We start from the raw sequence: 56857 nt of genomic DNA, 5'->3' as shown, positions 1-56857 counted from the left end.
CAGATGTGGGACGTGATCCGCGACCTGCTGCGCGGCGGGACCACCATCCTGCTCACCACGCAGTACCTCGAGGAGGCGGACCAGCTCGCCGATCGCGTGGCGGTCATCGACGACGGCCGGATCATCGCCGACGGCACGGCGGCGGAGTTGAAGGAGCGGGTCGGCACGGAACGTGTCGAGCTGACCTTCGCCAGCGCCGACGACGCCCGTGCGGCGCTGCACGTCGTCGACCGGACCGACACCGCGCACCTGCACGACGACGCGACGCGCCTCAGCCTGCCGGTGGACGCCCCGGACGACGTCCGCCACGTCCTGAACGCCCTGGCCGCAGCGTCGGTCCCGGTCAACGGGATCGGGTTGTCCAAACCGAGCCTGGACGACGTGTTCTTCACCCTGACCGGCACGCACGCGCCACATCCACCGACGCCCGCGGAGGACGGCACCCCGACCGGCGCCCGCCCCGGCACCGACACCCACCCGCAGACCCTCTCGAACTCTGGAGCACAGGCACGATGACCACCACGACATACGCAGAACCCACCCGTCGGCACCAGCGGCACCCGGCGCCCCGGCCCAGCCTGGCGTGGAACATCGCCGACGCCTGGGTGCTGATCGGCCGGAGCCTGCGGCACACCGTGCGCAACGGGGACGCCCTCTTCATGGGTGTGTTCCTGCCGATGATGTTGCTGCTGCTCTTCGTCTACGTCTTCGGCGGTGCGCTCGAGGCGGGCATCGCCCAGTCGGACTATGTCGACTACGTCGTCCCCGGCGTCATCCTGCTCACCGCCGGGTTCAGCGCCGCGACCACCGCCGTCAGCGTCACCACGGACATGACCACCGGCGTGATGGACCGGTTCCGTTCGCTGCCCATCACGAACTGGATCGTCGTTCTCGGACACGTGGTCGCCAGCCTGGCCCGCAACCTGTTCTCCACGGCGCTGGTGGTCGGCGTGGCGCTGCTGATCGGGTTCCGGCCCAGCGCCTCGTTCCTGGACTGGGTCGCCGCCGTCGGGGTGATCTCCCTGTTCATCCTGATGATGACCTGGGTATCGGTGATGTTCGGCCTGATCGCGAAGAGCGCGGATGCCGCAAGCGGTTTCACCTTCTTCATTCTCTTCCTGCCCTATATGAGCAGCGCGTTCGTCCCGGTCGAGACGATGCCCGCCGCCTTGCGCGGCTTCAGCGAGCACCAGCCGATCACCCCGATCATCGAGACGGTCCGGGGCCTGCTCATGGGCACGCCGATCGGCGACAGCGCGTGGCAAGCGGTTGTCTGGACCGTCGGCATCCTCGTCATCGTCATCCCCGTGTCCGCGCGGCTGTTCCGTCGCCGGACCACGAGCTGACCGGCGAACGGACACGTGGCAGGATCGACGATTGTGACCTCTGATGACGTCGTCGGACCGCTCACCGGCAATGGCGCTGTCGGCGGCCCGGCGGTGCTGGAGGCGAAGCTGGTCGATGCGTTGGCCTGCCCGGTGTGCCGTGCCCGGCTGACCGTCGTGCGCGCAAGCCCGGGCGGTGGCGCGCCGGAGGCGGAGGCGACGGTACGGACGGCCGGGTCGGCGCTGCGGTGCGCGTCCGGGCATTCCTTCGACGTCGCCCGGCAGGGTTATGTCAACCTACGCTCCGGCCGCAAACCCCGGGGCACGGCGGACACCGCGGACATGGTCGCCGCCCGCACCGAGTTCCTGGACGCAGGGCACTACGCGCCGATCGCCGACGCCGTCGCGCGCGCCGTGGGGAACACCGTGCGGGACGATGCCGCCGGTGCCGATCCTGCGCCGCCCCTGGTGGTCGACATAGGCGCGGGGACCGGCTACTACCTCCGGCGAACGCTGGACGTGCTCGAGCGTGGGCTGGATGCCCGGCCCGCGGCCGGTGGGCGCGCCCCATGGGGTGTGGCCATCGACGTCTCGACGTACGCGCTGCGCCGTGCGGCCAAGGCGCATCCGCGCATCGCCGCCGTGGGCGCGGACGCCTGGGACGTGCTGCCGGTCGCGGACGGCGCGGCGACAGCGATCCTGGACGTGTTCGCGCCCCGCAACGCCGCCGAGTTCCACCGCGTCCTGAGTCCGGACGGCGTGCTCGTCGTGGTGACGCCGACGTCAGCGCACCTGGCCGAGCTGGTCGGCAGGTTCGGGGCGTCCGGCATGCTCTCCGTGGACGAGCGCAAGGACGAGCGTGTCGAGCAGGCGCTGGGAGAGAGGTTCGCCCCGGTGTCGCGCGACGAACTGACCTTCTCCCTCGAGCTTGATCCCGACAACGTCGCGCGCCTGATCCGGATGGGACCGAGCGCGCATCACGTGGACGACGCGACGCTGCGGGAGACGCTGGTAGCCGACGCCGCGGCCGGCGGGGCGCGGACGAACGTCACCGCGTCCGTGTCCGTCGCGACCTTCCGTGCCCGGCGGTGACGTGAACCTCGTGGGCTCACGTCACGCTTGGCGCATCCCCAGCCCGTCCACACGTGACGTGAGCCCACGACGTGACGGTCCCCGCCGTTACTTCTCCAGATAGGCGAGGACGGCCAGGACGCGACGGTTGTCGTCCTCGGATGCCGGCAGGCCCAGCTTGAGAAAGATGTTGCCGACGTGCTTGTCGACCGCCTTGAGGGTGACCGACAGCCGGGCCGCGATCGCCGCGTTCGTCCGGCCTTCGGCCATCAACGTCAGCACCTCGTGCTCCCTGGCGGTCAGCCGGCTGAGCGGCTCGTCGTGCGCGCGCTTGGACAGCAGTTGGTGAACCACCTCGGGGTCCATGGCGGTGCCGCCGTCGGCGACCCGGCGCACCGCATCGACGAACTGGGCGACGTCGGAGACACGTTCCTTCAGCAGGTAGCCGACGCCGCCCTCCTGGGCCGCGAGCAGCTCCCGCGCGTACAGCTGCTCGACGTACTGGGAGAGGATCAGCACCGGAAGGCCAGGCACCTGGCGACGAGCCTCGATCGCCGTGCGCAGACCCTCGTCGGTGTGGTCGGGCGGCAGCCGTACGTCGACGACCGCCACATCCGGCCGGTGGGTGAGCAGCGCCCGCAGCAGTGACGGTCCGTTGTCCACCGCCTCGACCACCTGCATGCCGTGCGCCTCGAGCAGCCGGATCAATCCGTCGCGGAGAAGGGCGAGGTCTTCGGCGATGACAACGCGCACGGCAGCTCCATGGTGATGACGGTCGGCCCGCCCGGCGGACTGGTGACCGAGAGTGTCCCATCGAATGCTGCCAGACGACGCTCCAGTCCGTGCAGCCCGCCACCCGGCTGGACCCGGGCACCACCGCGGCCGTCGTCGCCGACGGCGAGCTTGAGCAGGCCGCCGTCGTACCAGATCTGCACCCACGCCCGGTTCGCGTGCGCGTGTTTGGCGACATTGGTCAGCGCCTCCGCGACGGCGAAATACGCGGCCGACTCCACCGGCGCGTCCGGACGTCCGGGCAGCTCCACCGTGACGTCCACCTCGCCCGGGTGCGCGAGCGCGACGGCCTGCACCGCACCGGCCAGGCCACGATCGGCCAGCACCGGCGGATGGATCCCGCGCACCAGATCCCGTAGCTCGGCGAGCGCCTGACCGGTCGACTCGCGTGCCTCGGCCAACAGCTCACGCGCCGCCTCCGGGTTGTTGGCGAGAATCTCCTCGGCCAGCCCCAGACTCATGCCGAGCGAGACCAGCCGCGCCTGTGCGCCGTCGTGCAGGTCGCGTTCGATCCGCCGCAGCTCAGCCGCCTGGGTGTCGACGGTCTCGGCCCGCGACTCGGCGAGCTGCTCCACGCGTGCGGTGAGCATGGCCGCGTCCGTGGGCGCCAGCAGCGCCCGCGTCATCCGGGCATGCACGCGCATCAGGTGCGGCGTCGCCCACCACCAGAGCGCGGCCATCGGGATCGCCTGGACCGACGCGAGCAGCGCGGACGGCCAGTCGCTCACCACCACCAGGCCCCAGTCACCGGTGAGTGAGCGCAGCTCTTGGCCGTCTGGAGGCGCCGTGAACTCCACAGGCAGGATCGGCCAGGTGAGGGGCAGCCCGGCGAAGCCCAGCGTCGACAGCGCGAGGGAGAACGCGACGCCGGTCAACAGCAAGCCGGCCGTCGCGTTGACGAACAGCCAGGCGAGATCCCGCCAGGTGGCGGGGTCGCCGGCCAGGACGCGCAGCCGCGGAAACAGCCGACCGTCCGGAAGCGGCCGGTACGGCGCCGGGATCGGCGTGCCCAGCAGCTCTGCGGCCCAGCGGCGATGCGCGTCGGCGAATCTGCGCACCGTCGCCACCAGGATCGGCAACACCGGGAGGAGCACCACGAACCATGCCATGCCGATGGCGGTGATGAGCACCGAACCGAGCAGCAGACCCGCACAGGAGGCGAACATCAGCCCGGCCGCCCGCACGGTCAGCCGGAGCCGCTGCCGCGCAGCCGCCCGAGTCACGCCCGTGAGAGCTTGCACGGTCTCATCCTGCCGGACCCCGCCCGGGTGCGCACTGGAGGTATCCCCACCACTGGATCAGGGTGATCCCTGGGGTTCCCCTGAACTCCCCGGATTAGGGGTTGAGCAGCGGCGGTCCGGCTCAGCAGGCTGATCTCGACGATGATCCCGACGAGACGATCCCGACGACGACAACGCGACGACAGCGTCGATCGACTGGCACAGGCGAGGGCCGGAGACAACCATGGCTTTGTGGGGCACGATAGCTCTGGCAGCCTTACGCAGAGGCGCCGGAGAGGAACGGTCTGGCATGACGGCCGGATATTACGACGCCGTCGTGGTCGGCGGCGGCCACAACGGGCTGACCGCGGCCGCCTACCTGGCGAGGGCAGGCCGGAGCGTGCTGGTGCTGGAACGGCTGGACCGCGTCGGCGGCGCGGCGGTGTCGGCGGCGGTCTTCCCGGGTGCCGACGCGCGGCTGTCCCGCTACTCATACCTGGTCTCGTTGCTGCCGCGGCAGATCATCTCCGAGCTCCGGCTGCCGGTCGAGCTGCGTCGTCGGCAGATCTCGTCGTACACACCGGTCGGCGACGCTGGTCTGCTGGTGGACGGTGCCGACGACGGCCGCACCGGCACCTCGTTCGCCAAGATCACTGGCGACGAGCGCGAGTATGCGGCCTGGCGGGAGTTCTACGGCCGGCTCGGCCGCGCCGCGACGCGCCTGTTCCCGACCATGGTCGAGCCGCTGATGTCGCGCTCGCAGCTGCGCGCCGTCGTCGATGACGACGACACGTGGCGGATGCTGTTCGAGGAGCCGCTCGCGGCCTCGGTGAGCCGTCGCTTCGCGCACGACGCGGTGCGTGGCACCGTGTTGACCGATGCTCTGATCGGCACCTTCGCCGACCTCGACGACGACCCGGAGCTCCTGGGGAACCGCTGCTTTCTCTACCACGTGATCGGCAACGGCACCGGAAGCTGGGACGTGCCCGTGGGCGGTATGGGAGCGGTCACGGAGGGGTTGCACGAGGCGGCGTTGAGCGCGGGGGCGGACATCCGCGTCCGCGCCGAGGTGACGGCGGTGGATCCGGAGGGCGAGGTGGTCTTCACCGACGCGGACGGCAACCAGCGACGGGTCGGCGCCGGTCATGTCCTGTTCGGATGCGCCCCGGCGACGATGCGCCGGCTGCTGGGCGAGCAGGCGGACAGCACCGAACCGGATGACGGCTCTGACCTGGACGGCAGCCCTGAGCCGGGGGACAGTCCCGAACCGGATCGGCGGGAACCGGAAGGATCCCAACTGAAGGTCAACATGCTGCTGCGGCGGCTGCCGCGGCTACGCAGCGACGTCGACCCGGCCAGCGCGTTCGCCGGGACGCTTCACGTCAACGAGCGGATGACACAGCTGCGTGCCGCGTACGCGCAGGCGGAGGCGGGCTGGGTCCCCGACCTCGCGCCCTGCGAGGTGTACTGCCACTCGCTCACCGACGCGTCCGTGCTCGGTCCGGGGCTGCGCGCCGAGGGTGTGCACACGCTGACGTTGTTCGCCCTGCACATGCCGGCCCGCCTGTTCCGCGGACGGAACGAGCGCGCCCGTGACGTCGCGCTGCGCTCGGTGTTCCGTTCGCTCGACGACGTGCTGGCCGAGCCGATCGAGGACTGCCTGTACACGGATTCCGACGGGCGGCCATGCGTGGAGGCCCGGACCCCGCTGGACCTGGAGGACGAGATCGGCCTGCCCGGCGGGCACATCTTCCACCGGAACCTGTCCTGGCCGCACGCGGAGGAGACCGGCGTGCCCGGCGACGGTCCTGGCCGCTGGGGGGTGGAGACGGCACACCCCCGCGTGCTGATCTGTGGCGCGGGCGCGCGCCGCGGCGGCGGCGTCAGCGGGATACCCGGGCGTGCCGCGGCGATGGCCGTCCTGGGCCGCTAGCCGGGCACTCGTCGCTGATCGGTCAGTTCGCGGCGTCGCCGGGGGGAGCACCGAGGTACTCGGCCGAGAGCGACCGCGGGTGGGCAAGCAGGTCTGCCGGTGTGCCGGCGGCGACGACCCGGCCACCGTCGTGTCCCGCGCCCGGCCCTAGCTCGATCACCCAGTCGGCACCGGCGACGACGTCCGGATCGTGCTCGATGACCACCACGGTCGCACCCTGATCCACCAGGCCGTCGAGGATCTCCATCAGCCGGATGGTGTCCGCGCGGTGCAGTCCCGTCGTCGGCTCGTCGAAGACGTATACCTGACCGGTGACGTCGAGTTCGCGGGCGAGCTTGATCCGCTGCCGCTCGCCGCCGGAGAGGGTGCTCACGGGCTGGTCGAGGGTGAGGTAGCCGAGTCCGACGTCCACCAGGCGGCGCAGCGGTTCGACGATCGCTCCGTCGTCGCCCGCCGCGTCGAAGAACCCGGCCGCGTCGGCCGCGGTCGAGCCCAGCACGTCGACGATGGTCCGGCCGTGCACGGTGTGCGCCAGCGCGGCCGGCGCGTAGCGGGATCCGCCGCACTCGTCGCAGACGGTGCTGACGGACTCCAGGAACGCCAGGTCGGTCTCGATCACGCCGAGGCCGCGACACCGCGGGCACCCGCCCTCGGAGTTGGCGCTGAACAACGCGGGGCGTACGCCGTTGACGCGGGCGAACAACCGGCGGATCGGGTCGAGCACCCCGGTGAAACTGGCCGGGGTGGAACGCCGCGAGCCGTGCACGGCCGATTGGTCGACGATGACCACGTCTGGGCACACGCGCGGCAATACCCCGGTGACCAGGCTGCTCTTACCGGAGCCGGCCACCCCGGTCACCACCGTCAGAACGCCGCGCGGGATGCTGACGGTGACGTCGGCGAGGTTGTGCCGCCGTGCATGGGTGATCTCGATCCCACCGGTGGCGGTTCTCGGCCGCGGCTTGATGACCGGTCGCTGTCGCAGCGCCGCGCCGGTGGGGGTGTTCGACGCTCGAGCACCGTCGAGGTCCCCGTTGTAGAGGATCTCGCCGCCTGCGGTGCCGGCCCCCGGGCCGAGCTCGATCAGGTGGTCGGCGACGCGGATGACCTCGGGATCGTGCTCGACCAGCAGGACCGTGTTGCCTTTGTCGCGCAGCCGGCGGATCAGCCGGTTCAGCCGCCCGATGTCGTGCGGGTGCAGCCCGATGCTCGGCTCGTCCAGCACGTAGAGCAGGCCGCTGAGGCTGGAGCCGAGGTGCCGGACGAGTTTCACCCGCTGCGCCTCGCCGCCGGAGAGACTGGGCGTCTCCCGGTTCAGGGTCAGGTATCCGAGCCCGACGTCGACCAACGCCTCGAGCCGGTCCACCAGGGCGGCGACGACCGTCTTCACCGGTGGGATGTCGACACGGCGCAACGCGGCGGCCAGATCGCGCACCTCCATCGTCACGCACTCGGCGATGGTGCGACCCTCGACCGTCGCGGTCAGGGCGGCCTGCGTCAGCCTGGCCCCGCCGCAGCCGGGGCAGACCCGGCGGGTGACGACGTCGTCGATCGCGTCCACGACGTGGGCGGGCAGCTTGTCCTGATTAACCGCGAGGTACATGCGCCGGAACCGGGGCAGCACTCCCTCGTAGTGGGAGCTCGGCGGCCAGCCGGGGGAGGGATCCGGCGGTTTGAACCCCTCACCGTGCAGCAGCGTGTGCCACTCGTCGTCGGTGTAATCGCGCAGCGGCTTGTGGTTGTCGAACAGCCCGCAGTCGATGTAGCGCTTCCAGCGCACCGTGCCGGGCAGGAACGTCGGGAACCGGATGGCGCCGTCGATGAGCGAACGGTCACGGTCGATGAGACGGTCGATGTCGATGTCGTCGACGGCACCGAGGCCCTGGCAACGCGGGCACATGCCGCTGGGATCGTTGAACGAGAACGCGGGGGAGTAGCCGACGAACGGTGTGCTCGCCCGCGAGTAGAGCAGTCGCAGCAGGGTGTACGCCTCGGTGGCGGTGCCTACGGTGGACCGGGCGTTGCGGCCGAGAGGACGCTGGTCGACGACGATCGCGGGCGGCAGGTTGTGCATCGTGTCCACGTCGGGCTGGCGGTGGTGCGGCAACCGGTTGCGTACGAACGCCGGGAAGGTCTCGTTCAGCTGGCGCTGCGACTCGGCGGCGATCGTGTCGAATACCAGTGACGATTTTCCGGATCCGGACACGCCGGTGACAACCGTGACGGCGTCCTTCGGGATCTCGACGGTGAGGTTCTTCAGGTTGTTCTCGCGGGCGCCGACGACAGTGATGCGGTCGCGCGTAGCACCGAGCGGCGGGTCCGGCTGGCGGCGCGGTCCCGGGTTTCGTGTTGTTGCCATACCTCGAGGCTAGGTAGTGTTGTGGCCAGATTCTGTCCACAACTAGCGAGGAAAGGGCCCCGGGGACGTTCATCGAGCCGGGGAGTTCGCCCTCGGAGTTCGAACGGCGATGCATCCATGAGCGATCCGAGCCGGCGCATGCTCGCGCTGCTATCGGTGCTGCAGAACGGCCAAGAATTCAGCGGCGCGGAACTCGCGCGCAGGCTGGAGACCAGCCCGCGCACCTTGCGTCGCGACGTCGAGCGGCTGCGTGAGCTGGGGTACCCGGTACAGACGCAGGCTGGGCCGGGCGGCTACTACCGTCTGGTGGCGGGCTCGGCCATGCCGCCGCTGTTGCTCAACGACGACGAGGCGGTGGCGGTCGGCCTCGGTCTCCGGCTCGCCGCACAGGTGTCGCTGGGGGAGTCCGCCGACGACGCGGCGAGCGGCGCGTTGCGCAAGCTCGAGCAGGTGCTGCCGGCACGGCTGCGACGCACGATGGCCGCCGTGCTCGAGGCCACCGAGACCGGCGCCGGCCGAGCGCCGGCCGAGGTGCGGATCGAGGTGCTCAGCGCCGTGGGCCGGGCGATCCAGCGACGTGAACGGATCCGGTTCGTCTACACCGATCGCGAGGGTGCCGCCAGCCGTCGCGATGTCGAGCCGTACCGGCAGGTGCTCTCCCGACAGCGCTGGTACCTGCTGGCGTGGGACCTCGAACGGCACGGCTGGCGCACCTTCCGGCTGGACCGGATCAGCGACGTCGAGGCGACCGGCCGGAACTTCGCGCCGCGGCGGCTGCCCGCGGACACGGCTGCTGAGTACGTCGAGGCATCCTTCCGCGAGCCCAGGATTCGCGCGGTCATCACCTTCCACGCACCGATCGATCAGGTTGGCAACCGGTTCTTCCCCCGCGACGGCGTGCTGGAGTCGATCGACGACGCTCGGTGCCGGTACACGGCGTGGGTGGACTCCCTCGAGTGGCTGGCCGTCATCGTGGCGATCCGCGGCATCGACTTCACCGTCGAGCAGCCGCCGGAGTTCACCGAGTACTGCCGCGAGCTGAGCGGCCTGCTCGCACGCGCCGCCACGTCATAGCCGGAGCGGGAGGTCGCAACGACGGCGTCTTCGGCGACCCGCCCCGCACGCGTCACTCGTCCCGCACGCGTCACCCGGCGCGCATCCGGCCGGGGAGGCCAGGTCATCCGGGTCGATAGCGGGCCTTGACATGGAAACGTTCGCCCTGGGGACCGAGAATGCTCAGGAACTCCACCGGGTCGGCGTCGGCATTGCCGAACCAGTGCGGGAGATGCGTGTCGAACTCGGCGACCTCTCCGGCGGCGAGGACGAAGTCCTGGCTGCCGAGGATCATCCGCAGCCGCCCGCTGAGGACATACAGCCAGTGATATCCCTCATGGGAGCGCAGATCGGGCTCGAGACGGTCGGTCAGGCCAGCCGGGAGAATCTGCTTGCGCACCTGCAAGCCACCGGGTTTACGTGTCAGCGGGATGACGGTCATGCCGTTGTGGTTGAACGGGCGTGGATGCACCCGGGGGTCGCCGCTGGCCGGGGCGCCGACGAGTTCGTCGAGGGGCACGTGGTAGGCCTTCGCCAGCGGGAGCAACAGTTCCAAGCCCGGCTTGCGTTGCCCGGATTCCAGCCGGGACAGGGTGCTGATCGGGATACCGGTGCTCTCCGACAGCGTCGCCAGGGTGGCTCCGCTGCGACGTCGCAAATCGCGCAGCCGCGGTCCGACCGAGCTCAGCACGGCGTCGAACTCGTCGCTCATACGTTCACCGTGCCACGGTTTGCGGTTTCCGCAAAGCATTTTGCGAAAAGCTGCTCGGCGCGGCGAGATTGACGCCGGAGGTGTTCATGATGATTCAGCGACCACGGATGGATTCGGAGCATTGGGACGAGATGTATCGCGGCCGCGACCAGGTCTTCAGCGGGTCCCCGAACCCGGTGCTGGCCACGGAGGCCGCCGACCTGCCGCCTGGGCAAGCGCTCGACGTCGGATGCGGTGAAGGAGCGGACGCGATCTGGCTGGCCCGGCGTGGCTGGCGAGTCACCGCGGTCGACATCTCACGCGTCGCGCTGGAACGTGCCGCCGCCGCGGGCGCGGATGTCGCCGATCGGGTGGCGTGGACGCACGGCGACCTGGTCGCCACTCCGCCGCCGGCAGCCGCGTTCGACCTGGTGTCCGTGCCGTACTTTCCCCTTCCGCGACAACCTGATCACGCAGCGTTGCACGCGTTGCTTGACGCCGTCGCCCCCGGCGGCACCCTGATCGTCGTCAGCCACGACCTCGCCGACCTGCCCGCACGGCACGGAAACGGCGTGGACTTCCGTGACTACTATCAGCCCGACGATATCGCCGGGATCCTCGACGACGCATGGACAGTCCTGATCAACCAGAGACGCCCGCGAGAAGCGCCCGCGCCGGCGGGTACCCACCACACTCACGACACGGTCCTGCGTGCACAACGGACAGTATGAACGCCGGCATCGACGCGAGTTGAGCTAGTCGTCGGTGGCGACGCCGGAGAGGGTGAGCTCGTCGGCGTAGTGGCAGGCGGCGCGACGTCCGTCCCCGGTGGGACGTAGTTCGGGCACCTGGGTGGGGCAGAGCTGGGTGGAGGCGTGCGGGCAGCGGGTATGGAACAGGCACCCGGACGGCGGGTTCGCCGGGTCCGGCAGGTCGTCGGTGGTCGCGCGCTCCTGGCGAGTGCGCCGGCGGTTCGGGTCGGGGAGCGGGACGGCGTGCAGCAGGGTCTCGGTGTAGGGGTGGTGCGGCCGGCGGTAGAGGTCGGCGGTGTTCGCCTGTTCGGCGATCTTGCCGAGGTACATCACCGTCACGCGGTCGCTGACGTGTTCGACGACGGAGAGGTCGTGGGAGATGAACAGGTAGGTCAGTCCGAACTCCTCCTGGAGCTCGGTGAGCAGGTTGAGGATCTGCGCACGGACGGAGACGTCCAGGGCCGATACCGGCTCGTCGGCGATGACGAGGCGGGGCTCGGTGATCAGGGCGCGTGCGATGTTGATGCGTTGGCGTTCCCCGCCGGAGAAGGCGTGCGGGTAGCGAGGCATGTACTCCGGGCGGAGACCCACCCGGGAGAGCATCCGCGCCACCCGATCCTTGAGCGCGCTTCCGCTGGCAAGCCCGTTGACCCGCAGCGGTTCGCCGACGATCTGTTCCAGGGTCATCCTCGGATTGAGCGAGGAGAACGGATCCTGGAAGATCACCCGCACCTGGGATCGGTATTTCTGCAGTGCCCGGCCGTGGAGCTGGGCGAGATCGACCTGGGTGCCGTCGGCCTCGCGGTAGCGGATCTCGCCAGAGCTCGCGTCGAGCAGGCGGGCGATGCAGCGGCCGAGCGTGGTCTTGCCGCAGCCGGACTCGCCCACGAGGCCGAGGGTCTCGCCCGGGTGGATGGTGAGGTCGACGTCGTCGACGGCGCGTACGACGCCCTTCTGCCGGCGGAACATGCCGCCGCCCAGCGTGTAGTGCTTGGTGAGGTTGCGCACTTCGAGTAGCGGCGTTGCCGGCGCCTGGGCGCGAGCGTCTGTGTGGGCGCCGGCGTCGGTGGGTGCGTCGGCGTCTGTGGGAGTGCTGACGACGGCGCGGGGGTGGGCGGGTTCGCCCCCGGCCGTGTCCACCCGGTCGGGGACCGGTGATATGGGGAGTGCGCCGGGGTGGCTGTAGAGATGGCAGTAGGTCAGGTGGTCGGCGGTGAACCGGCTGGCGGGTGGTGCGTCGACGTCGCAGACGCCGGGCATGGCGTGGTCGCAGCGGGTGCGGAACGGACATCCGGCGGGGCGGCGCTGTGGATGCGGGACCATGCCGCGGATGGCGGCCAAGGGCTCGCGCCGGCCGTGACGCATGGTGGGGATGGAGCGTAGCAGCGCCTGGGTGTAGGGATGCTTGGGGTCGGTGAAGATCTGTTCGACGCTGCCGTGCTCGGCGACGCGGCCGAGGTACATGACGGTGACCTCGTCGGCGATCTCCGCGACGACGCCGAGGTCGTGCGTGATGAACATCATCGCCATGCCGGTCTCCTGCTGCAGGTCTTTGAGCAGGTCGAGGATGCGGGCCTGGGTGGTCACGTCCAGGGCGGTGGTGGGTTCGTCGGCGATGAGCAGGGCGGGGTTGCAGGACAGCGCGATGGCGATCATGACGCGCTGGCACATGCCGCCGGAGAGCTGGAACGGATAGACATCGAGGCGGTTCTCCGGCTGGGGGATGCCGACGCGGCGCAGCAGGTCGATGCCGATCTCGCGTGCCTCCTCCTTGCTGACGCCGCGGTGCAGCCGGATCGCCTCGGACAGCTGGGCGCCGATGGTGTACATGGGGGACAGCGAGGCCATGGGTTCCTGGAAGACCATGCCGATCTCGCCGCCGCGGATGCGGCGGATCTCCTCGCCGTCGGGGTCGACGGCGGCGAGGTCGATGGGGTCGTGCCCGTTGGGACGCCAGAGGATCGATCCGTCGACGATCCTCCCGGGGGCGTCGACGAGCTGCAGGATGGACCGGGCGGTGACGGACTTGCCGCAGCCGGACTCGCCGACCACACACAGGGTCCGGCCGGCGTGCACGCTCAGGTCGACGCCGTCGACGGACTTGACCACACCGTCCGGGGTGGAGAAGTGCGTGTGCAGCCCTTCGATGCGCAGCAGCGGCTCCTCGCCCTGGTTGTGCGGCCGCGCGCTCGGCCTGACCCGCTCGGTGCCGGTTGTGGTGCCGCCGTTACCGGTTGTGGTGCCGCCGCCGGTGTCTTTGGCCGTGCCCGTGTCTTTGGCCGTGGTGGTGCCCGCGCTCAGGTCGGTGCCGGCCGTGGTGCCTGTGTCGGTATCCATGTCGGTGACTTCCTTCTGAAAGCGGCGAGATCATGAAGCACGTGTGTCGTGCACGCCCCAGAGATCGTTCATGATCATGGGCTTGGTCAGTTCTTGTAGGGGTCGGCGGCGTCGCGCAGGCCGTCGCCGAAGAAGTTCATCGCCAGCACGGTGATGACGACGGCGATGCCGGGGATGAGGATCCACGGTGCGGTGGAGACCGCCCGGATGTTCTGTGCCTCTTGCAGCAGTACACCCCAGCTGACGGTGGGTGGCTGCAGTCCGAGTCCGATGAAGGACAGCGCCGTCTCGGCCAGGATGATGGTCGGGATGGACAGGGACAGGTTGGCGATGATGTGGCTGGTGAACGAGGGCAGCATGTGCCGGAACATCACCCGGGTCTGACCGGCGCCGTCGGCGATGGCGGCGGTGACATAGTCGTCGCTGCGTACGGCGTAGAACTTGCCGCGGACTTCGCGGGCCATACCCACCCAGCCCACCAGGGAGATCACCACGGTGAGCGCGAAGTAACGCTGAATCTGGCTCCAACCGTCGGGCACGGCGGCGAACAGAGCCATCCACAACGGGATGGTGGGGATGGCGATGATGAACTCGATCAGCCGCTGGATCGCCGTGTCGATCTTGCCGCCGAAGTAGCCGGAGATGCCGCCGAGCACGACGCCGAGGAACAGTGAGAGCAACACCCCCACCAGGCCGATCGACATGGACACGGTGGTGCCGTGGATGATGCGCGAGAGCACGTCGCGGCCGTTGGAGTCCGCGCCGAGCAGGTACATCGGCTGCCCGTCGTAGTCTTTGGGGCCGATCAGGTGCCGGTCCCACGGTATGAACCCGAGAAGCTTGTACTCCTCGCCTTTGACGAAGAACCCGATCGGGACGGTGGACTCCTCGTCGAGGGTGAACGTCAGCGCCAGCGTCTCCGGGTCCTGCTCGTAGGTGTAGCCGTTGACGTGCGGGCTGAACGAACCGTCGTCGAACAGGTTCAGGCCCTGCGGGGGAGCGTAGGTGTAGTCGGCGTTGTGAGCCGACGACGAGTACGGCGCCAGGAACGGGGCGAACACCGCCACCAGGTAGATCAGCACGGTGATGATGCCGCAGACGAACGCCAGCCGGTGCTTCTTGAACCCCCACCAGATCAGCTTCCATTGCGAGGCGAGCGCGAGTTCCTGCTCGTCGCGATCGAGCGCGCTCTCCGCGTCCGCGGCGAGGCCGGGCCCGTCCAGCGGCGATGGCCCGCCGGTGGTGAACGGTTGAGTCATCTCGCGTCTCCTCTAGTAGCGCAGCCGCACGCGCGGGTCCAGCCAGGCCAGCGCCAGGTCCGAGATCAGCGTGCCGATCACCACGAGCACGGCGCTGATCAGCAGGATCGACCCGGCCAGGTACATGTCCTGGGCCAGCAGCGAGCGCAGCAGCAGCGGCCCGGTGGTGTTGAGGTTCAGCACCTGCGAGGTGATCGCGTCCGCGGCGATCAGCCCGGGCAGGATCCAGCCGATGGTGGAGAAGAACGGGTTCATCGCGACCCGCACCGGATACTTGATCGTCATCCAGTTCTTCTTCATCCCGCGTGCCCGGGCCGCGACCACGTACGGTTTGCGCAGCTCATCCAGCAGGTTCGCGCGCAGCACCCGGATGTTGGCCGCGGTCCCGGCGGTGCCCCAGATCACCACCGGGATCCACAGGTGTGCCAGCATGTCCCCGAACTTCGCCAGGCTCCACGGCGCGTCCCGATACTCCGGAGAGAACAACCCGCCCACGCTCATCCCGAAGTAGCGCAGGCTGATCCACATCAGTACCAGCGCGATCAGGAAGTTCGGCACCGCCAGACCCAGGTAGCCGAGGAAGGTGAACGAGTAGTCCCCGACGGAGTATTGGCGCATCGCCGAGTACACCCCGATCGGGAACGACACCGCCCAGATGAACAGCAACGTCAGCACGGACAGGGTGATGGTGAGCGGAAGCCGCTCGGCCAGCAACGCCGAGACCGGGCGGCCGAAGTCGAACGAGTCCCCGAAGTCACCGTGGAAGATGATGTTGCTGAACCACTTCCAGTACTGCACCAGCACCGGCTCGTCCAGACCGTAGCGTTCGGTCAGCCGGGCCAGTTCCTGAGCTCCGAGGCTCCCGTCGCCTTGCGCCGACAGCCGCGCACGCACCGTCGTGAGGTAATCACCCGGCGGAAGCTGGATGATGATGAACGTCACGACCGAGATCGCCCACAGCGTGGGAATCAGGATCAGCAACCGGCGTCCGATGTATCGGAGCATCTGCACACACCGCCTTTGACATGAGCTCGACCAGTTCCGGGGTCATCACCTCGTCAGTCGGCGAAGTACCAGGTCGGGATGTCGATCGGCCCCGGGGTCAGATACAGCCACGAGTCCGGGAAGCTCTCGACCACGTTGCGCAGGTTGTTCTTCGCGATCGCGTAACCGTCGGCGGGCAACGCGATCCCGATCACGTAGAACTGCTCCTTCGAGATCTGCAGGATCTGCCGGAACAGCTCCTTCTGCTTCTCCGGATCCGGCTCGAGCGGGATCTGCCAGGCCAGCTCCATCTGCTCCAGCGCCTCGGCCGGAGGCTCCAGGGAGTGCTCGCCGGTGCCTCTGCTGGTGTAGTAGTCCGCCCAGCGGACGGCATAGTTCGATTCCCCGCCGGACGGGAACCACCAGCGGGTTTCCAGCATCTCGATCTTCTGCCCGCCGTCGCCGGCCCAGACGTTGGCATCGTACTCGTTGGCGTCGACCTCTTTGCGCTCGTAGAACAGGGTCCGTTCGATCGGATTGACGGCGGCGTCGACGCCAACCTCCGCCCAGTACTGGGTCACCAGGTCCGCCGCGTCGGCCCACTGCGGAAAGAGGTTGGTGACGTCGATGGAGAACCGCAGCCGCTCGCCGTTCGGGCGCAGCCGGAAGCCGGAACCGTCTTTCTCAGTAAGCCCGGCCGCGTCCAGGTGCTGGTTGGCCAGGTCGACGTCGTACTCGGTGTACTGCTTGGCGAACTCCTCGTCGTAGAACTCCGAGTTCGGATGTGGTGCACCCTGCCACGGCTCGCCCTGGCGCTGGTAGACGGTGTCGATGATGTCCTGCCGGTCGATGGCGTGCGACAGCCCGATCCGGAAGTCCTTGTTCTGGAAGATCTCCCGCAACTCCTCGTCCTTGTGGTTCAGGTTGAGCGAGATGATCATCACGTTCATCGAGGTGGTCTCGACGGTGACGAAGTCGTAGCCGCCGTCCTCGCGGCCCTCGGCCAGCACCGGCTTGTTCTGGTCGTTGTTGAAGTGCCGCGAGTGGAAGTCCAGCTCGCCGTTGACGCCCTTGAGGAGCATCACCTCCTCCTCCTGCACGACCTCGAACTCGAGCCGGTCGATGTAGGGGAGCTGGGCGCCGCCGGAGTCGACCTTCCAGTAGTACGGGTTGCGCTCGGCGACGGCGACGTTGCCGGCGTTGAGCGGGTCGGTGATCACCCAGGGGTACAGCACCGGCCTCTCGGGGTTGTTCCACCACTGGACCCGGTCCTCCCAGTACTCCGTCCAGTCGCCGAACCCTGCGTCCTCGGCGAGTTGCTCGGCGTCCGGGTTGAGCTCAGGGAGGAAGTCCTGCAGGTAGTGCTTCGGGAAGAAGAGCAGATTGGTCGCCCACCACTGCGCGGCTCGCGATGCCTCGTCGATGAGATCGCCCTTGGACTGCGGGAACGTGAGCCGCACAGTGAAGTCGTCGACCGGTTCCGCCGTGCACGCCTCATTATTGACGCTGAGCAGGGTCGGCAGGTTCGGATGGAGGTCTTCGTTGAAGAACACATTCTCGATCGCGAACATCACGTCGTCCGCGGTCACCGGCTCGCCGTCGGACCAGCGCATGCCCTGACGCATATGGATGGTGAACTCGGTCGCATCCTCATTGCGCTCGATGTCCTTGAATGTGCCGGGGCCGATCTCCTCCAGCTGGGCGTCGGCGCGGAGCATCGGCTCGTAGGCGATCATCCGCTCCAGCCAGGGGTCGTCGCCCTGGCCGAGCACCGCGCCGTGGTAGGTCCCGCCGTAGGTGCCCAGTTCCGGCGCCTCCACCACCAGGCGATCCGCCTCCACCGGCAGCCGCTCCTCCAGCGGCGGCAACTCGCCGGCCTCAACCTGCTCGGTGAGCATCGGCGATTCGAGCGGGCGATCCGGGTCCGGTTCCTGCGCGCCGTTGCCGTCGTCGTCGGCATCCGACTCCGAATCGGAGTCGCCCGATCCGGCGCAACCGGCCAGCGACATGGTCAGCAGGAGCGCACTCCCGCCGCCGGCTCGCAACATGTCCCGGCGCGTCCACAACTTGAGCCCGTTCTTGGTGGTCATCTGGGGCCTCCTTGTCCCTGTGATGTGCGGATGGATGGTTCGGGCCGGCGCAGCAGCGCGCGTGCGCTCACGCCGAGCGTTCAAGCTCCTCTGGCTTGACCTCGTGGGCGAAGGGGAGTCCGAGCGAGTAGCGCTCGAGCTCGTCGACGGCGGCGTCGGCGATCCTGGCCAGCTCGCCCCCGAGCGACCCGGCGATGTGCGGGGTCAGGAAGACGTTCTCCAGATCGAACAGGACCGAGTCGGCCGGTAGTGGTTCCGGTTCGGTGACGTCGAGGATCGCGCTCAGGCGACGAGCGACCAGCTCCTTGGTAAGCGCTTTCTGATCAATCACCGCCGGCCTGGCGGTGTTGATCAGGATGCCGCCGTCGCGCATCAAGGCCAGTTCGGGCGCGCCGATCATGTGCCTGGTCGTGGGCAGGTCCGGGGCGTGCACGCTGACCACGTCGCTCGCCTGCATCAGCTCCGGCAACGGCACGACGCGGGCACCGAGCGCGGCGCCCTCGTCACCGTGTACGTACGGATCGGACAACAGCACGTCGACGTCGAACATGCGCAACAGCTCCAGCACGCGCCGACCCACCCGAGAGGCGCCGACGACGCCGACGGTCTTGCGGAAGTTCCCGATCCTGGGGTTGCCTCCCCAGTCGGTGAAGTCACGCCGATCGCGATAGTCGGCCGCGATCTCCAGGACGCGCTTGTTGGCCCACAGGATCGCGGCGACGGTGTACTCGGCGACGGGCATCGCGTTCGCGGTCGCCGCGGATGAGACGCGGATGCCCCGCTCCCAGCACGCCGCGGTGACATGCATCTTCACCGTTCCGGCCGCATGCACCACCGCCTGGAGCCGGGGTGCGGCGTTGACCACATCCTCCGTCAGCGGTGGGCAACCCCAGGACGTCAGCAGCACCTCCGTGTCGGCCAGCGCCGCCCGGATCTCCGGATGGTAAAAGTCCGATGCGACCAGGGCGGGGTCGACGTAGGCGACTTCGACAAGCCGGTCGACCACCGGGCCGCTCAGAACCCGCTGCGCTGTGCCGCGGCCCATCGCGAGAAGGGTACGGGGGCGCTGCCGGTGCATAGGCTCCTCCACGTCGTCGTGAGCGATGTGAGCGTTAACGCATCATTCACTCAGCAGAGGGCTGTTGTCTAGCCCCGAAGCGGCACTGATTCGATTACAGAACCGTAACGCGGGTGTGGCGCATACGTAGCACCAGTGCCGCCGCGGACCGTACTGTCGGGCCGAAATACCTGGTTGACCCCGACATATGTCGTGGGTATCAGCGGGTGCCGACGGTTGTGGCACCGCACGACTCCCGAACCTTCAACTCGGGGAGTAGCGCGACATGCCGACGTGGTCGCTCATCGGGATGAGCGATTCGAGCGATCAGCAGCTCCACGGCTGTCCTCCCGACGTCCCGTTTCGCGGGCGCGATCGCCGTCAGGGGAGTGTCGACCAGTGCGGCCGACTCGTCGTCGTAGGCGACCAGCGCGACGTCGTCCGGGACGCGGATACCCCGGGCGTGCAGCCGCTGCATCAACACGATCGCATCCTGGTCATTGTGGACGAGTAAGGCACTGATCCGCCCACCGGCGACATCCTCGGTGACCACCCGGATGGCGTCGTCGAAGGCGGCGACATCCACCTCGGGATGCGGGGTGGTGACCGGTGGCCCCGGCTCCACGCCGATCTCCCGCAGGCCCGCACCGTGCCCCGCCTCGATGAGCGCCCGGTTCGGGCTGTCGCGCCGGGTGACCAGGCCGACCGAGCCGTGTCCCAGCGAGGCCAGGTGCCTGACGCCCAGGCAGGCGCCGTAGACGTGGTCCGAGTACACCGAGTCCAGGTGCTCGAACCCCGTACCGAGCCCGGCCGGGCGCTCGACGAGCACGATGGGCACGTCCAACGCGGCGAGCCAGTCCAGGCGGGAGCGGGCGTCGCCGACGATCTGCGTGCTGATCGTGACGAGCAGGCCGTCGATATCTCCGGCCAGCAGCTCCTGCACGCGCTGCGGCTCGACCTCGGGGTTGTAGTACGACATGCCCAGCACCAGCCGCGCACCCAGGTCCTCCGCCGCCGCGCGTGCGCCGCGGATCACCTCGGGGTAGTAGTACGTCGTCGACGGCACCAGCATGCCGATGGTCAGTCCGGAGCCGGGAGATGCGGCGCTGGACTGACTCGCGGCGACGGTTCCGGCACCCCCGTCGCCGTTCTGCCCGTGAGCGGGTTTGATGGCTCCGTGCACCCTGGCCAGCAGCCCTCGTTCGGCGAGTTCGGTGACGTCGCGGCGCACGGTGGCGATCGAGACGTCGAGCTCGTCGGTCAGATCGCGCAGGCGCACCGTGCCCCGGCTGCGGACCGTGTCGAGAATGAGCTCGCGGCGATGTGCGGCCAGCACCTGATACTCCTTCGTCGCAGACGACGTACCTGATCCTACGACGTCCGGCGTGCCCGGTGAATCAGATTTCCCGCGTGCCCGTTGCTGTTGTCCGCATCACGCCGGACGTGTGTCGTCGGCGTGATCCGGGTACCGGGCAGCACATGGCTGAGGACCGGCGAACCAAGGAAACACCGACGCCCGGTGAGGATCCGCGCGAGATCGACCGTGAGCGAACCACTGAGCGAGCGCTCAAGGAGCAGGAGGCTCAGGACGGTCTCGTGCACGGACAGCGGCCGGTCAGCGGCATGGGTATCAGCTCGGACGCGCCCGGCCGCGACCTCGATGACCTCGATGAGGCACCGGACGTGCCGAAGTACCGGGACAAGTCCTGACATGTAGCCGATCCGTCGGCTCACGTGCCAGGACTCGTCACTCCTGCGCGGCTTGTGCCTCGGCGGCCGCCGTCAACGCGTCGACGCGCTCCTGTCGCATCGCGTTCATGGCGTCGACGATCTGCGCCTCCTCATCAGACAGGTGTGCCTCGAGTTCGGCGGAGAGCCTCGCCAGTTCCGCACGGACCCACGCCGGGTCGGTGTCGGCGGCATCCTGGAGCGTCGCCTGCAGCGCGTCGAGGATGCGGCCGACGGCCATGTGCTGCTGCTGAAGCTTGGGGAGTACCGGCACCAGTTCGGGAACGTCCTCCGCTAGGGCGGGGAAGAGGATGCCGTCTTCACCCGTATGGTGATGGTGCAGGTCCGCACAGAACTCCAGGCAGCGTGTGCGCAGCTGGACGGTGAGGGAAGGGGGCGTGCGTGTGGCTGCCGGGGCATCCGCCCGGCCGGCGACGAACTCGTCTACCTCGCGACGAATGGAGGACAACTCGGCTCGCAGCCACCCGTGAACCTCGACCAGTTGTTCACCGAAGGCCTGAGCCCGCTCGACATCGGCATCCGGCCGCTGGGCGTAGCTTTCCGACATGTCATCACCTTTACCGTCCGCGCTGGTCACAACTGTGCATCCAGGCTAAGACCTCAACAAATGTTGAGGTCAAGGGACGATTTCGGGTCATCTTTCAGGCCCGACGATTCGAGACGATTGCGACGTGCAGCGTCGAACACCTGTACGTCCGTGGCGGCGAAAAGATCGAGGCTACGTGCTCAAGGACGGCGCCGCCCTCATCCGTTCGGTCGTATCACGCACCACTGAACGGACATATCTTCATAGAGCCGGTCAACAATGCCCCGCCGACCTGGCACGCTACCAGAGTGCAGGTTCACACCGCACGGTCCGGACGTCGGTGTGGGGCGAGCACAGGCACAGTTCAGTGACCGTCGCCACCGTCCGCGACGGGGATTCGGGAGGAACACTGATGTTGCGCCGGGACACGGAGTACGTGTTGACCTGGAACGCACAGAATCACAGCTGGCTGGTACGTCCGATCGAGCGGCACGGGAACCAGATCGTCCAGATCGGTCCCGGCGGCACCGAGATGGTCGAGCCGGCATGGACACTTGACGACTGGGGTGAATGACCGCGGGGGACGGGGCTGACCCGTCCCGTCCCGTCACGACGTCGTCGTCAATTCGAAGCCCTCGTCGAGCCACCCGGTGATGCCGCCGATCATCTTCTTCACCGGCCGGCCGAGCCGGGCCAACCGCAGCGCGGCCTTGTCGGCGCCGTTACAGTGCGGACCGGCGCAATAGACGACGAACAGCGTGTCCGCCGGGTACGTCGCCAGGTTGCGCTCGTTGATCCGGCCATGCGGAAGATTGTCGGCGCCCGGTACATGCCCGGCCGCGAACAGTTCGGGGCTGCGGACATCGAGTAGCACGAAGTCCATCGCATCCCGGCTCATGGCGTCGCGGACATCCCAGCAGTCCGTCTCGAACGCCAGTAGCGAGGCGAAATGCGCCGCCGCGGCTTCGCTCGCCGCGGCCGGCGTGGCCGACACCGCCGAACCACTGACCCTGGGGCGGCCCGACGAAGCGAGGCCATCGGTGTTCACCGTCATAGTCGTACCGTAGCCGCGCCGTGCCCGCGTCCGGCATGGGTCCGGCTGCCATCCGAGGGCGGTATGCTGCCACGTCGCTCCCGCCCGTCTGGGGGAGAACCCCCAGGCGAGACGGAGGAAAGCCGGCTTCTGGCCGCACTCGCGCGTTCGTAGCGTGGGTGGCATGAGAACACTCACCTGGACACAACCGTGATCGAAGTCCGCGGGCTCACCAAACGCTACGGTTCCACCGTCGCCGTCGGAGGTCTCGACTTCGACGTCCGTCCCGGTGTCGTCACCGGGTTCCTCGGCCCCAACGGTTCGGGCAAGTCCACCACCATGCGAATGATCATCGGACTGGATCGCCCGGACGCGGGGACCGCTCACATCAACGGCACGCCGTACCATCGGCTGGCCTGGCCGTTGCGGGAGGTCGGGGCGCTGCTCGAGGCGAGGACGTTTCACCCCGGCCGCAGCGCCGAGAACCACCTCGCCGCGCTGGCCGCCGGCAACGGCATCCCGCGCGCCCGGGTCCGGGCCGTGCTGGACACGGTCGGGCTCTCCGACGTCGCCGCACGGCGGGCGGGCGGCTTCTCCCTGGGCATGTCACAGCGGCTCGGCATCGCCGCCGCATTGCTCGGTGACCCGCCGGTGCTCCTGTTCGACGAACCGGTGAACGGCTTGGACCCGGAGGGCGTGCGGTGGCTCCGGGGCCTGGTCACGTCGCTGGCCGCCGAAGGACGCACCGTCCTGCTCTCCAGTCACCTGATCAGTGAGATGGCGCTGACGGCCGACCGCCTGATCGTCATCGGCCGCGGAGCGTTGCTCGCCGACAGCAGCGTGGCCGAGCTCACCCGCGAGGGCCGCTCGCTCGAAGAGGCGTTCTTCGAGCTCACCGGCGACAGCGCAGAGTACCGTGGCAACGATCACGCCCAGCACAGGAGGACGCGGTGACCGCGATATCGCACAGGGCCGAGCTGCTCGCCGGCCGGTACGGATTCAGGCACGCGGCACGGATGGAATGGATCAAACTGCGCAGCCTGCGCTCGTCGGTGTGGGTGCTCGCCACCACCGCTGCCGGGATGATCGTGATCGGGATCGTGACGATTGCCGCCACCGAGGCACCTCAGGCAGCCGCGGCGGAGCCGGTCGACCCGCTGAACAACCTGCTCGCCGGACTCATCCTCGGTCAGCTCCTCATCGGCGGGCTCGGGGTGCTGGTGGTCACGGGGGAGTACTCGTCCGGCGCGATCCGCTCCACCCTCGCCGCGATCCCGAACCGGCGGCTGCTGCTTGCGGCCAAGGCCGGGGTGTTCGGTGCGGCCGCGCTGGTGGTGGGGGAGCTGGTCACGTTCGGCACGTTCTTCGCCGGACGGCTCGCGCTCACCGAGGCGGTGGCGCGTCCCGGCCTCGGCGATCCCGGAGTCATACGCGCCCTGGTGCTCTTTGGCGTGTACCTGGCCATGGTCGGGCTGATCGGCATCGCGCTGGGAGCCGTGCTACGGCACACGGCGGCGGCCATCGGGACACTGGCCGGCGTGCTGTTCGTCGTCCCGGGTGTGCTGGCCGGGCTGACCGGGACGACGGTGGCGAAGTTCTTCCCGACCATGATCGCGGGGAACTCGCTGGCCGTGACCGAGCCGGCGGACGACGTCTTGTCGCCGTGGGCCGGTTTCGCGGTGCTGTGCCTGTACGTGTCGGTCGCGCTCGCGGCCGGAGGCTGGATGTCGGCGCGTCGCGATGCGTGATCTCCGGCTCGGCACCGTTCTGCGCACGCCCGTCACCGGACGTGCGTGGGCCGAGATCGCGTACTGCGTGCTCGGCGCGCCCGTCGGCGTCGTCGGTTTCGTCGCGGTGCTCGTGCTGCTGGCCCTCGGCACCGGGTTCACCGTCTCGCTGATCGGAGCGGTGTTCGAACGCCGGGATCGCGCAGGCGCTCGTCGTCTCGGCAGGCACCGTGGAGAAACATGTGGCCGCGGTTTTCGCCAAGCTCGGCCTGCCGGCGGCCGACGACGCGAACCGCCGGGTTCTGGCCGTGCTCAGGTACCTGGCGTCATGAACGCACCGTTCCGCTCCCATGATCATGAACACTTCCCGTGCTATGTGAACGGGAAGTGTTCATGATCATGGGGTTGGGTGGGTCTGGTCCGCGCTCCCGCGGCTTCTGATCTATCGCCGATAATTTACATTATGTCAAGTTAGCATGACAGAGTGGTGCCATGCCCGTCTTCGTCTCCCCGGTTGTCCCTCCCGGCCGGCTCGGCACGCGCACGCAGCCGACGCTCGAAGTGGACGAGCTCGTCATGCGGCCGTGGCGCACCGCCGACGCCGACGCGCTGGTCGCCGCCTATGAGGACGACGAGATCCAACGCTGGCACGTGCGCTCCATGTCTCGATCCGAGGCGCTCGAATGGCTGGCGTCCTGGCCCGCTCGTTGGCGCACCGAAACCGGCGCGGACTGGGCGATCATCCGTGACGACGCGCTCGCCGGTCGCGTCGGTCTGCGAATCCTCGATCTCCGCGAAGGCACGGCCGAGATCGCGTACTGGACGGCCCGGGCCGCTCGCGGCAACAACATCGCCGGCCGAGCCACCCGCCGGCTCTCGACATGGCTGTTTCAAGACATCGGGCTGCACCGTCTGGAGCTTCGCCATTCGACGCTGAACGAGGCGTCGTGCCGTATCGCGGAGAAGGCCGGATTCGCCTACGAGGGAACGCTGCGGCAGGCGGTCCTGCACCAAGACGGATGGCACGACATGCATCTGCACGCTCGGCTCGCCGCCGACCCCTGATGCCCCGCGCCACCACATCGGCGCGCCCGAGCATCCCGCTCCCCCTCCGACTCGTCTCAGCCGGCCCCCGCGCCACCGGCTTGTCTTAGCTTGGCCTGCGGATACAGGTGTAGGCGCCGAAGACCGAGCCGCTGTACGTCACGTCGGCGATGTCGAACCCGGCCACGTCGAGCATCGGCTCGAGCAGCCAGCGGAACGTGCTGTATTCGGTCTGGATGTGCTCGAGGTAGTCCGCCGCCGTGTAGCCCACCGCCGGATCGTCGACCGCACCGTCGAACCATCGCTGGAAGATCGCGTCGGCGTCCTCTGGCCGGAAGTCGTAAATGAGGTCGTGCAGGCGCAGCACTCCCCCTGGCGGCACCATGCCGGCTATCCGGGTCAAGGCCACTGCCTTGAAGAAGTCGGGCAGGTGGTGCAACGCGTTGCGGGTGAAGACCGCTTCGGCCGGCGGCCCTGCGTGCTCGTAGCTGAGGAAACCTGCCTGCACACACTCGACATTGCGCAGTTCGCCGTCGCTCGCAGCCTGGGACAGCCGCGACAGCATGATCGGTGACACATCAACGGCGACCACCCGCCCGAACGCCTCCGCCGCGGCGAGTGCGAACTGGCCGGTACCGGCGCCGAAGTCGATCACCGTCGACCGCTCCCCTACGCCGTGGCGCCGCAGCACGGCGACGTCATCCGCGGCGTCCGGGTAGCCCTGCTTGCGGTCATAACCGGCGGCGAACTCAGCGTCGAGGTGCTCGGGACCTGCGTAGGCGTGCTCGTCAACCATCCATCGTGCGGTCATGTCACGCATGTCACCACGATCGGCCGCGCGACAGCAACCGATTTCTACGCCACGTACGGGTCTCCTGCGTCGCTGACCATCGGGCGTCCCGCCGCAGCCCACGACGCCATCCCTCCGGCCACGTTGACGGCGTCCCGGCCCATCTCGTTCAGCCACGCGGCGACCTGCCACGATCGGCCGCCGACCTTGCAGACGACGTACACCCGCCCGCTCTCGGGAAGCTCACCTAACCGGCTGGGCAGTTCGCTCATCGGCACGTGCACGGCGTGCGGAGCATGCCCAGCCTCCCACTCGGGGTGTTCGCGCACGTCCAGCAGAGCGGCGTCGTCGGGCACGGCGCTGACATCGACTTCGGGTACGTCCATAGTGCTCAAGTGTCGCAGGAAGTCCGGCAGGCGTGCACGGACGGCCTCGATCGGGTACCACTTGATGTGTGCCAGAACTGAGCGTACCGACAGTAGACGTGCACCGGTCCTTCCTCGCCGCGATGGCCGAGTTCGAGGCCGAGGGGCGGGGCGACGCCGACGATCGGTCGATGATCGGGAACGACTTACGTGTCTACGGCGCGACCTGGGAGTCGCCCGAGGTCTTCGAGAAGTATGTGCGGTGGCTGCGGGCGCAGTCGCTCGAGTCGTCCCCCCGTCCCGGCGGTCATGTGCCGGCCACGACCATGTGGTGGGTGGACGGCACGGATTACCTGGGCCGGATAGCGATCCGGCACCGGCTCACCGACAGCCTGTGGCGTTTGGGCGGGCACATCGGCTACGACGTGCGGCCCAGCGCCCGTCGGCAGGGACACGCCACCGCGATGCTGAAGTCGGCGCTACCGATCGCCCGTGACCTGGGTATCGAGCAGGCCCTGGTGACGTGCGACGACGACAACGTCGCCTCCCGCAAGGTGATCGAGAACAACGGCGGCGTGTTCGAGAATCAGATCGAGCGGAAGCTGCGATTCTGGGTCCCGACCGGGTAAAGCACTCCCGGCGACGCCCGGGTCGACTGGTACCAGGTCGCGTCCGGGGTGGTTGGATGGCCGGGTGGTGATTCAGGAGGTCGCCCGACGGCTGCGGTCCGCAGGCTGCGTCTTCGCCGACGACGAGGCCCGGCTGCTCATCGAGTCCGCAGCCGGGCCGGACGAGCTCGACCGGCTGGTGCGGCGCCGAGCCCAGGGTGAACCGCTTGAGCACGTCGTCGGCTGGGCCGAGTTCTGCGGACTGCGCATCGCCGTCGAGCCCGGCGTCTTCGTACCGCGACGCCGCACCGAGTTCCTCGTCGATCAGGCCGGTGCTCTGCTCTCCGCCATGGCCGACCGCCCGGGCGGACTGGGCAGTCCCCACCACCCGGGCGGACCGGTCCTGGTCGACCTGTGCTGCGGTTCCGCCGCCATCGGTGTGGCGGTGGCCGCCAGGTTCCGCGACGCCAGGTTCCACGACGCCAGGTTCCACGACGCCAGGTTCCACGACGCCAGGTTCCACGACGCCAGGTTCGGCGACGCCGAGCTGCACGCCGCCGACGTCGACGCGGCGGCGGTTCGGTGCGCTCGCCGCAACGTGGCGCAGGTCGGTGGTCAGGTGTACCGCGGCGATCTGTTCCAGCCGCTCCCCGATCGGCTGCGCGGACAGGTGGATCTGCTCCTCGCCAACACCCCGTACGTCCCCACCGGCGCGATCACGCTGATGCCTGCCGAGGCCCGGCTGCACGAACCCCGGGTCGCGCTCGACGGCGGCCCGGACGGTCTGGATGTTCAGCGTCGCGTCGCCGCCGATGTGCGCCACTGGCTGCGGCCGGGCGGTCACGTCCTGGTCGAGACCGGGCGGGACCAGACGCCGGATGCCGTCGAGCTCTTCAGCCGGCACGGGCTGCACGCTCGATCCGTGGACGCGCACGACGCCGGCGGTGCCGTGGTGATCGCCACGCTCCCCTCAGCCTGACACCGGCTCAGTACGCGACGGTGAACCGGGTGCGACGGTGCCGCGGACGCTCGATCTCATCCAGCACGGCGACGGCGAAGTCTTCCATCGAGATCTCCGACCGGCCCGCGTCGTCGACCAGGAGCTCGTCGCGCCCGGTGCGGTAGGTGCCGGTCCGCCGGCCGGGTACGAGCATCGCGGGCGGGCTGACGTAGACCCAGTCCACGGTGGTGTCGGCCCGATAGGCCTCGTGCTGTTCGGCGCAGGCCAGCGCGATCGCGCGGTATTCGGCGGCCACCCAGCGCGGATCGTCGACGGCGGTCACCCCGGGCCGGTCCGGCACGGCCAGGCTGGCCGCTCCGCCCACCGCGATGAGGCGAGTTCCGGTGCCGGCCAGCCCGGCGAGTAGCGCCTTGGTCACCGTGGCCAGCTCATGCTCGTTCCCGGCGCTCGGTCGGGTGGCGCTGACCACCACGTCCTGTCCCGAGCTCGCTGCGACGACGGTGTCCACGTGGCCGGCATCGCCGGTGCGGGTCCGGACGCCGGCCGGGAGATCCGCCAGTCGCGCCGCGCTGCGTCCGACGGCGGTGACGTCGTGACCTCGGGACAGTGCCTCGGTGGTGACCCGGCGGCCGACGTCGCCGGTGGCTCCGATGACAGTGATGCGCATGATGTGGTTCATCCTTTCCGTCTGGGGGTCAGTTGAGCGGCGGCGATGGACACCAGGGCGAGCGCGAATCCGAGCGTCTGCGCGGGGGTGAGCGCCTCGTTGAGGATCAGCCAGCCCAGCACCGTGGCGACAACCGGAGACAGCAGCGGGAGAAACGAGGTCGGCCCCACCGGAAGCCGGCCCAGCCCTTGGAACCACAGTGCGTAGGCGAGCAGCGTCCCGACGATCGACAGCCACGCGTATCCGGCGATCGCCGGCGCATCCAGCGCAGGCGGCATACCCTCGGCGATCAGGGCGATGGGCAGCAGGAACAGGCCGCCGGCGGTCAGCTGCCATCCGGTGAACGACAGCAGCCCGACGCCTTCCGGGCGACCCCACCGTTTGGTCAGCACCACTCCGCTGCCCATCGCCGCCGGACCGGCGATTCCGGCGACGATGCCGATGGTGTCGAGCCGCAGCTCCCCCTGGAGCACCATCAGCGCGACTCCGCCCACACCGGCCACTCCCCAGCCGAGCCGCCACGGCGTCGGTCGTTCACGTAGCAGCGCGAAGGCCAGACCGGCGACGATCAGCGGTTGAACGGCACCGAGCGTCGCCGCGACACCGCCGGGCAACCGGTATGCCGCGACGAAGAGAAGCGCGAAGAACGCGCCGATGTTGAGCGTGCCGAGAACGGCCGCTCGCCACCACCAACTCCCCCGCGGCAGCACGCGGGTGAAGGCGAGCAGAGCCAGCCCGGCCGGTAGCGCGCGCAGGACGCCCGAGAGCAGCGGACGATCCGGCGGCAGCAACTCCGTCGTCACCACGTAGGTGGTCCCCCAGGTGACGGGCGCTACGGCGGTAAGCGCGATCAATCCCCACGGTCGCGAAGGATCACCGAGTGCGGATTCCGGCTTCGGCGTGTGGGATGCATCGACGGTGCGCGGCGCCGGGGTATCGGCCGCGGCGAGTGCTGTCTGGGTAGTCACAGCGACTCCTTAACATTGAAATGTTTAATGCTGAGAAGCCTAGCGAGCTGTTATCTTAGAGTCAAATACTTCAACGTTAAGGAGTATCGTGGACGCCGTTGACCGAATCTTGGAGCAGTGGAGAGCCGAGCGGCCGGACATCAATCCTTCTCCGATGGGCGTCATCGGCCGGATCTCCCGGGCCGCGCAGTTCCTCAACACCGAGCTGCGCGGGCCGTTCGCCGCACACGGCATGCAACGGTGGGAGTTCGACATCCTGGCGACGCTGCGCCGATCCGGCGCGCCATATCGCCTCTCGGCCGGAGCCCTGGTCGAGGCCTCGATGGTCACGTCGGGTGCCATCACGAACCGGATCGACCGGCTCGCCGCCAAGGGCTGGGTGAGCAGAGAGGTCGATCCGGACAACCGTCGTAGTGTCCGGATCACGCTGACGGATGAGGGGAAGCGGATCGTCGACGATACCCTCGCCGATCACGTCGCGAACGAGAACCGGATACTGGCGGAACTCACCCCCGACGAGCAGGCACAGTTGGCGGCGCTGTTGCGCAAGCTGTTGATCAGCCTCGATGATCGTCCGGCTGCAGCATTGCGGCCACAGGGACGTTAAGAGCCGGAGAACCCTGGACCAAACCCGTCGACCACCTTGCGGACACCGCGTCTCACGGCGCAGGCTGGTAACAAGGAGGCCGTGAAGTCGGAGCGTACAACCGCTCGCAGACGTCGAAGGAGGGTGACGTGCACGCACGGACAGGAGATCATCTGGTCATCGAGGGGGCCAAGGTCGGCGTCGCTCGCCGCGATGGCGAGATCCTCGAGACTCATGGCCCGCAAGGCGCGCCGCCGTTCCTGGTACGGTGGACCGACAGCGGCTCGGAAGCCCTCGTCTACCCCGGCCCGGACGCGCACGTCCAGCCCGCGGAGAACGGCGGATCCCGCTGACCCCTGAACGGTGACCCACGGGCCGGCCGCAGCCGGCCCGTGGGTCAGGACGATTCGGGAGAATCGCGGCGAGTCGCTCCCGCCACTCCCCAATGATCGTTTACGATCGAGACACCGGACACGCGCTCGGTGCTGGGGAGACACATGAAGCCTTCGGGTCCCATTCTCATTGGCCTGGTGATAGGGCTGATCTTGTTCAGCATGAGCAACAACACCTCGGCCGATGGGGACGACGCGGCGAGCGGCTCCGACGATGCCATCTCCAGCGACGCGCAGACCGACGATGACGACAGCGACGATTCCGGCGGCGGCTCATCCGGCTCAGACGACGGAGACGGCGGCGACGGCGCCGATGAGGACCGGCACGGCACGGAGAGCGGGAGCGGTGACGGCGGCGGATTCCCCGATACCGGCGGCGCCGAGGTACCGGAACTGCCGGCCGGACCGGGCGGCAGCTCCCCCGTCACACTGACCTTCGACGACGGCCCGCATCCCACGTACACGCCACAGATCCTCGATATGCTCGCAGCGCACGAGGCGAAGGCCGTGTTCTGCGTGGTCGGCGAGCAGGTACGCCGCCATCCGGAGCTGGTGCGACGCGTCGTCGACGAGGGTCATGCCTTGTGCAACCACTCCTACAGCCACGATGCCGAGCTGAAGACCCGCTCGGTGGAGACCATCGAGCAGGAGATCTCCGACACCGCCGCTGCCATCGCCGAGGCCGCACCGGACGCCGACGTCGCGTTCTTCCGCCAGCCGGCGATGTACGTCACGCCCGAGGTGGCGCCGGTGGTCGAGGACGCGGGCCTCACGGTGCTCGACTGGACGCTCGACACCCGGGATTGGAAACGCCCGGACGCATCCACCATCGTCGCCGACATCCTCGACCAGGTCCAGCCGGGCGATGTCATCCTGTTGCACGACGGCGGTGGCGACCGATCCAACACGGTCAAGGCGCTGGCCCAGGTTCTCATCGCGCTGCGCGCCGCCGGATACGAGCCTGTCCTTCCCACCGCCTGAGCGGTGACGCCGTCCTGAGCCGTGACGCCGTGCTGAGCGGTGACGCGGCCCGGTCAGGCACCGCCCGTCACGGAGATCACCTGTCCGGTGATGCCGGAGTTGGCGGCGGAGCCGAGATAGACGACCGGACCCGCCACCTCGGACGCATCCAGCAGCCGGCCGATGGGAGCCACCGCGCTGTACTGGTCGCCGACGGCGTCCACGATGTGGGTGTTCGTATCCGTCCGGGTCAGCCCGGGCATGACCACATTGGTCAGGATGTCACCGTGTGCGCCCAGGCTGAACGCCGACGACCGGCTGAACCCGTGCAGGGCGGCCTTGGCGGCGCCGTAGTACTCCCCTCCGGCCATGCCGTCGGTGGCGATACTGGACGAGATGTGCACGATCCTCCCCCACCTGCGCTCGCGCATCCGCGGGGCCACCGCCCGGCTGAGCCGCAGTGCGCCCTCTGTGTTCAGGCGGAATACGCGCAGCCACGCCTCATCCGGCACGTCCTCGAACGGCAGGTCCGGCTGCGGCGCCTCGTCACCCCAATACACGGCATTGTTCACCAGCACGTCTACCCGGCCGGTCCACTCCTGGGCGGCCTGGACCAGTGCACCGGGCGCGTCGGCGTCGGCCATGTCATAGCGCACCACGAGCGCCCGGTCCCCGATCTCCTTCGCCGCTTGATCGGCCTCGTGCCGAGAGTCCCGGTAGGTGAGGACGACGTGGGCGCCCTCCGCTCCGAACGCGCGGGCGATGTGCCGCCCGATGCCGCCGGAGGCGCCGGTGACGATCACGGTGCGGCCGTCGAGTCCAAGATCCATCGTGTTCTCCCTCGTCTGCTGTCGGTGCGAACGTGCGGATCCACACTGCCCACCGGCGCGGCGGTGGAGGGAGACCGTGCTGAGGCTGGCCCCGGCAGGGCCAGCCTCAGGGGTCGGGGCACGGATAGCCTGGAGGGGTGACCATCCACGACGAGCTCACGGCCGGCAACGAGCTCGGCACGTTCCTGCGCGCCCGCCGGGAGGCCATCACCCCCGCCGAGGTGGGGCTTCCGGCCGGTAACCGACGACGCACGCCCGGTCTGCGCCGCACCGAGCTGGCGATGCTGGCCGACATCAGCGTCGAGTACCTCACCCGTCTGGAGCAGGGACGGGACCGCAACCCGTCGCCGCAGGTGATCGGTTCGCTCGCGGACGCGCTCCGGCTCTCCCCCGGTGAGCGTCACCTGCTCCGCATGGCCATCAAAGCGGCGGGCGGCATGGGCTCCCTCTGTCCGGCCGGAGAACCCGCCGCACAGACTGTCCGCCCGACACTGCGGGCGTTGCTGGACCGGCTCGAGCCGTCGCCGGCGGTTCTGCTCAACTGGCTCACCGACGTGGTCGCGTGGACGTCAGGGTTCGCGCACCTCGTCGGCCCGCTGGGGATGCTGGACGATGAACGGCCGAACCTGCTGCGGTATGTCTTCGCCGACGAGCGCGCGCTGACCGCGTTCCCGGACTGGGCAGCCGCGGCCGACCAGCATGCCGCTGCGCTGAAGACGCACACGATGCTCGGCGATCCGCACGCTCTCGAGCTGGCCAACATGCTGGCCGCGGAGTCCGGCACCCGGTTCACCGGGCGGTTCACCGCGCTGGCCGCCGTGCCGGAGCCCACCGGGCTGCTGCGGCTGGCGCACCCGGAGGCCGGCGAGCTGTCCCTGGTCTACGAGACACTGGACGCGCCGGACTCCGATGGCCTCCAGCTGCGCACCTACCTTCCGGCCGACGACGCGACCTCGGCGGCGTTGGACGGCCTCGAAGGCCGGCGGCCCGGCGCCTTGCGCGCGGTCAGCGGCGGCTGACGCCCCGGTCAGGCGGGCTGGGCGGCGGTTGCCGGGCCGGTCGCTGCGCCGGGCGCTACCGTCTCCGCGTCCGCCGCGGGTGTCTCCGCCTGGTGCTCGAACTGGGTCCGGTACAGCTCGTCGTAACGGCCGCCGAGCGCCAGCAGCTCGGCGTGTGTGCCGCGCTCGATGACGCGACCCTGGTCGACGACGAGGATCTGATCCGCCGATCGGACCGTGGACAGCCGGTGGGCGATGACGACGGCGGTCCGGCCGATGAGCGCCTCGGTCAGCGCCGCCTGCACGGCCGCCTCCGAGGTCGAGTCCAGATGCGCAGTGGCCTCGTCCAGAATCACCACCCGCGGCTGCGCCAGCAGCAGCCGCGCGATCGTCAGCCGTTGCCGCTCACCGCCGGACAGCCGGTACCCCCGCTCCCCGACGATGGTGTCCAGGCCGGCCGGCAGGGAGGCGACGAGCTCATCGATGCGCGCCCGGCGCATCGCCTCCCACATCTCGTCCTCGGTCGATTCCGGCCGCGCCAGCAGCAGATTGGCCCGCACCGTGTCGTGGAACAGGTGCCCGTCCTGGGTCACCATGCCGACCGTCTTGCGGAGCGAATCGGCCTTCAGGTCACGCACGTCCACGCCGGCCACCCGCACGGCACCACTGTCGACGTCGTACAGCCGAGGGATGAGCTGGGCGATGGTCGACTTCCCAGCTCCGGACGACCCGACCAGGGCCACCACATCGCCCGGTTCCGCCCGGAACGACACACCGTGCAAGATCTCCTCGCCGCCGCGCAGGTCCAGTTGCGCGACCTCTTCCAGCGACGCGAGTGAGACCTTCTCCGCCGTCGGATACGCGAAGTGCACGTCGTCGAACTCCACCGACGCGGGACCGTCCGGCACCGGGCGGGCCTGTTCGGACTCGGTGATCAGCGGCTTGAGATCCAGCACCTCGAACACGCGGGAGAAGCTCACCAGCGCGCTCATGACCTCCACCCGGGCGCTGGCCAGGGCGGTCAGCGGCGCGTACAACCGGGTGAGCAACAGCGCCAGCGAGACCACGGCGCCGGCGTCCAGGTCACCACGGAGAGCGTAGAAGCCGCCCAGCCCGTAGACCAGTGCGAGCGCCAGCGCGCCGACCAGCGTGAGCGCGGTGATGAAGACCCACTGCACCATCGCTGTCTTGACCCCGATGTCGCGGACCCGGCCGGCCCGTACGGCGAATTCGGAGAGCTCATGGTCCGGTCGGGCGAACAGCTTCACCAGCGTCGCACCGGGCGCGGAGAAACGCTCGGTCATCTGGGTGCTCATGGTGGCGTTGTGATTCGCGGCCTCTCGCTCGAGCCGCGCCAGCCGCCGTCCCATGCGCTGAGCCGGCACGACGAACACCGGCAGCAAGGCGAGGGTGATGACCGTGATCTGCCAGGAGATGCTGAGCATGACGATCAGCGTGAGCACCAGCATGACGAGGTTGCTGACCACCCTGGAGAGCACGTCTGAGAATGCGCGCTGCGCCCCGATCACGTCGTTGTTCAGCCGGCTCACCAGCGCGCCGGTCCGGGTGCGGGTGAAGAACGCCACCGGCATCTTCTGTACGTGGTCGAAGACCGCCGTGCGCAGGTCCAGGATCAGTCCCTCACCGATGCGGGCGGACAGCCAGCGTTCGACGATGCCGAACCCGGCCTCAGCGATCGCGATCGCCGCGATGATCAACGCCAGCACGGCCACCACGTCGGTCGAGCCGTCGCCGCTGATCTGGTCGACCACCCGGCCGGCGAGCAACGGCGTGGCCACGGCCAGACCCGCACCCACCGCGCTGAGCACCAGGAACCAGGCCAGCTGGCGGCGATGCGGCTGGGCGAAGCGGGCGATCCGCTTCAGCGTGGTCTTCGAGAACGGCCGACGGTCCTCCTGGGCGTGCATCGCGTGGTACAGCGATTCCCACGCCGTCACTTCCATGCTCATATCAAGCTTCCTCCCGACCGGCTCAACTCACGACGGACCCTTGTTCTTCCCGATGGCCATCGTCGAGTCGCCACGCTAAGACCTGAACTATTGTTGAGGTCAAGTCCGACGCCGCGGACCGTCGTCCACCAGGTCGCCCCACCCCCCAACCGCGCCCTAAATGATCATGTGAAGTAGGTTTTCTCGTGCCCTACCATGTCTGCAGCCCTGTTGCGGCACGAGGAAACCTACTTCACATGATCATTTAGGTCCGGGCGATGGGATCGGCGCGGCGCGCTATGCGGACGAAAGGACGTGCGTCAGAAGCCGAGGTATGTCGCGGCGATCGAGTCGCCCCAGACGGTGACGGCAAGCGTCGCCAGGAGCATCGGCGGGCCGAACGGGATGGCACTGCGACGGCCCGCCCGGCCGGCGGTCAGCAGCACCACGCCGACCACGCCACCGATGAGGAACGCACCGAAGATTCCCACGACCAGGACCGGCCACCCGATCCACCCCAGCAGCAATCCCACTACCGCCGCCAGCTTCACGTCCCCGAGGCCCAGATCCGACGGTCGCAGCAGGGCCAAGACCAGGAAGAACGCGAAGCTCACCGCCGCGGCGGCGCACGCGCGGCCATAGGCGTCCCACGCGCCGTCCACGCCGGCGGCGATGGCCAGCGTGGCGGCCGCCGCAGCCAGTGCCGGGAAGGTCAGCCAATCCGGGAGCCGATGCTCGCGAATGTCGACATAGACCATCGCCGCGCCCAGCGCCGCCACCACCAGATAGGCAGGCAACGCCGCACCCAGGTCGTCCCGGGCCACGCCGAGAAGGGCCCACGCGGCCGCGGTGCCGGCCGCGAGGAGCGGACGCAGCCCACTCATCGCCGCGAGCTCGCGGTACGGCGTCGGTCGTGGCTCGTCCTCCGCGGGTTCCCGGTCTGGGATCCGCGCGATCAGCCACGGCAGGGTAGCGCCGGCGAGCAGACCGGCGACCGCCAGGATAGCGATCACGGCGCGGCGCGTGCCGCCAGCTCCCGCTCCGCCGCATCCCGCAGGACGGCGATGGGAACGAGGCGACCGGTCATCAGCTCGATCTGCCCGAGCGCCTGATGCACCAGCAGGTCGAGACCGTTGACCACGTCACCACCGGCCTTAGTCCAATGCGCCGCGGGCACCGTCGGCCACGGGTCGTAGACCACGTCGAACAGCGCCCGGCCCGAGGCGCCGACCGCCAGCGTCTCCGCGAGCGGGTCGAGGGCGCCGGCCGGCGCCGTGTTCACGGTGAGCGCGGCTTCGCGGCATTCCGGCCCGACCTCCCACGACGCATGCACGACGCGCAGGCCCGATGCCTCCCCCACACTGATCGCCGGACGCGCCCGCTCGGGCGAGCGGGCATGCACGTGCACGTCGCCGGCGTCCAACTGGGCCAGCGCCGCCAGCACGCTCGCGGCCGTGGCTCCCCCACCCCAGACGCAGACCACCTGCGGCGCGGCCGCGACCGCCCGCTCCGCCAGCGCCCCGACCAGCCCGGGGACGTCGGTGTTGTACGCGGACAGCCGTCCATCATCCGCACGGATCAGCGTGTTGGCGGCGCCGACGGTGCCGGCCGGCTCGACCACCTCGTCGGCGACGTCGAAGACGACGCGCTTCAACGGCATGGTCAACGATAGGCCCCGCCAGCTCGCGTCCAGCCCGGCGACGAAGGCGGCCAGGCCGGCCTCGTCCACCTCGTGCGCCGTGTACTGCCAGTCCAGGCCGAGCTCGCGGTACGCGGCGCGGTGGATCACCGGCGACAGCGAATGCCCGATCGGCGAGCCCAGCACCGCGCACCTGCGCATCGACTCAGCAGGCATCGCTCTCCCGGCAGTAGGCCTGCAGCTCGTCCACGTTCGCCTGATGCCCCTCCTGCGAGTCGGCGAACTTGGTCTCGCCGGTCTCCAGGTTGACCGTGACGAAGTAACAGTTGCCCCCATCGGTCGGGTTGACCGCTGCCTCCAGCGCGGCCTCGCCCGGTGACGCGATCGGGCCCGGCGGCAAGCCCGGGTTGCGGTAGGTGTTGTAGGGCGACTCGACCTGGCGCATCTCGTCCGAGGTGAACACGCTCGAGTAGTCGTCGACCGCGTAGTGCACGGTCGAGTCCATCTGTAGCCGCCGGTCCTGCACCCCCGCGGACGCGCACTCACCCGAGACGCGGTTGTAGATCACCTCGGCCACCTGCGGCATGTCCTCGGGGTTGCTGACCTCGCGCTGGATGATGCTGGCGACCGTCACGGCCTCGCGGACGGTGAGGTCCAGCTCCTGCGCGGACGCCCGCAGCCCAACGTTCTGTTCGGCCTGCTCGAACCGGTCCACCATCGATTGCAACAGCGACTCTGCCGTGGTGCCGTCGCGCAGCTCATACGTGGCCGGGAAGAGGAAGCCCTCGGCCTCGCCGTCCGTGTACTGCGGGAGTTCGATGTCCTCCAGCGCCTGCTCGAAGTCGGCGACGTCGAGCTCGGTCTGGTCGGCGAGCCGCTCCAAGGTCTGCCGGACACGCAGCCCTTCCGGCACCGTGGCTCCGGCGGCCGCACCGGGCCCTTCCGCCATGGCGGACACGGCACCTTCGGCGCTCATCTGCTGGGCCAGCATGTAGGTGCCGGGCTGGATCACCGCGCCACTGCTCTCGGCGGCCTGGACGAAGGCCTCCTGGCTGGCGACGACGTCCGCCTCCTCCAGCACGTTGCCCATCGCCCGCAGCGTGGAGTTCTCCTCGATGGTGACCTCGACCTCGCCGTGGCCGGGACCCGGGTAGTCCTCAGGATCGGCGAACACGTCGGAGAGTGAACCCATCACGGCACTGCCGCCATAGTAGAGCCCGGCGAGGAGACCGCCGATGATGCCCAGAGACACCACTACCGCCATGAACGATCCGAACCGCCGCCTCCGTCGTTTTCGCCGGTGCCGATGGCTGCCTCGGCGTGGGCGTGGCGGCGTCTCCGCGTCGAAGGCCGGGATACCCGCGTGGCTCATCAGGCTTCGGTCACAACCTCTCCAGGGGGCACGCCATTCGCGCGTTCAGCGTCGAGCGCATGCTGCAAGATCATCATCGCGGCCGCTTGGTCGACGGACTTGCGCCCCTTTCTCGTCGAGACTCCACTCGCCTGCATAGCCCGCATCGCCACGGACGTGGTCATGCGTTCGTCGACCAAACGGACAGGACATGGTTCCACATATCGGGTCAAATTGGTAGCGAAGGCCCTGACCTCTCGCGCGGCCGGGCCCTCCTGCCCACTCAGGCTCCGGGGGAAGCCCACGACGACCTCGATCACCTCCCGTTCCTTCGCCAGCTCCGCCAGCCGGTCCAGGTCGCCGTCCCCACGTGCGACGTTCTCGACCGGGGTGGCGAGCATCCCATCGGGATCGCACGCGGCGACGCCGATACGAACCTTGCCTACGTCAATGCCTAGCCTGGTACCCCGACGCATCCTTGGCAACCCGCGGGTCAGGAGCGGCGCGCGGCGACGTCGCCGACGAGGTGCTCGACCCGGCCCAGCGCGTCGGTGACCTTGGACGCGTCCGAACCGCCGCCCTGCGCGACGTCGTCCTTGCCGCCGCCGCCTCCGCCGAGCGTCTGCGCCGCGGCCTTGACCAGCTCGCCGGCGCGGATACCGTGATCACGCGCCCGCTGGTTGGTGGCGACGACCACGACCGGACGTCCGTTCTCGCCCACCGCCGCGCCGACCACCGTCGAGGGTTCCGCCTCTCCCAGCCGTCCTCGGATGTCCAGCACCAGCGTGCGCAGGTCATCCGCGCTCGTACCGGACGGGGCCTGGTGGGCGACGAAACGCATGCCCTCGAGGTTCTTCGCGCCCGCGCTGAGCTCGGCGGCCTGCGCCTGCGCCGCCGCACGCTGCATCTGAGCGAGTTTCTTCTCCGCCTCGCGTACCTGGCCGACGAGCCGGGAGACCCGCTCCGGCAGCTGCTCGGGCTGCACGTTCAGCGTGTCCGCCAGCTGGCTCACCAGGGTGCGCTCCTTGGCCAGGTACCGGAAACCCTCGATCCCGACGAACGCCTCCACCCGGCGGGTGCCGGCACCGACGGAGCTCTCACCGGTCAGCGTGACCAGGCCGATCTGGGACGAGCGCTGGACGTGGGTGCCACCGCACAGCTCCCGCGACCACTCCCCGCCCATCTCGACGACGCGGACCTCCTCGTCGTAGGTCTCACCGAACAGCGCCAGCGCGCCGATCTCCTTCGCCTTCTCCAGCGGCATGTAGGTGGCCGAGACCGGCAGATTGCGGCGGATGCCGAGGTTGGCCGCCTCCTCCACCTCGCTACGGGTCTCCTGGCCCAGGGACTGGCCCCACGCAAAATCCAGCCGCAGATAACCGGGCTTGTTGTACGAGCCGCTCTGCAGCGCCTGCGGCCCCAGCACCTCGCGTAGCGCGGCGTGCACCACGTGCGTGCCGGAGTGCGCCTGGCAGGCACCGATGCGCCATTCCGGATCGACCTGCGCCAGCACTTCCTGGCCGCTGAGCAGCTCACCCTTCCGCACCCGGACCCGGTGCACGATCAGGCCCTTGATCGGGCGCTGGACGTCGAGCACCTCGAGTTCGGTCCCGTCGGCGGTGATCAAGCCGGCGTCGCTGTCCTGGCCGCCGGACTCCGCGTAGAACGGGGTACGGTCCAGGATCAGCTCGACGATGTCGCCTTCCTGCGCGACCGGGATGGACACCCCGTCGCGGATCAGGCCGCGGACCCGCGTGTCGGTGCTGAGCTCCTCGTAGCCGGTGAACGGCGTCGGACCCGCGTCGCGGAGTTCCCGGTAGGCGCTCATGTCCGCGTGGCCGGTCTTCTTCGCCCGGGCGTCGGCCTTCGCGCGCTCGCGTTGTTCGGTCATCAACCGCCGGAACTCGTCCTGATCGACGGAGAGTCCCTGCTCCGCCGCCATCTCCAGGGTGAGGTCGATCGGGAAACCGTAGGTGTCGTGCAGCTTGAACGCGGTCTCTCCGGCGAGGGTCACCGCTCCGCGCTGCTTCGTCTGGTCGGCCGCCAGGTCGAAGATCTGGGTGCCGGTCTGCAGCGTCTTGCGGAAGGTGTCCTCTTCGGCGTACGCGATGGTGGAGATCCGGGCGAAGTCGCTCTCCAGTTCCGGATACGCCGCCTTCATCGCATCCCGGCTCACCGGCAGAAGCTCGGGCAGGGCGCGGTCCTCAAAGCCCAGCAACCGCATCGCACGCACGCTGCGCCGCAACAGCCGGCGCAGCACGTAGCCGCGGCCTTCGTTCGACGGCGTGACACCATCCCCGATCAGCATCAGCGAGCTGCGGATGTGGTCAGCCACCACGCGCATCCGCACGTCGTCCTCGTGCGTCTTCCCGTACCGCTTGCCGGCTAGGTCCGACGCGCGCTCGATCACCGGGTAGACCTGATCGATCTCGTACATGTTGTCGACGCCCTGCAGCAGGTAGGAGACGCGCTCCATACCCATGCCGGTGTCGATGTTCTTCGCGGGCAGCTCACCGACCACGACGAAGTCGTCCTTCGCCTTGACGTCGGTGATCTCCTCCTGCATGAAGACCAGGTTCCAGATCTCCAGGAACCGGTCCTCGTCGACCACCGGACCGCCGTCGGGTCCGTATTCCGGACCGCGGTCGACGTAGATCTCGCTACATGGTCCGCCAGGCCCGGCCTGACCCGTGTGCCAGTAGTTGTCGATCAAACCGCGGCGCTGGATCCGCTCATCGGGCAGGTCGGCGATCCTCTTCCACAACGCCGCCGCCTCGTCGTCGTCATGGTAGACCGTGACCCAGATCTTGGCCGGGTCGAACCCGTATCCGCCGTCGGCCTGCGAGCGCGTGATCAGATCCCACGCGTAGCTGATCGCACCTTCCTTGAAGTAGTCCCCGAACGAGAAGTTCCCGTTCATCTGGAAGAAGGTGCCGTGGCGTGTGGTCTTGCCGACCTCGTCGATGTCGCCGGTGCGGATGCACTTCTGCACGCTGGTCGCCCGCGGATACGGCGCTGCCTGCTGGCCGGTCAGATACGGGATGAACGGAACCATCCCGGCCACTGTGAACAGCAGCGACGGGTCAGGAGAAATCAGCGACGCGCTCGGGACGACCGTGTGACCATTCCGTTCGAAATGGTCCAGGAAGCGGCGCCGGATCTCGGCGGTCTCCATGCTCAGTACGTGCCTCTCCGCTGGTTGTGATCGAGAAGGTCTTCCACGGCGGCCAGATTCGGCCCGCCATGTGTCTCATCTCCATTGTCCGCGATACCGAGCGCTTCGCGAAGTTCTTTATCCCGCTCATCCATTCCGGCCCGCACCTCGTCGGTGAACTCGCGGATCGACTGCGACACCGACGTCAAAGCGCTGGACAGCCGGTCGGCGGCGCCCTCGGGCGTCATGCTCTCGGCCGCCTTGGTGACCTTGCGGACGATGATGACCCCGGCGGTCGCGCCGAGCGCGATCCAGAACAGCCGCTTCATCGCCGATCGCCCTTGCGCTTGGTCATGGCCCGGCGAACCCCATACGTGAACGCGGCCACCCGCACCATCGGACCGCCGAGCGTGGCCGCGAACAGCGAGGACATCGCCGCCACGTTGGTCGTGACGGTCTGCGCGTTCGAGGTGATCGCGTCGACCCGCTGCAGCTGCGCATTCGTCGACGCCAGCAGCTCATTGGTCTCGTCCACGGTGGTCGCGGTCTTGGCGACGTGCTCAAGACGCAGGTCGCGCACGGTGTGCGTCAACTCGTCGACGGTCTTGCCGAGCTTGAGGATCGGCAGGGCGCAGATGGCGACGAGCGCGACGAAAGCCACGGCCGCGATCAGCCCGGCGATCTCGCCTACGGACATGGATATGCCGCCCTTCCATGCGGATGGTTCTCCTGTGGGGTCAAAGTCTCAGCCCGACCCTACCGCGCCGGCACCGCCGCCGTAGCCCGACTTCCATCATGCCTCCGGACGTGGCAAGAGTCGGCAACCGGTTGCCCGCCGTACGCCTGCCGTGCGTCGATACTCTGTGGATCGACGCGACAACCGCACGCAGCCAGACCTACCCTACACAGCACGGAGAGCCATGAAGATCAGCCACGCAGACGTCCTCGTCACCAGTCCCGGCCGCAACTTCGTCACCTTGAGGATCACCACCGACGACGGTGTGGTCGGATACGGCGACGCCACGTTGAACGGCCGCGAACTGGCGGTCGCCGCGTACTTGAGCGATCACGTCGTACCGTTGCTGACCGGTCGGGATCCGCATCGCATCGAGGACACCTGGCAGTACCTCTACCGGGGTGCGTACTGGCGGCGCGGACCGGTGACGATGGCCGCGATCGCCGCCGTCGACGTGGCGCTGTGGGACATCAAGGCCAAGGTGGCGGGTCTTCCGCTGTACCAGCTGCTGGGCGGTGCCAGCCGGAAAGGCGCATTGGCGTACGGGCACGCGAGCGGTTTCGACCTGGAGGCACTCTTCGACTCCATCCGTGCCCACCTGGAACTCGGCTACCGGGCGATCCGGATCCAGACCGGCGTCCCCGGGCTCGACTCGGTCTACGGCGTATCGGCCAGCACTCAGATCGGCAAGCGGTATGACTACGAGCCGGCACAGCGCTCGGCCGTGCCCAGCGAGGAGCAGTGGGACACCCGTGCCTATCTGCGGCACCTGCCAGCCGTGTTCGAGGCGGTGCGCAACGAGTTCGGCCCCGAGCTGCCGCTGCTGCACGACGGCCACCACCGGATGACGCCCATCCAGGCGGCGAAGCTCGGCAAAGCGCTCGAGCCCTACGATCTGTTCTGGCTGGAAGATTGCACACCGGCGGAGAACCAGGAGGCGTTGCGCCTGGTCCGGCAGCACACCACCACTCCCCTGGCGATCGGCGAGATCTTCAACACCGCCTTCGACTACCAGACGTTGATCACCGAGCAGCTGATCGACTATGTCCGCTCGGCGGTCACGCACACCGGCGGGATCACCGCGATGAAGAAGCTGTTCGACTTCGCGGCGCTTTACCAGATCAAGTCGGGCATCCACGGGCCGACGGACATCTCCCCCGTCGGCCAGGCCGCCGCGCTCCATCTCGACCTGGCCATCCACAACTTCGGCATCCAGGAGTACATGCGACACTCGCCGGAGACGCTCGAGGTGTTCCGGACCAGCTACACCTTCACCGACGGGTTACTCCATCCGGGTGACACCCCTGGGCTGGGCATCGAGTATGACGAGGCGCTGGCGGAGAAGTTCCCGTACGACCCGGCCTACCTACCCGTCAACCGCCTGCTCGACGGCACCGTCCACGACTGGTGATGACAGCACTCAACCTTTCACTAGCGCGGACTGCAGCGGTAAGCCGCTGTTTGTCCACAGCTAAACCTGCTAGCGCCCGTCTGCGTGGGGACTTATCCACATTCTGGCGTTAGTCCTTCCATGAGGCTGATCTGTTGCGCCACATTGAGGGCGCCACATACGATCGACTTCTGGAGGTAACTGTGAACGACGCGCAGACATGGACGATCATCGGGCTGTTTGCCGCCGTGATGGCGACGCTGGTCACGATGACACTGCGCATCGTCAAGGTCGAGATCTCAAGCCTCGGTCACCGTTTCGACGGCCGGTTCGAGGGCTTGGACGGCCGGTTCGAGGGCTTGGACGGCCGGTTCGAGGCTATCGACCATCGGTTCGAGACCCTCGAGACAAAGATGGACAGTCTTGAAAGCCGACTGACCACGAAGATCGACTACCTCGATAGGGATGTCAAGACCTTGTTCGAGCGGTTCACTCGCCCCGAATGATGGTGCGGAGGCGGGCGTAGCGCTCGGCATAATCGCGCTCCGCTCCACGAGTGCCCGGCTGATAGTACTGCTTGTCGGCCACGGAGTCGGGCGCATACTGCTGCTGGACGACGCCACGGGGATCGTCGTGCGCATAGGCGTACGACGTCCCGTGGCCCAGCTTCTTCGATCCGGAATAGTGCGAGTCGCGCAGGTGTGGCGGCACCGCACCGGCGAGCCCGGCCCGGACGTCACCCACTGCCGCGCCGATCGCCTTCACCACGCTGTTCGACTTCGGCGCCAGCGCCAACGCGATCACCGCCTGGGCCAGCGTGATCTGCGCCTCCGGCCAGCCGATCAGCTGGACCGCCTGCGCAGCCGCCACGGCGGTCTGCAGCGCGGACGGATCCGCCATGCCGATGTCCTCGCTGGCGAGGATCACCAGCCGCCGGGCCAGAAACCGCGGGTCCTCCCCGGCCTCGGCCATCCGGGCCAGGTAATGCAGTCCGGCGTCGACGTCGCTTCCCCGGATCGATTTGATCAGTGCGCTGGCCACGTCGTAATGCTGGTCGCCGTCGCGGTCGTATCGGACGGCGGCCCGGTCGACCGCGTGCTCGGCGATGGAAAGCGTGATCGTCGCGTCATCGGTGGCACCGGCCGCACCGGCGGCCGCCTCCAGATACGTCAGGGCCCGCCGGGCGTCGCCGCCGGATAGCCGGACCAGATGCTCGCGCGCGTCGTCGTCGATCTTCACCGCGCCACCGAGCCCACGCTCATCTGCCAGCGCCCGGTCGAAGACCGTCTCGATGCCCTCCGGCCCCAGTGGCTCCAGCGTCAGTAGCAGCGATCGGGAAAGCAGCGGGCTGTTCAGCGCGAAGTACGGATTCTCCGTAGTAGCGGCGACCAGCGACACCCAGCGGTTCTCCACCCCGGGCAGCAGCGCGTCCTGCTGGGTCTTCGAGAACCGGTGTACCTCGTCGACGAACAACACCGTGCCGGTGCCGCTGCGCACCAGTTCACGGCGGGCGCGCTCCATCACCTCGCGGACGTCCTTCACGCCGGCCGTCACCGCCGACAGCTCGACGAAGTGACGCTGGGTGGCGCGGCTGACCACGTACGCCAGCGTGGTCTTGCCCGTTCCCGGCGGGCCCCACAGCACCAGAGCCATCGGCTGGTCTTCCTCGACCAGCCGGCGCAGCGGCGTGCCGGGACCCAGCAGATGTTCCTGGCCCACCACCTCGTCCAGCGCCCGCGGGCGCATCCGCACCGCCAGCGGCTGGCCCTCGTAGGACTCGTCCGCTCCGGCCAGTGAGCCACCAGAGGCGGTCACCGCGGGTGCGGCGCCAAACAGGCCTTCTTGTTCCATACCGCGAGCCTATGATGTGAGCCGGACACCCTGGCGAGGGAGGCGACGCCGGCACTCATCCCCACGACGTGTGAGTGCGGATACAAGAAAGCGGCGGCACGGAGTCTCCCAATGAGAACCGCACCGCCGCCATTTGGGGGGCCTTGCTTCGTCATTAACCCTGACACATCCGTAAGATTGATGTCAAGGACTTCTCATAATGATCTTGCCTTAGTTCAATACCTGGAGCAACGTCTCCTGCAACACCGCCTGTCAGCTCAGCGCCGACGACGATAGGCGGCGCGCAGCTCCCGCCGGCGACGGTCCAGCTCAGCAGCTCGGAGATCGCGACGGCGCCGGATCCTCAACTGAGCCGAGTCCACCGAGGGCTCCGGGGTGAAGCTGCGCCGTGGTATGCGCCGGACGATCTCGATCTGGTATCGCAACTGCCACCACGCCACCTCGAAATCACGTGGCTCAGCTGCGGTGACACGCTTGGCGAAGCCCCACTCCACGATCAGGTCGGCGGCGGTGAGCCCGCTTGCCGTCGGGGTGAGCAACCGGCGCAGCAGCGCGGTGGAGATCGAGTAGGGGATGTTCGCCACCACCACGTACGGCTGTCGCGGGAGGATCACCTCACGGGCGTCCGCCTGCACCACCCGGACGTTTCCCGGCGGCGGGAACCGTCGTCGCAGGCGAGCGACGAAGGCCGGGCTCCGCTCGACGGCAATGACCCGGGCGCCGGTCTGAGCCAGGGCAGCGGTCAATACCCCGGTCCCGGCGCCGAACTCCACGACGATATCTCCGGCGCCTGGCGACGCGGACTGGACAAGTCGGCGCAGAACGGCCCGATCGCGGAGAATGTGAATTCCGGGGCGGTTATCGGAAGAGAATTTTCTATGTGTGCGCGAAGGCATGGCTCACCACAGGGATCTCGGTGCGTACGAGCGGTCCATCGAGAGCCGGACCTGCTCACCGCGGTCGTCAGATCGACACGGGAGACCGGCATACGCCGACTACCGAGACTGGCTGAGATGCGAGCCGTGGGTAGCGGGCTATGCCGTCGCGCGGCGGCGCAGCCGGCAAGAGGCTGTGCCGTTGATGAGTGTGATTGCCGCCATGTTCGCCATCCTACCGGAGGCTCATGCGGTCGCCGTCCCACCGTCGCCGTGTCCACCGGTCGTGCGTGACCAGCACGACCGGCAGGTGCGCACCGGCAACGGCCTCCTCGAGCTCTTCGAGCAGCGTCAGCGAGAGGTGGTTGGTCGGCTCGTCCAGCAGCAACACGTGCGGGCGCGAGGCCAGCATGCGAGCCAGGGCCAACCGCCGCTGCTGACCGACGGAGAGGCGTCCGACCGGTGTGTGGAACTCCGAACCCCGGAGCAGACCGAGCCTGGCCAGTTCGTGCTGGTAGTCCTCCGGCGGCCCCGGTCTTCCGGTGGCGAAGACGGCCAGCGCCGACAGCCCGGGGTCACTGAACACTCCGGTCTGCGGCAGCCAGCCGATCCGCAGCCCGCGCGCGTGCAGCACCCGCCCGGCACCCGGATCCAGAGCTCCGGCCAGCACCGCCAGCAAGGACGACTTCCCGCTGCCGTTGGGTCCGGTGACCAGCAGCCGCGTGTCAGCGGCCACGTCCAGGGCGGGGATGCGTACGCGTCCGGGTACGTCGACGTCGCGGGCGGTGATGAGCATGCCGTCGCCCGGAGTGTCGCCCAGGGCCGCGCCGAACGTCAGCGGTCGGGGCGGTTTGGGCACCGGATTGGCCTCCAGCTCCTGCACTCGCTTCTCGGCATCCCGCACGCGCCTGGAGACGGCCGCGTCGACCTTCTGCCCGAAGAAGTGCGGCTGGAACTTGTCGTTGTCCCGCCGGGCTCGGTTGGTGTGGCCCACCTGCCGCGCGCCGGTACGCACCGCGGCGCGTGCCTGGTCGACCTCCTCATTCCACCGACGATGTTCCTGTTCCCAGCGGGACAGCGCCGCCGCCTTACTCTTCAGGTAGTCGCTGTAGGCACCGCCGTAGCGTGCCGGCCCCAGGGTGACCGTGCCGTCCGGGGTCATGTGCAACGCGGGATCGAGGTCGAGCACGGACGTGCATACGGCGTCCAGGAACGCTCGGTCGTGCGAGGCCACCACCACCGCACCGCCGTGCTCGAGCAGCGTGTCCTCCAGGTAGCGGACGGCGTCGTCGTCAAGGTGGTTGGTCGGCTCGTCGAGCAGCAGCACGTCCGGGGCGCGGACCAGCATCAGGGCGAGCGCCAATCGGGCACGCTGACCGCCGGAGAGGGTGTCGGTGTGCCGCCCTTGGGCCACGTCGCCCAGGCCGAGGCCGGCGATCGCCCGCGCGGCTCGTGCGTCGGCGGACCATCCGTCCCGCCGCTCGTATTCGGCCAGCAGGTCGCCGTACTCCTCATATACAGCGGTGTCGCCGTCGGCCATCCGGCCTTCGAGTCGCCGCATCCGGGCCTCGAGGGCGCGGAAATCGGCGAGCGCCGCGTCCACAGCGTCGGCGACGGAGCCCGGCGGCAGGTCGGGCTCCTGGCTCAGGTATCCGAGACTCCCCTGCCGGTGCACGGTGCCGGTGTCCGGCTCTTCGGCGGCGGCCAGCAGGCGCAGCAGGGTGGACTTGCCCACGCCGTTCTCGCCGACGAGTCCGAGCCGCTCGCCGGCTGCGACGTCGAGTTCGATGCCGTCGAAGACGACTCGGCCGGCGTAGGAGATGGAAAGCGAACGTGCGGAGAGTTGAGACACCTGATGACTCCGATATGGGGTCGTACGATGCCCGCCGGGTCGAGACGACCGCAGAACACGGGCCGGCACAGGTGTCAGATCCGCATAGCGGGAGCAAGGTTAGCACAAGAACGGGCGAACGTGGTGGCGCAGGTGCCGATCCGGAGATGCGCGAACCGGCACGATCACACCCGGGGATGCAGCGGGATGACGTCGAGGTCGGCGGGAACGCTGAAGTGGCCGGAGAAGAGGTGCCCGTCGCGTTCCCACACCTCGCGCGGGGTGTGTCCGGGCGCGAGGTGGTGCAGACCGAGCCGGCGCACCCCCGCCTTCTCCGCGACGTCGATGGCTTCTCGCGGCGAGGTGTGCGCTGCGTAGTGGTGGTCGCGGGTGGCCTTCGCCGAAGCGTCGCGCTGCTCGGTGTACCGGCGCTCGACCCAGTCGAAGTCGACCGCCTCGTGCAGCAACACGTCGGCGCCTGCGGCGAGGCGCACCATGTTGTCGGTGCGCGCCGTGTCTCCGGAGATCGCGACCGAGCCGCCCTCGGTGTCGAACCGGAAGCCGAAGGCGGGGCTCATCGGCGCGTGCTGCACCAGTGTGGCGCTCACGCGCACGGCCTCGTCCTCGTACACGGCGAACGGCGCCATATCCGGTGCCGGATGATCGTTCGGATGAAAGCCCACCTCCGGGGGGACGACGATGTCCCGCGCGCGGAACCAGTCGCGCGGCGTCGGACGGAGCGAGTCGAAGAGTCGGTCGTTGATGTCCGTCGCATACGCCCGCATCAGCAGGTCGAACATCCGTGCCGTGCCGGGGGTCGGCTCGTCGGGGAACACCGGCGTCAGACCTCCGGCGGGGGCCCGGGAGGACACCGGCGGCAGCACCTGGCGGTCGCCGGGGCCGACGATCTGGACCGTGTGCGTCGGGTCGGCGGGCATCCGCATGATCCCGAACAGCGCGAGGCTGCCGAGATCGACCACGTGGTCCGAGTGCATGTGGGTGATGAAGATCGCCCGGACGCTCGCCATCGACAGGCCTGCGCGGATGAGCTGCCGTCCCACGCCCGTGCCGGCGTCGACGATGTACGTCCGCTCCCCCACCACCACCGCGGTGGAGATTCCGGTGCGGCCGTGGTGTCCGGGCCACCAGACCGGCCCACCGGCGGTTCCCAGAGTGACGACGTACGGGCGGTCCACGGTCACTAGGGCACCATCCTTCGGGCGGGCACGGTCTCGGTTCTCTGCATGGCGGGGCGTTTGGCGGCCTGAATCAGGCCGAAGACCTCGGCGCGCAGCTCCCCGTAACGGGGAAGGTTCTTGGTCTGCACCTGGTCCCGTTCGCCGGGCAGGTCCACCGTGATGTCTCGCGCGACCGCCGCCGGAGTGCCGGAGAGCACCACGACGCGGTCCGCCATGTACACCGCCTCGTCGATGTCGTGCGTCACGAACAGCACGGTCATTCCGAGACGTCGGCTCATGCCGAGCACGAGATCCTCCAGATCGATGCGGGTCTGCGCGTCGACGGCAGCGAACGGCTCGTCCATCAGCAGCACGTCGGGCTGATAGGCCAGCCCCCGGGCGATCGCCGCCCGCTGTTGCATGCCGCCGGACATCTCCCACGGGTAGACGCCGCCCTTGCCCTCCAGGCCGACGTTCGCCAGCGCCTCGGCGATGATGCCCGGTCGCTCCCTCGCCGGGAAGCGTGCCTTCTGCAGCGGCAGTTCGATGTTCTTCGCCACCGTGAGCCACGGCAGCAGGCTGCGTGAGTAGTCCTGGAAGATCACCGCGAGCTTCGCCGGTGGTTCGGTGACCTTCTCGCCCTCGAAGAGGGTACGTCCCGTCGTCGGTGCGGTCAGGCCGGCGATGCACTTCAGCAGCGTGGTCTTCCCGGCGCCCGACGGTCCGACCACGCAGACGAACTCGCCGCGATCGACGGTGAACTCGACCCCCTCCAGAATCCGTGCGCGGACCGCGCCGGTCGAATACGTCTTGCCGAGGTCTTGGAGGTCAAGGAGATGTTCTGCGCCCATGATGCCGTCCGCCTTCGTTCTCGTGGTGTCGTTCACGACGCCCCCGTCGCCTGCCGCATCCGGATCTGCCACCGCAGCACTCGACGCTCGATCCGCAGGAAGATCAACGTCAGCAGGTACCCGATGATGCCGAGCAGGATCGTGCCGACCCAGGTCTGAGTGATCATGAACAGTTGCTGCGACTCGAGCACGTAGTAACCCAGGCCATGAGTGGCGCCGACCATCTCGCTGACGACGATCAGGATGATCGCGATCTGGAGGCCGATGCGGTACCCGGCGAAGATCTGCGGCCCCGCGCTCGGGAGGACCACGTGGGTGATGATCTGCCGCCGGGACAGGCGGTAGGAGCGGACCATCTCGCGCAGCTGGGTGTCCACACTGCGTACCCCGTCGATGGTGTTGAGCAGGATCGGCCAGACGGCGCCCAGCACGATGAGCGAGACGTTCATTCCCGCGCCGAGCCCGAGGATCCCGAGCACGATCGGGATGAGGGCGGGAGACGGCAGCGACCGGAAGAACGTCAGCACCGGCGCGAACAGAGCTCGCATGACCGGGGACATACCGAGCAGGACACCCAGCGCGGTGCCGAGGAGGACGGAGGTGCCGAAGCCGATCGTGAAGTTCGCCAGACTCGGCAGCAGGTCGCTGCGCCAGCGCGGGCCGAGGATCCATTCGTCCACGAGGGTGGTGAGGATCTCCTGCAGCGGCGGGAAATACAGCGCTTCGCTGCCCGCGCTGAGAGTCCACCACAGCGCGACGAGCGTGACAGGCAGCCAGCCGCGCAACAGGAGCAGGCGCCAGCCGCCCGGTGTGGTCGTGGCCATCATCCGTTCCTCCTCTCGCGCTGCGAGGGGTGCCAGAACAGCAACGGACCCGAGAGAGCGGCCACCGAGCCGCTGAACCCGAGGCCGAGCAGCCCGGAGACCAGCAGGAGCGCGAAGGCCTGGTCGACGACGCCGTTGAGCTGTGCCAGCGCGAGCAGGGAGCCCAGTCCCGACATCCCGACGATGTACTCGGTGACGATGGCGATGATCAGGGCGATCGTCACCGAGATCCGCAGCCCGGTGAGCGTGAAGGGCAGCACGCTCGGGATGGTGATCCGGTGGATACGCTGCCAGAACCCGAATCGGTAGACGCGCGCCATCTCCAGCGCGAGACCGGGGATCTCACGCAGACCGTAGACGAGTTGGGTGAGCATCGGCCACAGAGACCCGAACACGATGAGGAAGAGCTTGACGCCGTCGGTGGGGCCCCAGAGCAGAAGCGCCAGCGGGATGAGCGCCACACCGGGGATCGGCTTGAGGAACTCGATGAGGAACCAGGTGGAGTGCTCGACGAACCGGCTGGCGTGGATGGCCATCGCGGTGGGGACGGCGATGAGAAGGATCACCACCATCGCGATGACGGTGATCGACACCGTGGCCCACACCGCACCCCAGAAGTCGGCGGTGACGGACAGCCGTCCCAGCGCGCCGGCCACGTCGGTGGGGGCGGGGACGACCCGTTCGGAGAGCAGGCTGGCCACGCTGGCGACCTGCCAGAGCAGGATGAGGCCGGCGAGGCCGACCGCGCCCAGCGTCAGCTCCGCCTGTCGGGACAGCGTCCCACGGGGGTGTCGGTTCACGACCACCTGACTCATTCGCCTGCTCCATCGCTCGGCTGACCTCCGGCTCTTCAACCGTGGTCCATCCGGGCTATTGCGGCAAGGCGCATTTACCACTACCAGCTATATAGTCTGTGTATGGAGCTACGGCAGCTGCGCTATTTCAGCGTCGTCGCGCGCATGGGGTCCTTCTCCCGTGCCGCCGCCGAGCTGTACATGACCCAGCCACCGTTGAGCGCCGCGATCGCCCAGCTGGAGTCGGATCTGGGCAGCCGGCTGCTCACCCGGACCTCGCGCGGCGTGACGTTGACCGCGACCGGCGCGGAGGTCCTGCGGCTGGCCGAGCGTGCGCTGGTACAGGAACGAGAGCTGCGCAGGCGGATCGCGGCGATCGAAAGCGGCCGATCGGGGACGCTGGAGATCAGCTGCACCCCGACTCTGAGCGGCGCGTTCCTCCCCCGGATGCTGCAGGAGTTGACCAGCGACAGCGCTGACCTCGACGTCTCCGTTCACGAGGCCGACCCGCTCACGGTCATCGAAGCGGTGATCTCACAGAAGACCGACGCCGGCCTGGTGGCGACATCCTCGACGGAGGACATCCGCACCCTCTATCACGAGAGCATCGCCGTCGACTTCATCGCGACACTGGAGATGATCGCGGTGCTGCCGCCGTCGTACGAGCAGGGCGACGGCCCGATCCGCCTCTCCGAGATCGCCCACCTGGAGTTCGCGGTTCCGGGGAGATCGATGCGGGACGGCATCCGCGTCGGTCTGCTCTACGCATTCGAGCGCGCGGGGCTGCCGCCTCCACGGATCCGGGATGTGCCGAGCATGCAAGAGGCCATCCCCCTGATCACCGCCGGCCTGTACGTCTCGATCATGCCGGAGAGCGTCCGAAGCCTGATCCACCCCGATCGCGTGGTCCTCCGGCGCATCGCCGACGGTCCTCGTCCGCTCGAGGCGTCGGCCGTCTATCGCGCCGACCGGCAGGACATGCCGACGATCCGCCGCTTTCGTGAGGCCGCATTCGCGGCCGCAGCCGAGCGCGACGAAGGCGTCGAGCACGGTGAGCGCGACGAGCACGACGAGCGCGGCCATACGCGGAGCTGAGCGGCGTCACGGCTCCCAGATGGAGGCGCTACCGTCGAACGGCTGCTCGATCATGCCCGCCTCATACATGGCGTCGCCGATCGCCTGCATCTCATTCCCGGTCAGAACGCCGTTGAATCCCGGCAGCGCGATCTGTTCGGCGACGTCGGGGTCCATCCCGGCCTCCGACACCAGGAGCTCGATCACAAGATCGGGATCCTCCGCGGCCACCTGGTTGGCTTCGATGATCGCGTCCCTGACTCGCCCTGCGACCTCGGCGTTCTCGGCGAGATAGCTCTCCGAGGAGAGCAGGACGACGTAGGGTTCGTCCGGTTCCATGATCTCGTAGCCCGGTTCGCGGTAGGCGGAGAAGATCGCCTCGTGTCCGTCGGACAGGGCCATACCGGTGAACGGCTCGGCGAGCACGGCCGCGTCGAGTTCACCTGACTCGAGTGCCGCGACCTGCTCGTTCATCGGCATCACGACCCACTCGACGGCGTCGGGGTCACCACCGGCGCGTAGGTAGGACGCCAGCATGGCGGCATGGGGGCCCGAGCCGACGGCGTTCGTGCCGATCGTGTGGCCGGCCATGTCGACGATGTCGGTGATGCCGCTGTCGGTGCGCACCACGAGCTGGTTTCCCTCGGCCCGCGGATCCTCGACCGTGGCGCTCGTCCCGGCGACGGCGAGCAGCGGCATGCCCTGGTCGATGGCCTTGACCACCGGCGCGGTGGCCGCGGTGGCGAAGTTGATCTGACCGTTCAGGAGCGACGGCGCCGCGGCGGCGAAGTTCTGCACGGACTCCAGCTCGACCTCAAGCCCGTGATCGGCGAAGATGCCCTCCGATTGCGCGACATAGATCGGCACGGTGCTGGTGGTGACGACGACGCCCATCGTCACCGGCGTGAGCCCGTCCGGGGACGCCTCCCCGTCATCGCCGCCGCCCTCCGCCGCAGAGCATGCCGCCATGCTCAACGCCGCGACGGTGATGCCCGCAGTGATCGCTTCTCGCCTCATGACCCGACCTTCCTGCGCGACCGTGCGGTGTCGGCTCTGACAGCATCGCGCACCGTCGCACGTGGGCTCCCATGATCGTGCGGTACGGCCCATATGTGAACGCCTCATGTCGCTATCGCGGCCATACACGGACGCTATGGACCGAGACGCGAGCCCAACCACCCGGCCACAGCACGGGTCCCGATGCCGATGGCGCTCTCGTCCGCGCTGAACGTCGGGGCGTGTGGCACGCCGAGTTGCCCCGCCGACTCGTTGGAGACACCCAGGTAGAACATCGCTCCCGGGATCCGGTCGAGGAACAGCGCGAAGTCCTCACCGTTGTACGGGAAGAACCCGCGCAGGACGCTGATGTTCTCCGGGCCCAGCACCGATCCGAAGTACTCGCCAGCCTGTTCGCTCAGTTTCGCGTCGCACACCATCGCCGGAAACGGCTCACCCCAGAACACGATGCGCTCGGCGATCTCCGTCCCGCAGACCGTCGTGACGATGTCCGCGCTCTGTTGACGCAACTCCGCGTAGCGTTCCTGCGGCCATGCCCGGAACATCGCGTTCAGCCGCGCGCCGTCGTCGGACGCGGATTCGACCCATGACCGGGCGACGACGAACCGGGCGAACGGGCCGTCGGGCTCGGTGATCCGTTCCAGCCCGTCCCGGCCGAGCTCGTGCAATGGCGGCAGCGTCGCCAGCTTGAGTACTGCGGCGCGGATCTCGTGTGCTCGTTCGGCGGCCCCCGGGCCGGTCATGTCCACGTGAAAGCCGTCGTGGCCCGGCTGGCCCACGCCCGGCAACACGGAGATCGTACCGGCGGGTGTCGGCCCGCAGTGGATCGCGTAGATCTCGACGGGTTGCAGGTCGTCCAGCACCCCCTCGTCGATCATCGCCCGTGCACCGTCGAGCGTCTCCTCCGCGGGCTGGAAGAGGAAGGCGACGCTGCCGTGAAACCGGTCGCGCAGCGCCGCGAGTGTCTCCGCGACGCCGACGCCGACGGCCGTATGGATATCGTGCCCGCACAGGTGCGCTACGCCAGGCACGCGTGAGCGGATGTCGCTGTCGAACAACTCGTCGTCGCGCACCGCGTCCATGTCCGCCCGGTAGGCGATGAGCGGGCCCGGCTCGGACCCGTGCACCACCGCGACGACGCCGTGACCACTGACACCCGCACGGACGTCCAGACCGGCGTCGCGCAGCCGTCCGGCGACGAGCGCAGCGTTCTCGCGCTCGGGGCCCGCCCGCTCCGGATAGCGATGGATCGCCCGGCGCAACTCCACCAGATCCGAGTCGATCGCCGAGGCGGCGATGTCGATGAGACGCTGATCGAGGCTTGGCACCATGCGCCTACGCTATCCTGGCGCGCACAGCCGACGGGACCGCCGAAAAACGAACCCCGGGATCAGCCTTCTTCAGCGATGACGTCGATGCCGGCTTCCTTGCGCTGCTGCGCGGTGATCGGTGCCGGAGCGCCGGTGAGCGGATCGTAGCCGCCACCGGTCTTCGGGAACGCGATCACGTCCCGGATCGATTCAGACCCCGAGAGCAGCGCCACGATCCGGTCCCAGCCGAACGCGATGCCACCGTGCGGCGGCGCGCCGTACCGGAACGCGTCCAGCAGGAATCCGAACTTCTCCTGGGCCTGCTCCTCGGACAGCCCCATCACGTCGAAGACGCGCTGCTGCACGTCGCGGCGGTGGATACGGATCGAGCCTCCGGCGATCTCGTTGCCGTTGCAGACCAGGTCGTAGGCGTAGGCCAGCGCGTTGGCCGGGTCCGAGTCGAAGGTGTCCAGCCATTCCGGCTTGGGCGAGGTGAAGGCGTGGTGTACGGCCGTCCAGGCGCCGCTGCCCACGGCCACGTCGTCGGTCTCGGAGACCGCCTCGAACAGCGGCGCGTCGACCACCCAGACGAACGCCCACGCATCCTCGTCGATCAGCTTGGCCCGGTGCCCGATCTCCAGCCGGGCGGCGCCGAGCAGCGCCTGCGACGACTTACGCGGACCGGCGGCGAAGAAGATCGCGTCCCCCTCGGCCGCGCCCACCAGCGTCGGCAGTCCCGCCTTCTCCTCGTCGGAGAGGTTCTTGGCGACCGGACCGGACAGCTCGCCGTCCGCCCCGACCAGCACGTAGGCGAGGCCTTTCGCGCCCCGCGCCTTGGCCCAGTCCTGCCAGCCGTCGAGCTCCTTGCGGGTCTGCGACCCGCCGCCCGGGAACACCACGGCGCCGACGTACGGGGCCTGGAAGACGCGGAAGGAGGTGTTCGCGAAGTGCTCGGTAACCTCGGTGATCTGCTGCTCGAACCGCAGGTCCGGCTTGTCAGTGCCGTACTGGTCGAACGCCTCCCGATAGGTCATCCGCGGCAACGGCGTGCTGATCTCCACGTCGATCAGCCGCCAGAGCGCGCCGATGATGCGCTCGGTCAGCGCGATGACGTCGTCCTGCTCGACGAAACTCATCTCGACGTCGAGCTGGGTGAACTCCGGCTGCCGATCGGCGCGGAAGTCCTCGTCCCGGTAGCAGCGGGCGATCTGGAAGTACTTCTCCAGGCCCGCCACCATCAGCAGCTGCTTGAACAGCTGCGGCGATTGCGGCAGCGCGTACCAGGAACCAGGACGCAGCCGCGCGGGCACCACGAAGTCACGGGCGCCCTCCGGGGTGGATCGCGTCATGGTGGGGGTCTCCACCTCGACGAAGTTCTCGCCGAGCAAGACCTCCCGGGCCACCCGGTTCACCTCGCTGCGCAGCCGCAGCGCCGCGGCGGGCCCGCTCCGGCGCAGGTCGAGGTAGCGATACTTCAGCCGGACGTCTTCTCCGACGGTCGCGCTGGTCTGCGCGTCGTCGACCTGGAACGGCAGCGGCTCGGCCTCGCTGAGCACCTCCACGTCGGCGGCGATCACCTCGATCTCGCCGGTCGGGAGCGCCGGGTTGTCGTTGCCGGCCGGTCGTCTGGATACCTCGCCGGTGACCTTGAGGCAGAACTCGTTGCGCAACCCGTGCGCGACCGCCTCGTCCCGGACGACCACCTGCGCGACGCCCGAGGCGTCCCGCAGATCCAGGAACGCCACTCCCCCATGATCGCGCCGCCGGGCGACCCACCCGGTAAGCGTGACGGTCTGGCCGGCGTGGTCGGCACGGAGCGTGCCGGCCTCATGGGTACGGAGCACGTGAAGGATCCTCTCAGGCGGTCAGTCGGTCAAACGTGTGTGGTCGTGTGTCGTCGTCTGCG

The 56857-nt window shown here is 68.8% G+C and carries 56 protein-coding genes (1 of these 56 running past the window's edge); 21 read left to right on the top strand and 35 right to left on the bottom strand.

Going from position 1 to position 56857, the window contains the following annotated elements:
• The 3 genes in view from G1H10_RS14470 to G1H10_RS14460 are tightly spaced (at most 33 nt apart) and all read left to right on the top strand, a layout consistent with a single transcriptional unit that may run on beyond the window.
• Positions 1-516, top strand: partial view of an ATP-binding cassette domain-containing protein gene (locus tag G1H10_RS14470; RefSeq protein WP_216853267.1) — the final stretch only. The gene continues 528 nt to the left of window position 1, outside the view; the window shows 516 of its 1044 coding nt (coding positions 529-1044); its start codon lies beyond the left edge, outside the window; it ends in the stop codon at positions 514-516.
• On the top strand, positions 513-1346 hold the full coding sequence (locus G1H10_RS14465) for an ABC transporter permease (protein WP_163738855.1): 834 nt from the start codon (positions 513-515) through the stop codon (positions 1344-1346). Before G1H10_RS14470 ends, G1H10_RS14465 begins: the two co-directional genes overlap by 4 nt.
• 33 nt (positions 1347-1379) lie before the next feature.
• Positions 1380-2417 (top strand): putative RNA methyltransferase, encoded by a 1038-nt coding sequence (locus tag G1H10_RS14460; RefSeq protein WP_163738853.1) that lies wholly within the window; start codon positions 1380-1382, stop codon positions 2415-2417.
• Positions 2418-2504: 87 nt separating this feature from the next.
• Here G1H10_RS14460 and G1H10_RS14455 read toward each other — a convergent pair whose 3' ends face one another.
• Together G1H10_RS14455 and G1H10_RS14450 are read right to left on the bottom strand one after the other, a co-directional pair.
• Entirely contained in the window at positions 2505-3149 is a 645-nt protein-coding gene (locus G1H10_RS14455) for a response regulator (RefSeq protein WP_163738850.1), read from the bottom strand.
• Positions 3101-4429, bottom strand: a complete 1329-nt coding sequence (locus G1H10_RS14450; RefSeq protein WP_216853266.1) for a sensor histidine kinase — start codon at positions 4427-4429, stop codon at positions 3101-3103. Before G1H10_RS14450 ends, G1H10_RS14455 begins: the two co-directional genes overlap by 49 nt.
• 289 nt (positions 4430-4718) lie before the next feature.
• Between G1H10_RS14450 and G1H10_RS14445 the strand changes: the two genes are divergently transcribed.
• The gene (locus G1H10_RS14445; RefSeq protein WP_163738847.1) at positions 4719-6341 is read left to right on the top strand and encodes a phytoene desaturase family protein; all 1623 of its coding nucleotides are present in this window, start codon (positions 4719-4721) and stop codon (positions 6339-6341) included.
• A gap of 22 nt (positions 6342-6363) precedes the next feature.
• Here the strand turns inward: G1H10_RS14445 and G1H10_RS14440 are convergent, their stop codons facing one another.
• A complete protein-coding gene (locus tag G1H10_RS14440; RefSeq protein WP_163738845.1) occupies positions 6364-8700 on the bottom strand; it encodes an ATP-binding cassette domain-containing protein in 2337 nt (778 codons plus the stop codon).
• 117 nt (positions 8701-8817) lie between these two features.
• Between G1H10_RS14440 and G1H10_RS14435 the strand changes: the two genes are divergently transcribed.
• Positions 8818-9774 (top strand): helix-turn-helix transcriptional regulator, encoded by a 957-nt coding sequence (locus tag G1H10_RS14435; protein ID WP_174264349.1) that lies wholly within the window; start codon positions 8818-8820, stop codon positions 9772-9774.
• A gap of 103 nt (positions 9775-9877) precedes the next feature.
• Here the strand turns inward: G1H10_RS14435 and G1H10_RS14430 are convergent, their stop codons facing one another.
• Entirely contained in the window at positions 9878-10465 is a 588-nt protein-coding gene (locus tag G1H10_RS14430) for a helix-turn-helix domain-containing protein (protein ID WP_163738842.1), read from the bottom strand.
• A gap of 107 nt (positions 10466-10572) precedes the next feature.
• Here G1H10_RS14430 and G1H10_RS14425 point away from each other — a divergent pair, with 107 nt between their 5' ends.
• Positions 10573-11175, top strand: coding sequence for a class I SAM-dependent methyltransferase (locus tag G1H10_RS14425; protein WP_163739193.1), 603 nt, complete (start codon positions 10573-10575; stop codon positions 11173-11175).
• 24 nt (positions 11176-11199) lie between these two features.
• On the opposite strand, the gene G1H10_RS33010 is transcribed toward G1H10_RS14425, so the two are convergent.
• The 6 genes from G1H10_RS33010 to G1H10_RS14395 form a co-directional block, all read right to left on the bottom strand.
• Entirely contained in the window at positions 11200-13533 is a 2334-nt protein-coding gene (locus G1H10_RS33010; protein ID WP_163738839.1) for an ABC transporter ATP-binding protein, read from the bottom strand.
• Between the two features lie 86 nt (positions 13534-13619).
• On the bottom strand, positions 13620-14792 hold the full coding sequence (locus G1H10_RS14415; RefSeq protein ID WP_163738836.1) for an ABC transporter permease: 1173 nt from the start codon (positions 14790-14792) through the stop codon (positions 13620-13622).
• A gap of 12 nt (positions 14793-14804) precedes the next feature.
• A complete protein-coding gene (locus G1H10_RS14410; RefSeq protein ID WP_163738833.1) occupies positions 14805-15797 on the bottom strand; it encodes an ABC transporter permease in 993 nt (330 codons plus the stop codon).
• A gap of 53 nt (positions 15798-15850) precedes the next feature.
• Positions 15851-17866: an ABC transporter substrate-binding protein gene (locus G1H10_RS14405; RefSeq protein WP_163738830.1), complete on the bottom strand. Its 2016-nt coding sequence runs from the start codon at positions 17864-17866 to the stop codon at positions 15851-15853.
• A gap of 67 nt (positions 17867-17933) precedes the next feature.
• The gene (locus tag G1H10_RS14400; protein WP_216853264.1) at positions 17934-18911 is read right to left on the bottom strand and encodes a hydroxyacid dehydrogenase; all 978 of its coding nucleotides are present in this window, start codon (positions 18909-18911) and stop codon (positions 17934-17936) included.
• Between the two features lie 232 nt (positions 18912-19143).
• Positions 19144-20259: a substrate-binding domain-containing protein gene (locus tag G1H10_RS14395; RefSeq protein WP_163738825.1), complete on the bottom strand. Its 1116-nt coding sequence runs from the start codon at positions 20257-20259 to the stop codon at positions 19144-19146.
• 74 nt (positions 20260-20333) lie between these two features.
• Here G1H10_RS14395 and G1H10_RS14390 point away from each other — a divergent pair, with 74 nt between their 5' ends.
• Positions 20334-20633, top strand: coding sequence for a hypothetical protein (locus G1H10_RS14390; RefSeq protein ID WP_163738822.1), 300 nt, complete (start codon positions 20334-20336; stop codon positions 20631-20633).
• A gap of 37 nt (positions 20634-20670) precedes the next feature.
• Here the strand turns inward: G1H10_RS14390 and G1H10_RS14385 are convergent, their stop codons facing one another.
• Positions 20671-21219: a hemerythrin domain-containing protein gene (locus tag G1H10_RS14385; protein ID WP_163738819.1), complete on the bottom strand. Its 549-nt coding sequence runs from the start codon at positions 21217-21219 to the stop codon at positions 20671-20673.
• A gap of 391 nt (positions 21220-21610) precedes the next feature.
• Here G1H10_RS14385 and G1H10_RS14380 point away from each other — a divergent pair, with 391 nt between their 5' ends.
• Positions 21611-21772, top strand: coding sequence for a hypothetical protein (locus G1H10_RS14380; protein ID WP_163738816.1), 162 nt, complete (start codon positions 21611-21613; stop codon positions 21770-21772).
• 33 nt (positions 21773-21805) lie between these two features.
• Here the strand turns inward: G1H10_RS14380 and G1H10_RS14375 are convergent, their stop codons facing one another.
• Positions 21806-22252 (bottom strand): rhodanese-like domain-containing protein, encoded by a 447-nt coding sequence (locus G1H10_RS14375; RefSeq protein ID WP_163738813.1) that lies wholly within the window; start codon positions 22250-22252, stop codon positions 21806-21808.
• 189 nt (positions 22253-22441) lie between these two features.
• On the opposite strand from G1H10_RS14375, the gene G1H10_RS14370 reads away from it, so the two are divergent.
• From G1H10_RS14370 to G1H10_RS14355, 4 genes are all read left to right on the top strand, one after another.
• Entirely contained in the window at positions 22442-23185 is a 744-nt protein-coding gene (locus G1H10_RS14370) for an ABC transporter ATP-binding protein (protein ID WP_163738811.1), read from the top strand.
• Positions 23182-23979, top strand: a complete 798-nt coding sequence (locus G1H10_RS14365) for an ABC transporter permease (protein WP_163738808.1) — start codon at positions 23182-23184, stop codon at positions 23977-23979. The genes G1H10_RS14370 and G1H10_RS14365 overlap by 4 nt, the downstream gene beginning before the upstream one ends.
• A gap of 176 nt (positions 23980-24155) precedes the next feature.
• Positions 24156-24290, top strand: a complete 135-nt coding sequence (locus tag G1H10_RS33980) for a helix-turn-helix domain-containing protein (RefSeq protein ID WP_312856581.1) — start codon at positions 24156-24158, stop codon at positions 24288-24290.
• Positions 24291-24450: 160 nt separating this feature from the next.
• Positions 24451-25023 carry a GNAT family N-acetyltransferase gene (locus G1H10_RS14355; RefSeq protein ID WP_163738805.1) on the top strand — a complete coding sequence of 191 codons (573 nt, stop codon included), beginning with the start codon at positions 24451-24453 and terminating at the stop codon, positions 25021-25023.
• 85 nt (positions 25024-25108) lie between these two features.
• Here G1H10_RS14355 and G1H10_RS14350 read toward each other — a convergent pair whose 3' ends face one another.
• Both G1H10_RS14350 and G1H10_RS14345 read right to left on the bottom strand, forming a co-directional pair.
• Positions 25109-25822, bottom strand: a complete 714-nt coding sequence (locus G1H10_RS14350; protein WP_216853263.1) for a class I SAM-dependent methyltransferase — start codon at positions 25820-25822, stop codon at positions 25109-25111.
• 35 nt (positions 25823-25857) lie between these two features.
• Entirely contained in the window at positions 25858-26178 is a 321-nt protein-coding gene (locus tag G1H10_RS14345; protein WP_174264348.1) for a rhodanese-like domain-containing protein, read from the bottom strand.
• A gap of 68 nt (positions 26179-26246) precedes the next feature.
• Between G1H10_RS14345 and G1H10_RS14340 the strand changes: the two genes are divergently transcribed.
• Both G1H10_RS14340 and G1H10_RS14335 read left to right on the top strand, forming a co-directional pair.
• Positions 26247-26786, top strand: a complete 540-nt coding sequence (locus G1H10_RS14340; protein ID WP_163738797.1) for a GNAT family N-acetyltransferase — start codon at positions 26247-26249, stop codon at positions 26784-26786.
• Positions 26787-26850: 64 nt separating this feature from the next.
• Entirely contained in the window at positions 26851-27744 is an 894-nt protein-coding gene (locus G1H10_RS14335) for a putative protein N(5)-glutamine methyltransferase (protein WP_216853262.1), read from the top strand.
• Positions 27745-27751: 7 nt separating this feature from the next.
• Here the strand turns inward: G1H10_RS14335 and G1H10_RS14330 are convergent, their stop codons facing one another.
• Entirely contained in the window at positions 27752-28393 is a 642-nt protein-coding gene (locus G1H10_RS14330) for an NAD(P)-dependent oxidoreductase (protein ID WP_163738791.1), read from the bottom strand.
• 8 nt (positions 28394-28401) lie between these two features.
• Positions 28402-29247: an EamA family transporter gene (locus G1H10_RS14325; protein ID WP_174264367.1), complete on the bottom strand. Its 846-nt coding sequence runs from the start codon at positions 29245-29247 to the stop codon at positions 28402-28404.
• 202 nt (positions 29248-29449) lie between these two features.
• Here G1H10_RS14325 and G1H10_RS14320 point away from each other — a divergent pair, with 202 nt between their 5' ends.
• The 3 genes from G1H10_RS14320 to G1H10_RS14310 all read left to right on the top strand — a co-directional run bounded on the left by G1H10_RS14320 (position 29450) and on the right by G1H10_RS14310 (position 31320).
• Positions 29450-29968, top strand: coding sequence for a MarR family winged helix-turn-helix transcriptional regulator (locus G1H10_RS14320; protein ID WP_312856579.1), 519 nt, complete (start codon positions 29450-29452; stop codon positions 29966-29968).
• 128 nt (positions 29969-30096) lie between these two features.
• Positions 30097-30300, top strand: coding sequence for a DUF1918 domain-containing protein (locus G1H10_RS14315; protein ID WP_163738785.1), 204 nt, complete (start codon positions 30097-30099; stop codon positions 30298-30300).
• A 201-nt stretch (positions 30301-30501) separates the two neighbouring features.
• Positions 30502-31320, top strand: a complete 819-nt coding sequence (locus tag G1H10_RS14310; protein ID WP_163738782.1) for a polysaccharide deacetylase family protein — start codon at positions 30502-30504, stop codon at positions 31318-31320.
• Between the two features lie 53 nt (positions 31321-31373).
• Here the strand turns inward: G1H10_RS14310 and G1H10_RS14305 are convergent, their stop codons facing one another.
• Positions 31374-32129 (bottom strand): SDR family NAD(P)-dependent oxidoreductase, encoded by a 756-nt coding sequence (locus G1H10_RS14305; RefSeq protein ID WP_163738779.1) that lies wholly within the window; start codon positions 32127-32129, stop codon positions 31374-31376.
• A 137-nt stretch (positions 32130-32266) separates the two neighbouring features.
• On the opposite strand from G1H10_RS14305, the gene G1H10_RS14300 reads away from it, so the two are divergent.
• On the top strand, positions 32267-33148 hold the full coding sequence (locus G1H10_RS14300; protein WP_216853261.1) for a helix-turn-helix domain-containing protein: 882 nt from the start codon (positions 32267-32269) through the stop codon (positions 33146-33148).
• Positions 33149-33156: 8 nt separating this feature from the next.
• Here G1H10_RS14300 and G1H10_RS14295 read toward each other — a convergent pair whose 3' ends face one another.
• The 8 genes from G1H10_RS14295 to G1H10_RS14260 all read right to left on the bottom strand — a co-directional run bounded on the left by G1H10_RS14295 (position 33157) and on the right by G1H10_RS14260 (position 41917).
• The gene (locus G1H10_RS14295) at positions 33157-35097 is read right to left on the bottom strand and encodes an ABC transporter ATP-binding protein (RefSeq protein WP_163738776.1); all 1941 of its coding nucleotides are present in this window, start codon (positions 35095-35097) and stop codon (positions 33157-33159) included.
• Between the two features lie 299 nt (positions 35098-35396).
• Positions 35397-36089 carry a prepilin peptidase gene (locus G1H10_RS33005; protein WP_216853260.1) on the bottom strand — a complete coding sequence of 231 codons (693 nt, stop codon included), beginning with the start codon at positions 36087-36089 and terminating at the stop codon, positions 35397-35399.
• Entirely contained in the window at positions 36086-36931 is an 846-nt protein-coding gene (locus G1H10_RS14285) for a shikimate dehydrogenase (protein WP_163738774.1), read from the bottom strand. Before G1H10_RS14285 ends, G1H10_RS33005 begins: the two co-directional genes overlap by 4 nt.
• Positions 36921-37979, bottom strand: coding sequence for an endolytic transglycosylase MltG (gene mltG, locus G1H10_RS14280; RefSeq protein ID WP_163738771.1), 1059 nt, complete (start codon positions 37977-37979; stop codon positions 36921-36923). The genes G1H10_RS14285 and mltG overlap by 11 nt, the downstream gene beginning before the upstream one ends.
• 107 nt (positions 37980-38086) lie before the next feature.
• The gene (gene ruvX, locus G1H10_RS14275; protein ID WP_163739183.1) at positions 38087-38563 is read right to left on the bottom strand and encodes a Holliday junction resolvase RuvX; all 477 of its coding nucleotides are present in this window, start codon (positions 38561-38563) and stop codon (positions 38087-38089) included.
• Positions 38560-41241, bottom strand: coding sequence for an alanine--tRNA ligase (alaS, locus tag G1H10_RS14270; RefSeq protein WP_163738768.1), 2682 nt, complete (start codon positions 41239-41241; stop codon positions 38560-38562). Before alaS ends, ruvX begins: the two co-directional genes overlap by 4 nt.
• Positions 41242-41243: 2 nt before the next feature.
• Complete coding sequence (locus tag G1H10_RS14265; protein ID WP_163738766.1) at positions 41244-41549, bottom strand: DUF6167 family protein; 306 nt, start codon at positions 41547-41549, stop codon at positions 41244-41246.
• Entirely contained in the window at positions 41546-41917 is a 372-nt protein-coding gene (locus tag G1H10_RS14260) for a DUF948 domain-containing protein (RefSeq protein WP_163738763.1), read from the bottom strand. Before G1H10_RS14260 ends, G1H10_RS14265 begins: the two co-directional genes overlap by 4 nt.
• A 223-nt stretch (positions 41918-42140) precedes the next feature.
• Here G1H10_RS14260 and manD point away from each other — a divergent pair, with 223 nt between their 5' ends.
• Complete coding sequence (gene manD / locus G1H10_RS14255) at positions 42141-43367, top strand: D-mannonate dehydratase ManD (RefSeq protein ID WP_163738760.1); 1227 nt, start codon at positions 42141-42143, stop codon at positions 43365-43367.
• A 182-nt stretch (positions 43368-43549) separates the two neighbouring features.
• Complete coding sequence (locus G1H10_RS14250) at positions 43550-43852, top strand: hypothetical protein (protein WP_163738757.1); 303 nt, start codon at positions 43550-43552, stop codon at positions 43850-43852.
• On the opposite strand, the gene G1H10_RS14245 is transcribed toward G1H10_RS14250, so the two are convergent.
• From G1H10_RS14245 to G1H10_RS14215, 7 genes are all read right to left on the bottom strand, one after another.
• Positions 43836-45197 carry a replication-associated recombination protein A gene (locus tag G1H10_RS14245; RefSeq protein WP_163738754.1) on the bottom strand — a complete coding sequence of 454 codons (1362 nt, stop codon included), beginning with the start codon at positions 45195-45197 and terminating at the stop codon, positions 43836-43838. The genes G1H10_RS14250 and G1H10_RS14245 overlap by 17 nt on opposite strands.
• 257 nt (positions 45198-45454) lie before the next feature.
• Entirely contained in the window at positions 45455-46093 is a 639-nt protein-coding gene (locus G1H10_RS14240) for a 23S rRNA (adenine(2058)-N(6))-methyltransferase Erm(C) (RefSeq protein ID WP_163738751.1), read from the bottom strand.
• Positions 46094-46307: 214 nt separating this feature from the next.
• A complete protein-coding gene (locus G1H10_RS33000) occupies positions 46308-47924 on the bottom strand; it encodes an ABC-F family ATP-binding cassette domain-containing protein (protein ID WP_163738749.1) in 1617 nt (538 codons plus the stop codon).
• A 164-nt stretch (positions 47925-48088) separates the two neighbouring features.
• Positions 48089-49105, bottom strand: a complete 1017-nt coding sequence (locus tag G1H10_RS14230) for an MBL fold metallo-hydrolase (protein WP_216853259.1) — start codon at positions 49103-49105, stop codon at positions 48089-48091.
• Positions 49105-50004 (bottom strand): ABC transporter ATP-binding protein, encoded by a 900-nt coding sequence (locus G1H10_RS14225; RefSeq protein ID WP_216853258.1) that lies wholly within the window; start codon positions 50002-50004, stop codon positions 49105-49107. Before G1H10_RS14225 ends, G1H10_RS14230 begins: the two co-directional genes overlap by 1 nt.
• Entirely contained in the window at positions 49965-50759 is a 795-nt protein-coding gene (locus tag G1H10_RS14220; protein WP_163738746.1) for an ABC transporter permease, read from the bottom strand. Before G1H10_RS14220 ends, G1H10_RS14225 begins: the two co-directional genes overlap by 40 nt.
• On the bottom strand, positions 50756-51571 hold the full coding sequence (locus G1H10_RS14215) for an ABC transporter permease (protein WP_163738743.1): 816 nt from the start codon (positions 51569-51571) through the stop codon (positions 50756-50758). The genes G1H10_RS14220 and G1H10_RS14215 overlap by 4 nt, the downstream gene beginning before the upstream one ends.
• Before the next feature lie 102 nt (positions 51572-51673).
• Between G1H10_RS14215 and G1H10_RS14210 the strand changes: the two genes are divergently transcribed.
• Complete coding sequence (locus tag G1H10_RS14210; protein WP_163738739.1) at positions 51674-52645, top strand: LysR family transcriptional regulator; 972 nt, start codon at positions 51674-51676, stop codon at positions 52643-52645.
• Positions 52646-52651: 6 nt separating this feature from the next.
• Here G1H10_RS14210 and G1H10_RS14205 read toward each other — a convergent pair whose 3' ends face one another.
• The 3 genes from G1H10_RS14205 to aspS all read right to left on the bottom strand — a co-directional run bounded on the left by G1H10_RS14205 (position 52652) and on the right by aspS (position 56795).
• Positions 52652-53641, bottom strand: coding sequence for an ABC transporter substrate-binding protein (locus G1H10_RS14205; protein WP_163738735.1), 990 nt, complete (start codon positions 53639-53641; stop codon positions 52652-52654).
• Between the two features lie 134 nt (positions 53642-53775).
• Positions 53776-54972: a M20 metallopeptidase family protein gene (locus G1H10_RS14200; protein WP_163738732.1), complete on the bottom strand. Its 1197-nt coding sequence runs from the start codon at positions 54970-54972 to the stop codon at positions 53776-53778.
• A gap of 59 nt (positions 54973-55031) precedes the next feature.
• Complete coding sequence (aspS, locus tag G1H10_RS14195; RefSeq protein ID WP_163738729.1) at positions 55032-56795, bottom strand: aspartate--tRNA ligase; 1764 nt, start codon at positions 56793-56795, stop codon at positions 55032-55034.
• Between the last annotated feature and the right edge of the window lie 62 nt (positions 56796-56857).

This window comes from Phytoactinopolyspora halotolerans (assembly GCF_010550675.1).
Classification (GTDB): Bacteria; Actinomycetota; Actinomycetes; order Jiangellales; family Jiangellaceae; genus Phytoactinopolyspora; species Phytoactinopolyspora halotolerans.
Note: the sequence above shows the minus strand (reverse complement) of the source record. Positions and strands in the feature narration are given on the sequence as shown.

Coding starts and splice junctions, on each gene's coding strand:
- G1H10_RS14350 (WP_216853263.1), bottom strand. CDS start 25,822: ATGCGTGACATGACCGCACGATGGATGGTTGACGAGCACGCCTACGCA.
- G1H10_RS14435 (WP_174264349.1), top strand. CDS start 8,818: ATGAGCGATCCGAGCCGGCGCATGCTCGCGCTGCTATCGGTGCTGCAG.
- manD (WP_163738760.1), top strand. CDS start 42,141: ATGAAGATCAGCCACGCAGACGTCCTCGTCACCAGTCCCGGCCGCAAC.
- G1H10_RS14215 (WP_163738743.1), bottom strand. CDS start 51,571: ATGAGTCAGGTGGTCGTGAACCGACACCCCCGTGGGACGCTGTCCCGA.
- G1H10_RS14200 (WP_163738732.1), bottom strand. CDS start 54,972: ATGGTGCCAAGCCTCGATCAGCGTCTCATCGACATCGCCGCCTCGGCG.
- G1H10_RS14430 (WP_163738842.1), bottom strand. CDS start 10,465: ATGAGCGACGAGTTCGACGCCGTGCTGAGCTCGGTCGGACCGCGGCTG.
- G1H10_RS14415 (WP_163738836.1), bottom strand. CDS start 14,792: ATGACTCAACCGTTCACCACCGGCGGGCCATCGCCGCTGGACGGGCCC.
- G1H10_RS14375 (WP_163738813.1), bottom strand. CDS start 22,252: ATGACGGTGAACACCGATGGCCTCGCTTCGTCGGGCCGCCCCAGGGTC.
- G1H10_RS14410 (WP_163738833.1), bottom strand. CDS start 15,797: ATGCTCCGATACATCGGACGCCGGTTGCTGATCCTGATTCCCACGCTG.
- G1H10_RS14465 (WP_163738855.1), top strand. CDS start 513: ATGACCACCACGACATACGCAGAACCCACCCGTCGGCACCAGCGGCAC.
- G1H10_RS14240 (WP_163738751.1), bottom strand. CDS start 46,093: ATGCCTTCGCGCACACATAGAAAATTCTCTTCCGATAACCGCCCCGGA.
- G1H10_RS14245 (WP_163738754.1), bottom strand. CDS start 45,197: ATGGAACAAGAAGGCCTGTTTGGCGCCGCACCCGCGGTGACCGCCTCT.
- G1H10_RS14285 (WP_163738774.1), bottom strand. CDS start 36,931: ATGCCTGCTGAGTCGATGCGCAGGTGCGCGGTGCTGGGCTCGCCGATC.
- G1H10_RS14295 (WP_163738776.1), bottom strand. CDS start 35,097: ATGAGCATGGAAGTGACGGCGTGGGAATCGCTGTACCACGCGATGCAC.
- G1H10_RS14220 (WP_163738746.1), bottom strand. CDS start 50,759: ATGATGGCCACGACCACACCGGGCGGCTGGCGCCTGCTCCTGTTGCGC.
- alaS (WP_163738768.1), bottom strand. CDS start 41,241: ATGGAGACCGCCGAGATCCGGCGCCGCTTCCTGGACCATTTCGAACGG.
- G1H10_RS14355 (WP_163738805.1), top strand. CDS start 24,451: ATGCCCGTCTTCGTCTCCCCGGTTGTCCCTCCCGGCCGGCTCGGCACG.
- G1H10_RS14400 (WP_216853264.1), bottom strand. CDS start 18,911: ATGGGCCGCGGCACAGCGCAGCGGGTTCTGAGCGGCCCGGTGGTCGAC.
- G1H10_RS14330 (WP_163738791.1), bottom strand. CDS start 28,393: ATGCGCATCACTGTCATCGGAGCCACCGGCGACGTCGGCCGCCGGGTC.
- G1H10_RS14260 (WP_163738763.1), bottom strand. CDS start 41,917: ATGTCCGTAGGCGAGATCGCCGGGCTGATCGCGGCCGTGGCTTTCGTC.
- G1H10_RS14345 (WP_174264348.1), bottom strand. CDS start 26,178: ATGGACGTACCCGAAGTCGATGTCAGCGCCGTGCCCGACGACGCCGCT.
- G1H10_RS14440 (WP_163738845.1), bottom strand. CDS start 8,700: ATGGCAACAACACGAAACCCGGGACCGCGCCGCCAGCCGGACCCGCCG.
- G1H10_RS14310 (WP_163738782.1), top strand. CDS start 30,502: ATGAGCAACAACACCTCGGCCGATGGGGACGACGCGGCGAGCGGCTCC.
- G1H10_RS14210 (WP_163738739.1), top strand. CDS start 51,674: ATGGAGCTACGGCAGCTGCGCTATTTCAGCGTCGTCGCGCGCATGGGG.
- G1H10_RS14205 (WP_163738735.1), bottom strand. CDS start 53,641: ATGAGGCGAGAAGCGATCACTGCGGGCATCACCGTCGCGGCGTTGAGC.
- G1H10_RS14385 (WP_163738819.1), bottom strand. CDS start 21,219: ATGTCGGAAAGCTACGCCCAGCGGCCGGATGCCGATGTCGAGCGGGCT.
- G1H10_RS14405 (WP_163738830.1), bottom strand. CDS start 17,866: ATGACCACCAAGAACGGGCTCAAGTTGTGGACGCGCCGGGACATGTTG.
- G1H10_RS33010 (WP_163738839.1), bottom strand. CDS start 13,533: ATGGATACCGACACAGGCACCACGGCCGGCACCGACCTGAGCGCGGGC.
- G1H10_RS14445 (WP_163738847.1), top strand. CDS start 4,719: ATGACGGCCGGATATTACGACGCCGTCGTGGTCGGCGGCGGCCACAAC.
- G1H10_RS14305 (WP_163738779.1), bottom strand. CDS start 32,129: ATGGATCTTGGACTCGACGGCCGCACCGTGATCGTCACCGGCGCCTCC.
- G1H10_RS14380 (WP_163738816.1), top strand. CDS start 21,611: ATGTTGCGCCGGGACACGGAGTACGTGTTGACCTGGAACGCACAGAAT.
- mltG (WP_163738771.1), bottom strand. CDS start 37,979: ATGGCGGTAGTGGTGTCTCTGGGCATCATCGGCGGTCTCCTCGCCGGG.
- G1H10_RS14425 (WP_163739193.1), top strand. CDS start 10,573: ATGGATTCGGAGCATTGGGACGAGATGTATCGCGGCCGCGACCAGGTC.
- G1H10_RS14265 (WP_163738766.1), bottom strand. CDS start 41,549: ATGAAGCGGCTGTTCTGGATCGCGCTCGGCGCGACCGCCGGGGTCATC.